The following is a 56,058-nucleotide window of genomic DNA, read 5'->3' on the forward strand; positions in this document are numbered from 1 at the left end:
GCACTGAGCGAGGGCCTTGGCGAAGGGGCGACGCTGGGCGCCGACAAGGGCTACGACGCGGAAGCCTTCGTCGAGGAGTTGAAGGCTCGCAAGATCGTGCCGCATGTGGCGATCAATGGGACGGTGAGCAAGACGGGCAAGGTGCGCAAGACGGCGGTGCCGCCAGAGGTGGCGCAAAGTGCCGGCTATGCGATCAGCCTGCGCTGCCGCAAGCGGATCGAGGAAGTCTTCGGCTGGGTCAAGACGACGGCCGGGCTGGCGCAGCTCAAGCTGCGCGGACTGGACAAGGTGAAGGCCGCCTTCACCTTCGCCCTTGTCGCGTACAACATCATCCGCCTTCCCAAATTGATCGGATCGACGGGCGAAGTGTGTCTTGAGGGAGATCAATAAGCCGATATGGCCAGAAAACCCGCCTCAATCGGCCAAAATCCCACCGCACGACAGCCAGTCTGTAAAAAAATCAGACCCACAGCAAGCAACTGCGCCAACGCAGAGCGAATTTCAGCAGCCTGCTAAAGCGCGACGCATCAAATTTGATTCATGCGACGCGCTTTAGCCCTTTGTTTTATGCATGTCGTTGTCCCGGAACCGCTGCACACTTCCGGGCGACATGCATTAATCTCAGGCGAAGTAGCTCTGCAGCGGCCGCACTTCGAGATTGCCGGCCTTCAGCGCCTTGATCGCCTGGGCGGCGGCCTCAGCACCTGCCATCGTCGTGTAATAAGGCACCTTCTGCATCAGCGTCGCGCGGCGCAGCGACTTGGAGTCGGAGATCGCCTTGTTGCCGTCGGTGGTGTTGATGACGAGCTGGACCTGACGGTTGCGGATAGCGTCCTCGATGTGCGGGCGGCCTTCCAGCACCTTGTTGATCTTGGTGGCGGTGATGCCGTTTTCGCCGAGGAAGCGGGCCGTGCCGCCGGTCGCCAGCACCTTGAAGCCCTGTTCGACGAGGATGCGGATCGCCGGGAGTACGCGCAGCTTGTCCGCGTCGCGCACGGAGACGAAGACCGTCCCGTCACGCGGCAGCTCGACGCTGGCGCCGAGCTGCGACTTGGCAAAGGCGAGAGCGAAATCGGTGTCGAGGCCGATGACTTCGCCGGTCGAGCGCATTTCCGGGCCGAGTAGCGTGTCGACACCGGGGAAACGGGCGAAGGGGAAGACGGCTTCCTTGACGGCGATGTGCTTCAGCTTGCGTGGATCGGGCTTTTCGCCATAGGCGGCAAAGGCTGCATCGAGTTTCTCGCCAGCCATGACGCGGGCGGCGATCTTGGCGATCGGCGCGCCGATGGTCTTGGCGACGAAGGGCACGGTGCGCGAGGCGCGCGGATTGACTTCGAGAACGTAGACGGTGCCGTCCTTGATGGCGAACTGGACGTTCATCAGGCCGCCGACGTTGAGCGCCTTGGCCATCGCCTTCGCCTGGCGTTCCAACTCGTCTAGCATTTCGGGGGAGAGCGTGCGCGGTGGCAGCGAGCAGGCGCTGTCGCCGGAATGAATGCCGGCTTCCTCGATATGCTCCATGATGCCGGCGACATAGACGTCGGTGCCGTCGGACAGGCAGTCGACATCGACTTCGATGGCATGAGAGAGATAGCTGTCGAAGAGCAGCGGGTTCTTGCCGAGCAGGGTGTTGATCTGGCCCGTCTTGTCGTTGGGATAGCGCTGCTTGATGTCCTCCGGCACCAGTTCGGGAACCGTGTCGAGCAGGTAGCTCTGCAGCTGGCCTTCCGAATGCAGGATCTGCATGGCGCGGCCGCCGAGCACGTAGGAGGGGCGCACGACCAGCGGGAAGCCGATTTCGGTAGCGACCATGCGGGCCTGCTCGACCGAATAGGCGATACCGTTGTTCGGCTGGTTGAGATCGAGCTTCATCAGCAGCTTCTGGAAGCGGTCGCGGTCCTCGGCGAGGTCGATCATATCAGGCGCAGTGCCGAGGATCGGGATGCCGTTCTTCTCAAGCGCTTCGGCAAGCTTCAGCGGTGTCTGGCCGCCGAACTGGACGATGACGCCGACGACTTCGCCCTTTTCCTGCTCGGCGCGCAGGATCTCGATCACGTCCTCGGCCGTCAGCGGCTCGAAATAGAGGCGGTCCGAGGTGTCGTAGTCGGTCGAGACGGTTTCAGGGTTGCAGTTGATCATGATCGCTTCATAACCCGCATCCTTCAGCGCGAAGGCGGCATGGCAGCAGCAATAGTCGAACTCGATGCCCTGGCCGATGCGGTTCGGGCCGCCGCCGAGGATGACGACCTTCTTGCGGTCGGACACGTCCGCCTCGGAGCGGGCGGCGCCGACGAAGGGCGTCTCATAGGTCGAATACATGTAGGCAGTCGGCGAGGCGAATTCGGCCGCACAGGTATCGATGCGCTTGAACACAGGGCGGACGTTCAGGCTGTTGCGAAATTCGGCGACCTGCTTGGGGCGCTTGCCGGTCAGCGTCGCCAGACGGGCGTCGGAAAAGCCCATCGCCTTCAGCATGCGGAGGTTATCGGCATCTTCGGGCAGGCCATGCTCGCGGATACGGGCTTCCGTGTCGATGATGTTCTTAAGCTCGGCGATGAACCAGGGATCGATCTTGCAGCCTTCATGCACCTCTTCGATGCTGAGACCCATGCGCAATGCCTGGGCGACCATGCGCAGGCGATCCGGTGTCGGCGTGCCGATGGCGGCGCGGATGGCGTTGTGGCTGGATTCGCCTTCCTCGGAGTCGGGGATCTCGATTTCGTCGAGGCCGGTCAGGCCGGTTTCGAGGCCGCGCAGCGCCTTCTGCAGAGATTCGGCGAAGGTGCGGCCGATCGCCATGACTTCGCCGACCGACTTCATCGCGGTCGTCAGCACCGGCGAGGCGCCGGGGAATTTCTCGAAGGCGAAACGCGGGATCTTGGTGACGACGTAGTCGATCGACGGTTCGAACGAGGCGGGCGTTGCGCCGCCGGTGATGTCGTTGTCCAATTCGTCGAGCGTATAACCGATGGCGAGCTTGGCGGCGATCTTGGCGATCGGGAAGCCGGTGGCCTTGGATGCCAGCGCCGACGAACGCGAGACGCGCGGGTTCATCTCGATGACGACGAGGCGGCCGTCTTTCGGATTGACGGCGAACTGGACGTTCGAGCCGCCGGTCTCAACGCCGATCTCGCGCAGCACCGCGATCGAGGCGTTGCGCATGATCTGGTATTCCTTGTCGGTCAGCGTCAGCGCCGGCGCGACGGTGATCGAATCGCCGGTATGGACGCCCATCGGGTCGATGTTTTCGATGGAGCAGATGATGATGCAGTTGTCCGCCTTGTCGCGGACGACCTCCATTTCATATTCCTTCCATCCGAGCACCGATTCCTCGACCAGCACTTCGGTGGTCGGCGAGGCGTCGAGGCCACCGCCGACGATCTCGAAGAATTCCGACCGGTTATAGGCGATGCCGCCGCCGGTGCCGCCCATGGTGAAGGAGGGGCGGATGATGGCGGGCAGGCCGACATGGTCGATCGCCTGGGCGGCGATCGCCATGGCGTGGCTGATGTATCGCTGCTTACGATCGCTCTCGCCGAGGTTCCACTGGTTTTCCAGCTCGTCCAGTGCCTTGTCGAGGTCGGATCCGGAGAGGCTGTCGCGCAGCTTGTTGCGCTCGGCCTCGTGCGTCTTGCGGTCGAGGTCCTTGATGTCGGTGGCGTTCGCCAGCATCGAGCGCGGCGTTTCCAGCCCGATCCGGGCCATCGCTTCGCGAAACAGCGCGCGGTCCTCGGCCATGTCGATGGCGGCGGGCTTGGCGCCGATCATTTCGACATTGTAACGGTCGAGCACGCCCATGCGCTTTAGTGAAAGCGCGGTGTTCAGCGCCGTCTGGCCGCCCATGGTCGGCAGCAGCGCATCCGGGCGCTCCTTGGCGATAATCTTGGCGACGACCTCTGGGGTGATCGGCTCGACATAGGTGGCGTCGGCAAGGCCCGGATCGGTCATGATCGTCGCCGGGTTGGAATTGACGAGGATGACGCGGTAGCCCTCCTCCTTCAGCGCCTTGCAGGCCTGGGTGCCGGAATAGTCGAACTCGCAAGCCTGGCCAATAACGATCGGTCCCGCGCCGATGATGAGGATCGATTTGATGTCTTGGCGCTTCGGCATGGGCGATATCCATTGTCTGGCTGCGCAAAAAGCCGGCCAGGGTGGGAGATCACCGGGTCGGGTCGCGCATTGAGGGTCTTTTCAGGCTAGAAGCGGCTTATAGGCAAATGTACTTGCAAACGGAACCCCATAAATCGCGGAATCGACAGGAATCCAACGCCGCGCGGCAGGCTGTTTCCCCTCAGGCAGGACGAGCACCCAGATTTCGCCATGACGCGCCGGACGGGCGAGGTCGACCGCGGCTTCGTGAAGCCCGATCCGCTTGGATGCAGCGGCACGACCCTGATCCGGCCAGAAGCAGAGAGATCGGCGCCCGCGTCGTCGCGGCGGCTTGCTTCAGAGCGTTTCGGTTCTCGCCCGCGGCTGGTCACTACCTCGGGTGCAATGCCCTTGGGTGGAAGCGCTGCAGCGGTCCACGATCTTGCCCCAGGCATGGTCTGATTGCCCGATGAAGCCGCTGGAATTCCGGCCGTCGACGGATATATAGATTCCTTAAGGTGCAAGCACGGCATTGCCGGGGAGAACGAAGATGGAATGGAGAGGCCGGCGTCAGTCCGACAATATCGAAGATCGCCGCGGCGACCCGAGCAGCGGCGGTTTTGGCCGCGGCGGTGGCTTCAATTTTCCCTCCGGCGGCGGCGTTCGCCGTGCCGGCGGTGGCCTGAGCATCGGCACGATCATCTTCCTCGTCGTCATTTATTTTATCTTCAAGGCAATGGGCATCGATCTGATGCAGGTGCTTGATAACGGCGGCACGACGAGCGGCCCCGGCTACGAGCAGAGCCAGTCTGGAGGAGCACGCACGCCTGCCAATGATGAGATGACCGCCTTCATGCGTACCGTGCTTGCCGAAACCGAGGATACCTGGACGGGCATCTTCCAGGCGCAAGGCCAGACGTACGAGGAGCCGCGTCTCGTGCTGTTTTCGGGCTCGACGGCATCGGCCTGCGGCTCAGCATCGGCTGCAACCGGGCCGTTCTACTGCCCCGGTGACCATAAGCTCTATCTCGACACGGATTTCTTCCAGGAGCTCTCCGACCGGTTCGGCGCGTCGGGCGATTTCGCCGAGGCCTATGTCGTCGCTCACGAGGTCGGCCATCACGTGCAGAACCTGCTCGGCATCCTGCCGAAGTTCAACCAGGCCCGCCAGCGCATGAGCGAGGAGGAGGCCAACAAGATGTCGGTGCGCGTCGAGCTGCAGGCCGATTGCTTCGCCGGCATCTGGGGCAAATATACCCAGCAGAAAGGCCTGCTGGAGTCAGGCGATCTGGAGGAAGCGCTGAACGCCGCTCAGCAGATCGGCGACGATACCCTGCAGAAACGGTCGCAGGGTTATGTCGTGCCTGAGAGTTTCAACCACGGCACATCACAACAGCGCGTCAGATGGTTCAAGCGCGGCTTCGACAGCGGCCAGCTGTCGGCTTGCGACACGTTCTCAGGGCCGGTTTGAGGGTGAGGGAATAACGCTGTGTTGGAAGAGTGGTGATTGCCCTTCCACCCGCTCACCTCTCACTGTCCATATGCTGCAGCATATGCTCGGGATAGCGCCTACCGGCAGCCGCATCCTTCGGCACGGCGCGTTCGATGGCGACGAAATCTTCTTTCGATAGGTCGACCGCGCGCGAGCCGAGAGCCTCGGTCAGCCGGTCGCGGCGGCGGGCGCCGATGAGCGGGACGATATCCTTGCCCTTGGCGGCGACCCAGGCGATGGCGATCTGGGCGACCGAGACGCTTTTTACCTCTGCAATCTCACGCAGCTTTTCCACCAAAGCGAGGTTCTGCTCGATATTGCCTTCCTGGAAGCGTGGGCTGTAGGCACGGAAATCGCCGGCCGTCGCACCCTGGCCCTTTTGCCAGTGGCCGCTGATCAGGCCGCGCGAGAGTACGCCATAGGCGGTGATCGAGATGCCGAGTTCGCGTGTCGTCGGCAGGATCTTCTCTTCAATGCCGCGCGAGATCAGCGAATATTCGATCTGCAGGTCGACGATCGGGGCAACGGTGGCGGCGCAGCGGATGGTGTCGGCGCCGACTTCCGACAGGCCGATGTGCCTGACATAACCCGCTTTAACCATATCGGCGATGGCGCCGACCGTGTCCTCGATCGGCACGTTCGGATCGAGCCGGGCCGGGCGGTAGATGTCGATATAGTCGACGCCGAGGCGCTGCAGTGTATAAGTGAGGAAGTTCTTTACCGCGACCGGCCGGGCGTCGACGCCGTTCCAGCCGCCTGCAGGATCGCGCAAGGCCCCGAACTTGACACTGATGACGGCATCCTCGCGCCTGCGGCCCTTCAGTGCTTCGCCGATCAGCATCTCGTTATGGCCCATGCCGTAGAAATCGCCGGTGTCGAGCAGGTTGATGCCGGCATCGAGCGCGGCATGGATCGTCGCGATGCTTTCTGCTCTGTCGGAGGGGCCGTACATGCCCGACATGCCCATGCAGCCGAGGCCGATGGCCGAGACTTCGGGTCCGGTCTTTCCCAGACGATAGGTCTGCATTGTCTTCTCCTCATCAGCGCCGAGCAGTGCTGTCGGGTGCTGTTTTACAGCCTTCGCTCCTGCGCGATAATCCGGATGGCGTCGAACGGGCCGTGCGGCGGAATGCACAATGAACGATCTTTTTTAGAATGATCTGGATGCCGTTATCGCGATTGCAAGGGAGGCAATGATCACGTTGCCGCGCTCTGCGGTTGAGGCAAATTACAAATTGCCCGTTCAGCACTATCAAAAACTTTGAAATGTTCACGGATTGTTTCGGTTTATGTTCTGAGCTATGTCACTTTCTCGGCGACGAGATCGTCTTTTCAGGACCAACCGCCGTAGAGATGCCTCATGCTTGATCCTAAATTCGTTCGCCGCGGCCTTTTTCTGGTCTTCATCATCCTTTTCCTCGACATTATCGGCATTGCCATCATCATGCCGGTGCTGCCCGCCTATCTGGAGCAACTGACCGGCGGCGGCGTCAGCGATGCGGCGATCGACGGGGGCTGGCTGATGCTCGTCTATGCCGGCATGCAATTCCTGTTCGCGCCACTGCTCGGAAATCTCTCCGACCGGTTCGGCCGCCGGCCGATCCTGTTGCTTTCGGTGCTGACTTTTGCGATCGACAATTTCATCTGCGGCATCGCCACCAGCTTCTGGATGCTGTTCGTCGGCCGCGTGCTTGCCGGCATCAGCGGCGGCAGTTTTGCCACCTGCTCGGCCTATATCGCCGACATCAGCACGGAGGAGAACCGGGCAAAGAATTTCGGATTGATCGGCATCGCCTTCGGCGTCGGTTTCACGATCGGCCCGGTCATCGGCGGTGTGCTCGGCGAATTCGGCCCGCGTGTGCCGTTCCTCGGCGCGGCTGCGCTGTCTCTCGTCAATTTCATCGCCGCCTGCTTCCTGTTGCCGGAAACCCTGGAGGCGAAAAACCGCCGCCGGTTCGAGTGGAAACGTGCCAATCCGCTCGGCGCGTTGCGACAGATGCGCCACTATCCCGGCATCGGCTGGGTCAGCCTCGTGATGTTCTTGTTCTTCCTGGCGCATGCCGTCTATCCCTCGGTCTGGTCGTTCGTCTCGACCTATCGCTACGGCTGGAGCGAGGGACAGATCGGCCTGTCGCTCGGTATTTACGGCATCGGCGCGGCGCTCATCATGGGGCTGGTTCTGCCGCGTATCGTGCCGGTTCTCGGCGAGTGGAAGACGGCTCTGCTCGGCCTCTGTTTCTCGGCCGTCGGACTCACCGGCTATGCTTTTGCCTGGGAAGGCTGGGTGGTCTATGTCGTCATCGTCGCGACCGTCATGGAGAACGTCGCCGATCCGCCGCTGCGCAGTATCGCCGCCGGCAAGGTGCCGCCCTCGGCGCAGGGGGAACTGCAGGGTGCGCTAACCAGCCTCAGCAGCATCACCACCATCCTCGGGCCGCTGATCTTCACGCAATTGTTCAGCTATTTCACCCGGCCGGAGGCGCCCGTCACCTTTGCCGGCGCACCCTATCTGACCGCCGCCCTGTTCATCCTGCTGGCTTCAGGCGTGTTTCTCGTACGGGTCCGGGTCCGTGAGCCGGACGAGGCGCTGGAAGCGGCGGGTTGATCGATCAGAAATGATGATGCGATGATGAATTTTTCATCATCTGCCTGCTTTGGGGTAGTTCTTTGCGGGACTTTGATCTAAGCCCGAAGGATATTTCGCCGCAAGTTGCGGTGACACATATTTCAATCACAGGACTGGTGTCATGGACACGCCGATCGACGCGCGCAGGCTTGCGCCGGCAACCGATAATCGTTGGGGCGCACATTTCCGTGCAACGCTGGCGCTCGGCATTCCGCTGATCGGCGCGCAGCTTGCCCAACTCGGCATCAACACCACCGACGTGATGATCGTCGGTCGTCTCGGCGCCGAACATCTGGCGGCGATGGTGCTTTCGGCGCAATTCCTGTTCACGATCCTGATCTTCGGCTCGGGCTTTGCCATCGCCGTCATTCCGATGGTGGCGCAGGCCTATGGCCGCGGCGACGTCGTCTCTGTGCGCCGGGCGTTGCGCATGGGTCTGTGGGTAGTGATCGCATACTGGGTCATCATGCAGCCGGCCTTCTTCAATTCGGAGCGGATCCTTCTCTTCGCACAGCAAAAGCCCGAAGTGGCCAAGCTCGCTCATGGCTACATCATGATCGGCCAGTTCGGCCTGCTGCCGGCGCTGCTCTTCAACGTCATGCGCGCGCTGGTCAGCGCCATCGGCAAGGCGGGCATCATCCTCAACGTCACCGTCGTCACGCTGGTGATGAACGCGATCTTCGCCTATGCCCTCGTGCTTGGCCATTTCGGCTTTCCGGCGATGGGGCTCGAGGGAGCGGCGATCGTTTCGGTCGTCGTCCAGACAGCTGGTTTCCTCTTCATCCTGGCTTTTGTGCAGCGGCGGGAAGAGACGCGGCGCTACGAGATCTTCGTGCGGTTCTGGAAGCCCGACTGGCATGCTTTGTTGGAGGTCATCCGGCTTGGTCTGCCGATCAGCGTGACCATCCTTGCCGAGGTCAGCCTGTTCACCGTGGCGTCGCTGTTGATGGGGTATATCGGCACCATCGAGCTCGCCGCCCACGGCATCGCCCTGCAATGGGCCTCGATCGCCTTCATGATCCCGCTCGGCCTCAGCCAAGCGGCGACGGTGCGCGTCGGCGTCGCCCACGGGCAGGGTGATTACCGGGGGGTGGTACGCGCTTCGATCATGGTGCTCATCCTTGCCTGCGCCATTTCAGCGGTGGGCTCGGTGCTGTTTGCCACTATGCCGCAATTCCTCGGCAGCTGGTTCCTCGACGTTCACTCGCCGGAGGCGCCCCAGGTGCTTGCCTATGCCGGACCGTTGATTGTCGTCGCCGGGCTTTTCCAGTTGGTCGATGGCCTGCAGGTGATCGCCAACGGATTGCTGCGCGGCCTCAAGGACGCACGTGTGCCGATGATCATGGCGTTGATTGCCTATTGGCCGATTGGCTTCTTCCTTGCCTGGGCCTTTGCCTTCCCGCTCGGCTTCGGCGGCATCGGTATCTGGTTCGGGTTCCTCGTCGGGCTGGCGGCGGCGGCCGTCATGCTCTGCTGGCGGTTCTACCTTCTCCTTCGCCGGGAGGGAGCGACGGCCGGCGCCTGAGCCGGCCGCGTAGCTCACGCCGCGACAGGCTTGTAGCTGGCGATATCGGCGCGGATGCCGAGGCGCGCGAACAGTTCCTGCGGATCGAAATTCGCCGCCTCGTACGCGGCGGCGACGGCTGCCCGCGCACGCTCGACGACCTCGGCGCTTTCCCATTGGGCGATGGTCACGAAGTTGAACTCGCCGGGACCAGCGACCTGTTCCAGCACTCTGTGGTCGATGAAACCCTCCTGGGCCTCCAGCAGCTTGTGGGTCATCATCACTTTGACGAGAAATTCCTCACGCGCCGCGGCCGGCACGACGAATTTGTCGACACGAAAGTAGGCTCCGCTCATCTATTTTCTCCTGCATTAGATGTCTGCGGGGAGTTTGTAATTCCTCAAGTTAAGTCGAGGTCAACATGCAGGGCAAAGAAAAAGGCTCGCGGTGCGAACCCTTAGACTGCTGACAAGCGCGCCAACACAACTTTCGTCATGCTCGGGCTTGTCCCGAGCATCTGCCTCCAGTCGATATGGCAGCAGATCCTCGGCACAAGGCCGAGGATGACGAAGAGTGAGGTTTGTCAATATGTTAAAGGCTCGCCTATAGGCGAGCCTTCATCTGAAATGGGGGCGGCATTGAAATCAGCGTTCGGCGAGGGCCGGCTCGCCCTTCTTCTCGCGCACCATGTTGATGAAGCGGCGGAAGAGATAGTGGCTGTCCTGGGGCCCGGGAGAGGCTTCCGGATGGTGCTGGACGGAGAAGACCTGTTTGCCGAGGACGCGCAGGCCGCAATTGGTGCCGTCGAAAAGCGAAATATGAGTCTCTTCAACGCCATCGGGCAGTGATTTCGAGTCGACCGCGAAGCCATGGTTCATCGAGACGATCTCGACCTTGCCGGTGGTATGATCCTTGACGGGATGATTGGCGCCGTGATGACCCTGATGCATCTTCTCGGTCTTGGCGCCGAGGGCAAGACCCAGCATCTGATGGCCGAGGCAGATGCCGAAGACCGGGATATCGGTCTTAACTAGCGTCTTGATCACAGGCACGGCATATTCGCCGGTTGCCGCCGGATCGCCCGGGCCGTTCGACAGGAAGATGCCGTCCGGCTGCATGGCGAGCACGTCTTCGGCGCTCGTTGCGGCCGGCACGACGGTCACCTTGCAGTCGAGACCGGCAAACAGGCGCAGGATGTTGCGCTTGACGCCGTAGTCGAGGCAGACAACGTGGTATTTCGCGTCCGTTGCACTGAGCTGGCCGTAACCTTCGTTCCAGACCCACGGCGTTTCCGTCCATTGCGAGGACTGGCCCGACGAGGCGATCTTGGCAAGGTCGAGGCCTTCGAGGCCGCTCCAGGCCTTGGCTTCGGCCTTCAACGCCTCGATGTCGAAGACGCCGTTCGGATCGTGGGCGATCACCGCGTTCGGGGCGCCGTTCTCGCGGATCCAGGCGGTCAGTGCGCGCGTGTCGATGCCGCAGAGGCCGACGACGCCGCGCGCCTTCAGCCATTGGTCGAGATGCTTGGCGGCGCGATAGTTCGAAGGGTCGGTGATGTCGGCCTTGAAGATGACGCCGACGGCGCCGTGGCGGGCGGCAGGCGTCAGGTCCTCGATGTCTTCATCGTTGGTGCCGATATTGCCGATATGCGGAAAGGTGAAGGTGACGATCTGGCCGAGATAGGAGGGGTCGGTCAGGATCTCCTCATAACCGGTCAGCGCCGTATTGAAGACCACTTCGGCCGGCACCTTGCCGGTGGCGCCGATGCCCTTGCCTTCGATGACCGTGCCGTCGGCAAGAACGAGCAGGGCGGTCGGCTTTTCGATTGTCCAGGGTGCTGTCGCGGTCATCTTCATCCCGTTTCCGGCGGCCGGTGCGCGCGTTGCGGCGCTCGTCGCCATTTGATCTCGCAGGCGTGTGGACACGGCTATGCCGCGCGCTTCAGGCCTGATCACGAATTTTGGTGCAGGTGGCGGTAGATAGCCATGCATTCGTCTGCGGTCAATCTTTCTAGCCGAGATTGCCGCCGTTTTCCTGCGGTTTATCGCGTCGACCGCGCAATTTATTTGATCCGCCGCATCAGCGTGGTTTATGAAGCGGCATCAAAACAGGAGTAAAGACCATGCTGCGCGATCAACTCGCCACCCAGCTGAAAGAGGCGATGAAGGCCAAGAATGCGGAGCGGCTTTCCACCGTCCGGCTGATTCAGGCCGCGGTCAAGGACCGCGATATCGCCAATCGCGGCACCGGCAAGGAGCAGGCGAGCGACGACGAGATTCTGCAGATTCTCGCCAAGATGGTAAAGCAGCGCGACGAATCGGCAAAGATCTACGAGGAGAATTCCCGGCCGGAGCTTGCCGCCAAGGAGCGCGCCGAAATCATCGTCATCCAGGATTTCATGCCGAAGCAACTTTCGGACGGTGAGGTGCGCGCCAATGTCTCGGCAATTATCGCCGAGACGGGCGCCGCGGGTGCCAAGGACATGGGCAAGGTGATGGCGGCGCTGAAGGAGCGTTATGCCGGCCAGATGGATTTCGCCAAGGCGTCGGCGACCGTCAAGGAATTGTTGAGCTGATCCGTCTTTGGAGCGGTCCTGCATTCATGGAAGCTGAACCGCTCCAATTTTGTTTTACGCAATTCCCGGCAAAAGCACTTCGCGCTTTGCCTGGGAAAACCGCTTCACACTTTTCCTGGAATTGCTCAGCTGACACGTCTTGCTTGCGGTTCGTCGCGGACCGCAGGCCCGAGCACCGCTTCGGCTGCGGCATCGATGATGGCGAATTTCGCCGCCTGATAGTTCCAATATTCGAGGATGAAGCGGCGCGACAGCCAGAAGTCGCCCTTGCGGGAGGGTGCTGTCCACCCGACACTCTCCATCGCCGCTGCCTGTGTCAGAAGCCGCTTCAGGTGGGTGTTGGAGATCATGAACTGTTCGCGGATTTCCCTGAGAGACAGAGGGCCGAGCACGACACGTTCGGCCGTCCGAGGAAATTCCGGAAGGCGCGAGATCAGGTAGTCCATCACCAGCCCGCCGGTATTTGCCCAGTTGAAGAGGTTGAAGGTGGGGCCTGGATTGCGCACCGCCTCGCTGCCAATGATCGCCCTGGCGATCCGCGGCTGGATCGCTGCCATCAACGCCGAGGGATCGGCGGTGACCTCGCCGGCGCGTTCACCGCCATCGAGGTTGTCGAGGATCATCAGATGGGCAACGAGCCATCGGGTGAAATGCTGCTCAGCGGTTTCCGTGGGCTCCAGATAGCGCGTGCGCTTGTCGGGGCCGGGAACCGGCCGCAGGAAACGATAGGCCAACATTTCCTGCATGAAGGCCGCGGCTGTATTGCGGCTGGCGATGTCGTTCCTGACCGCGAAATCGATGAAGCGGCCGGAATAGAGGCCGCTCTTGCAGTCGTCGGGATAACCGTAATGAAGCGCGAAGCCGGCATGGGCCATCAGCCAGCGCTGCTGCGCGGCGAAAATCGAGGCGATGCGCGGGCTCTCGCGATAGATCGAGAGCATCTGATCGGCGCAATGCAGGATCGCAGCGAGAAAGCGATCGTCGGCTGCGAGGTTTTCCGCGGTAAAAGCCATTTGGAGGGGTCCAGGAGTTCGGCGCATACATCTTTCATGCAAGCGCTGCCTGTCAACGGTTTTGTCAATAAGCGGTTAATTTCAAAGGAGAGTTGTCGCAAAGGGAGCCAAAATTTAAGAAGGCAGGAGCTGGGGGCGCTCCTGCCTTCTTGCTCTTTGCTTCCGCCGGCAAACGCAGGGCCGAGGCCCAAGCCGGAGGGTATTTGCAAAGGCACCCTTGCGAAGCGGCGCCGGGGGTAGGGATGGTGCTTCGCTCGGGGATCGCTTTGTTGAGATCGAACCTATTGCGGTGCGGCGGCTTGTTCAAATTACAAAAAAATAATAATTGCCGAAAACATCGATTTTGGAGGCGCCGCAGCAAAGGCTCGGCAGGCGCCGGCGGAATAGAGTTGCACAATCGATGCGCGAGATAAGTGTCTGTTTTAGAACGTTTTAATTCAATTCTGCTAAGGGTCGACGCTCTAGCCGAGACATTTGCAACGGTGGAATTTCGGTGCTTGAAAGACAATAATGTCGCACCCTGTCGCAGGGGGCGATAACGCGTTGTTGATGGGATAAACAGCGCTGATGGCCATGGGTGCACTTGCCTGTGAATAGCGGGTTTTGATGACAAGTTTCGTGGCATGGAGCGGCAAAGCAGCTTATATGGAGGTTGGCCAAGAGGTATAAATGCGCTTTTCCAACACCTTTCTCGATGATATCCGTGACCGCGTTCCGATTTCGAACGTGATCGCGCGCCGCGTGAGCTGGGACAAGCGCAAGACCAACGTGTCGCGCGGCGATTACTGGGCTTGCTGCCCGTTCCACGGCGAGAAGTCGCCGAGCTTCCACTGCGAGGACCGGAAGGGCCGCTATCACTGCTTCGGCTGCGGCGTCACCGGCGACCATTTTCGCTTCCTTACCGAGCTGGAAGGCCTGAGCTTTCCCGAGGCGGTGCAGCAGATCGCCGATATGGCCGGCGTTCCGATGCCGCTTGCCGATCCTGTGATGGAAAAGCGCGAGAAGGAGCGCGGCTCGCTGATCGACGTCATGGAAATGGCGACACAATTTTTCCAGGATCAATTGCAGACGGCGAATGGGGCGAGAGCGCGCGCCTATCTGCGCGACCGCGGGCTGACCGGGCGCACCATCGAAACCTTCCGGCTCGGCTATGCGCCCGATAGCCGCAATGCGCTGAAGGAATTTCTCGCCGGCAAGGGCGTACTCAAAGAACAGATCGAGGCCTGCGGCCTGGTCGTTCATGAAAACGTGCCGGTGTCCTACGATCGCTTTCGCGACCGCATCATGTTTCCGATCCTCTCGTCGCGGGAAAAGGTGATCGCTTTCGGCGGCCGTGCCATGTCGGCCGATGCGCCGGCGAAATATCTGAACTCCAACGAGACGGAACTCTTCCACAAGGGCAATGTCCTTTACAATTTCGCCCGCGCCCGCCGCGCGATCCAGGGTCCGGGCCGCAGCGATGCTCAGGACGACAATGCGACCGGCACCATCATCGCCGTCGAAGGCTATATGGACGTGATCGCGCTGCATCAGGCCGGCATCGAGAACGCCGTCGCGCCGCTCGGCACGGCGCTCACCGAAAACCAGCTCGAGCTCCTCTGGAAGATGGTGCCGCAGCCGGTGCTCTGCTTTGACGGCGACGGCGCCGGCGTTCGCGCCGCCAATCGCGCCGCCGAACTGGCGCTGCCGCATTTGAAGCCCGGCCGTTCGGTCCGTTTCGCGCTTCTGCCGGATGGCAAGGACCCGGACGATCTCGTGCGCGACGATGGGCGCACACCCTTCGACAAGGTGATGAGCCAGGCGAAGCCGCTTTCGGAGATGCTGTGGAGCCGGGAGATCAACACCGGCAAGTTCGACACGCCCGAGGCGCGCGCCGAACTCGAGGCGCGGCTGAAACAGCTGGTTGCCGTCATCGCCGACGAGAATGTGCGCCGCCATTACCAGCAGGATATCCGCGATCGGCTGAACACCTTCTTCCAGCCGCAGTTCCAGAACCGCAACAATGGCGAACGCCGCGGCTTCAACGGCAACGGCAATTCCCGGACGGGCCGCGATAATGCGGGCAAGGCAGGGCCGAAAAGCCCCAGCGTCATTTCCGACCGGCTCGCCCGCTCGGGGCCGGTGCGTGGCCACCGGGACAATACGGCGTTGCGCGAAAGCGTGCTGGCGCTGACCATCGTCAATCATCCGGCCCTGATGATCGACGATTATGACGAGATCGCCGCGATCGACTACGACAGCCGCGAGCTGCAGCGGCTCTGGTCGGCCATGCTTGGGGCAGCGGCTGCGGTCGCCGGCCCGCATCTGACGCGCGACTATCTGACCGAGCGGCTAGAATTCGAAGGGTTCGGCCCTCTCATCAAGAGCCTCGACCAGCAGGTGCGCAATGCCAGGCTCTGGACGGCGACCGAGGAGGCGGCGATGGAGGATGCGCGTGAGGGTTATCGCCAGGCGCTCGCCTTCCACAAACGGGCAAAAGCGTTGCGCCGGCAGAAGATGGAGCTCGAACGCGAGATTGCGCTGGCGACCGAAGCCGGCGACGGCGAGGCGATCGTTCATCTGATCCGAGCCCAGCAGGAAGTGCATTTCGAAGGGGTGCGCCTTGAGAACCAGGAGGCGATCATCGACGGCTTCGGCGTGCTTTCCGGCCGCGTCAAAGGGGCGGCGAACCACTGATGCCGCTGACCGAACGGAACGAACCGGGCTTTTCCGCCGCCGATGCGCTGTTTTCCGCTGGCCGCGCGCCGCTCGAAATCCTCAAGCAGATCTACGGCTACTCCTCCTTCCGCGGCAAGCAGCAGCAGGTGGTCGAGCATGTGGTTGCCGGCGGCGATGCCGTTGTGCTCTTCCCCACAGGCGCGGGCAAATCGCTGTGCTTCCAGATTCCGGCGCTCTGCCGTGACGGCGTCGGCATCGTCGTTTCGCCGCTGATTGCGCTGATGCGCGATCAGGTGGAGGCGATGAAGCAGCTCGGCATCCGCGCCGCCGCGCTCAACTCGTCGCTGTCGCGCGAGGAGTTTATCGCAGTCCGCCGCGCGCTTTCGGCAGGTCAGCTCAACCTTCTCTACGTCACACCGGAGCGCATCCTCACCGACGGCTTCCGCGAGCTGATCGCCAACGAGAAGATTGCACTGTTCGCGATTGACGAGGCCCATTGCGTCTCGCAATGGGGCCATGATTTCCGGCCGGAATATCGCGCGCTCGGCCGGCTCGGCGAACAATATCCCGGCGTGCCCAGGGTGGCGCTGACGGCGACGGCCGATCCGCATACGCGCGACGACATCATCGAGCGGCTGGGGCTCGACGCTGCCGAGATCTTCACCACCAGCTTCGACCGTCCGAACATCGCCTATGAGATCGTCGAGCGCGACCAGCCGCGGCAACAGCTCTTGCGGTTCCTGTCCGGCCACAAGGGAAACAGCGGCATCGTCTATTGCCTGTCCCGCGCCAAGGTCGAGGATACGGCCGAGTGGCTGAACGGGCAGGGTGTGCGCGCGCTTGCCTACCATGCCGGCATGGACAGGGCGGTTCGCGACGCCAATCAGGATGCCTTCCTGAAAGAAGAAAACCTCTGCCTGGTCGCCACCGTCGCCTTCGGCATGGGTATCGACAAGCCGAATGTGCGTTATGTCGCTCATCTCGACCTGCCGGGCTCGGTGGAAGCCTACTATCAGGAGACCGGGCGTGCGGGCCGTGACGGCCTGCCGTCCGAAGTGTGGATGGCCTATGGCATGGCCGACGTCATCCAGCGCGGCCGGATGATCGACGAGGGCAGTGCTGGCGCGGAGATCAAGCGGGTCGAGCGCGCCAAGCTCAATGCATTGCTGGCGATCTGCGAGACCGCCTCCTGCCGCCGGCAGGCGATCCTTGCGCATTTCGGCGAGGCGCATGCCGGACAATGCGGCAATTGCGACACCTGCCTGAAGCCGGTCGAAACCTGGGAGGGCACGGAAGCGGCGATCAAGGCGCTGGCCGCGATCTACCGCACCGGCGAGCGCTTCGGCGCCGGCCATGTCGTCGACGTGCTCGTCGGCAACGTCAACGAGAAGACCGAGCGCTTCGGCCACTCAGAGATGCCGGTCTTCGGCGCCGGCAAGGATATTCCGGCGCGCGTCTGGCAATCGGTCTTCCGTCAGATGCTCGCCATGGGGCTGGTCCGCGTCGATCACGAGGCTTACGGAGCGCTGAAACTGGAGCCGGAGGCACGCACCGTCTTCAAACATGAGCGGCCCGTGTTCTTCCGCAAGGACCGGCCGGCCTCCGAGCGGCGGACGAAGAAGGCGGAACGTAGTGAACGCAAATCGGGACTGTCGGGTGCCGACGGCACGCTGTTCGAGGCGCTGCGAGCTGAGCGCATGGCGATCGCAAAATCGCTCGGCGTGCCACCCTATGTCGTCTTTCCCGATACGACGCTGATCGCCTTTGCCACCGAGAAGCCGCGGAGCCGCAAGGAACTGCTCGCCATATCCGGCGTCGGGCAGGCGAAGCTCGAGCGTTACGGCGACGCGTTTCTGGTGATCATTCTCTCGCACGACAGTGCTTGAACCAGAGGCTGAGCCGGCGGCCAATTGTTGAGATCGGCACAGGAGGCATGGTAGATGCTGCCTCGCAGGAGGAACGCTGATGACCCGAAATATCTACGATCGAGTGGAATTCTTCGCCGGATACAGCGAACTCAGCCGCTCCGTCCGCGGGCTGGACGGAGCGTCCGAATGGCCGGCGGTTCGAGCACTTCTGCCTGACCTTACCGGCAAACGCGTTATTGACCTCGGTTGCGGCTTCGGCTGGTTTTCGCGATTTGCCGTGGGCCAAGGTGCTGCAAGCGTTCTCGCGCTTGATATTTCGGAAAAGATGATCGCCCGAGCACGGACCGATACATCGGAAGCCGCGATCACCTACGAGATCGCCGATCTCGAGCATCTCCAGCTTGCCGGAGCCTCCTTCGATTTCGCCTATAGCTCGCTGGCGCTGCACTATGTCGATGACTTTGCCGGTGTCGTTGCCACCGTGCATGACGCGCTTTTGCCGGGATCGCGATTCGTCTTCACCATCGAGCATCCGATCTTCATGGCGCCGAGCAACCCGGACTGGTCTACCGATGTCGAAGGTCGGCGTGTCTGGCCGCTCGACCGCTATGCTGTCGAGGGTCCGCGCACGACCGACTGGCTCGCCAAGGATGTCGTCAAACAGCATCGCAAGCTTGGAACGACGCTCAACACCTTGATCGCGGCTGGTTTCGCCATCCGCCATGTCGAGGAGTGGAGCCCGAATGATCTGGAATTGCAGAACAATCCCGATTGGGTCCAGGAATTGGACCGGCCGATGTTCCTGCTGATCTCCGTCCAGCGCTGAAGAAGACAAGCCGGCGGCGATATGCTAACCCGGCTGGCACGGAAATCTCTACGAAGGGCCGCCCATGACCTCGCAATTTCTCTCCCATCTCCAAGCCGAGGTTTCGGCGCTGAAGGATGCCGGCCTCTACAAATCCGAGCGCATCATCAGCTCCAAGCAGGCGGGCGAGATCGTGATTTCGACCGGCGAACGGGTGCTGAATTTCTGCGCCAACAACTATCTCGGCCTTGCCGACAACGAGGAGCTGGCCGAGGCGGGCAAGCAGGCACTCGATCGCTACGGCTACGGCATGGCTTCGGTGCGCTTCATCTGCGGCACGCAGGAGGAGCACAAGCAGCTCGAAGCGCGCATCTCCACCTTCCTGGGCATGGAAGACACGATCCTCTATTCTTCCTGCTTCGACGCCAATGGCGGCCTTTTCGAAACGCTGCTCTCCGAGGAAGACGCGATCATCTCGGACGCACTGAACCATGCCTCGATCATCGACGGCGTCAGGCTTTCGAAGGCCAAGCGCTTCCGCTACGCCAACAACGACATGGCGGCACTCGAAGAGGAATTGAAGAAGGCCGAAGGCAGCCGCTTCAAGCTGATCGCCACCGACGGCGTCTTCTCGATGGACGGCATCATCGCCAATTTGGGTGGCGTCTGCGATCTCGCCGAGAAATACGGCGCGATGGTCATGGTCGATGATAGCCATGCGGTCGGCTTCGTCGGCAAGAACGGCCGTGGCTCCCCAGAACATTGCGGCGTCGAAGGCCGGATCGACATCATCACCGGCACGCTCGGCAAGGCGCTCGGCGGCGCCTCCGGCGGTTATACCTCGGCCAAGGCCGAGGTCGTCGAATGGCTGCGGCAACGTTCGCGGCCCTATCTGTTCTCGAATACGCTGGCGCCGGTCATCGCCGCTGCCTCGCTCAAGGTGTTCGACCTGATCGAAAACGGTGATGCCTTGCGCAAGCGCCTGTCCGACAATGCCGATCTCTTCCGCACCGAAATGACCAAGCTCGGCTTCACGCTCGCCGGCAAAGGCCATCCGATCATCCCGGTCATGCTGGGAGATGCCAAGCTTGCCCAGGACATGGCGAGCCTGATGCTGAAGAGGGGCATCTATGTGATCGGATTCTCCTTCCCCGTCGTGCCGAAGGGCCAGGCACGCATCCGCACGCAGATGTCGGCCGCGCATTCCAGGGCGGATGTGGAGCGGGCGATCGCGGCCTTTGCCGAGGCAGGGCGGGAACTGGGCGTGATTTGAGAATGGGGCTGCCATCTTCCTCTTCTCCCCAGCGGGGAGAAGATGTCCGACAGGACAGATGAGGGGGAGGAGCAAAGCGACGTTTCGAGCGGCAAGCGAGAAACAAAGTAAAGTCATGGCGTGCCGTGTGGCCCCCTCATCCGCCCTACGGGCACCTTCTCCCCGGTGGGAGAAGAGGGAGTCGCAAGGTCCGGAACCAGAACAAGGGCGGGATATTGTCGATGTCGAACATGATGAAGGCGCTGGTCAAGTCGAAGGCCGAAGTCGGGCTCTGGATGGAGAATGTGCCGGTGCCGGAGGTCGGGCCGAACGACGTGCTGATCCGGGTGAAAAAATCGGCGATCTGCGGCACCGACGTGCATATCTGGAACTGGGATCAGTGGGCGCAGAAGACCATTCCGGTGCCGATGGTCGTCGGCCATGAATTCTCAGGCGAGATCGCCGAGATCGGTTCGGCGGTCACCCGCTATCATGTCGGCGAGCGGGTTTCCGGCGAGGGCCATATCGTCTGCGGCAAGTGCCGCAACTGCCGGGCCGGCCGTGGCCATCTCTGCCGCAACACGCTCGGCGTCGGCGTCAACCGGCCGGGTTCGTTCGGCGAGTTCGTCTGCATTCCCGAAAGCAATGTGGTGGCGATCCCGGAGGATATATCCGACGAGATCGCCGCGATCTTCGATCCGTTCGGCAATGCGGTGCACACCGCGCTTTCCTTCGATCTGGTCGGCGAGGACGTGCTTGTCACCGGCGCCGGGCCGATCGGCATCATGGGCGCGCTCGTCGCCAAACGGTCCGGCGCCCGAAAGGTTGTGATCACCGATATCAATCCGCACCGGCTGGCGCTGGCGCGCAAGCTCGGGATCGACCACGTTGTCGACGCATCGAACGAAAATCTCGCCGATGTGATGAAGGCGATCGGCATGACCGAAGGTTTCGACGTCGGGCTTGAAATGTCGGGCGCCGCACCCGCCTTCCGCGACATGATCGACAAGATGAACAATGGCGGCAAAATCGCCATTCTCGGCATTGCGCCGGCGGGCTTCGAGATCGACTGGAACAAAGTGATCTTCAAGATGCTCAATCTCAAGGGCATCTATGGCCGCGAAATGTTCGAGACCTGGTACAAGATGATCGCCTTCGTCCAAGGTGGTCTCGACCTTGCGCCGATCATCACCCACCGTATCAAGATCGGCGAATTTCGCGACGGTTTCGAGGCGATGCGGTCGGGCAACTCCGGCAAAGTCGTTATGGATTGGATGTGAGGAGGACAAAATGCTCTATGAAGGAAGCTGCCATTGCGGCAAGGTCGCTTTCGAGGTCGAAGGTGAATTCACCGAGGCTATCGATTGCAACTGTTCGCTCTGCCGGCGGGGCGGGCTTCTGGCCTTCGTGCCGCGCGACAAGCTGGTGCTGAAGACACCCGAAGCCGATCCTTCGACCTATACATTCAACAGGCATGTCATCCGGCATCACTTCTGCGCCAATTGCGGCATCGCGCCGTTCGGCGAAGGCGTGGCCCCGGACGGTGCGGCGATGGCTTCGATCAATCTGCGCTGTATTCCCGCGGTCGATCTCGGCGCGCTGAAGGTGACGGCCTATGATGGCGAGGCAAAGTAACAAAGATTCGTCCGGACAGAGGCGAATAGATCAACGATAGGACTGCAAAAATAGCGCGAATAACTGGCGCGGCGCGCAAAATCTTTGCTGCCCTTGTCTTTTGTTCGCCGCGTCTTAAATAAGGGGTTCGCAATCGCTGCCGCGGTTCAAAGCCTGTGGATAAGGCTTTTTCCGATTTTTCGTGAGCTTTTTTTGTGGAAAAGCTTGACGAGAGCAAAAAATGTGGGAATCACCGTTCGACTTGTTGAAACGGTGAACTGGGTCAAGGCGGATCGCGCAACCATTGCCGGAAATCCAAAGGCAAGAAAGCTTTGCTGTCCGGTGCCGGCGATCGTGGTTAATCAGGCTTTAAATGTCATCCCGTTAGGTGGGCAATGGTGATTCGAGGGCGGCGCGAGCGACGCGTCCGGCCCTGAGACGGCCCATTACCGCAGCGAGATTGGATAGCGTCAGGAAGGCGACGATATAAATGGCAACCAAGGTCAAAGAGAACGAAGACGCGGAAGTCGAACGCGACAGCGCAACCGACGGCCCTCTTCTCGATCTTTCCGACGACGCGGTCAAGAAGATGATCAAGGCCGCCAAGAAGCGCGGCTATGTGACGATGGACGAGCTCAATGCTGTCCTGCCGTCCGAGGAAGTCACGTCCGAGCAGATCGAAGACACGATGTCGATGCTTTCGGATATGGGCATCAACGTCATCGAGGACGAAGAAGCCGAGGAAGCCGGTGCTTCCAGCGGCGGCGATGATGACGACGCCAGTTCCGACGAGGAGAGCGAAGGCGGCGAACTCGCGCCTTCGAGCGGCACGGCGCTTGCTACCGCCAAGAAGAAAGAACCGACTGACCGTACCGATGATCCGGTGCGCATGTACCTGCGCGAGATGGGCTCGGTGGAGCTTCTTTCCCGCGAGGGCGAAATCGCCATCGCCAAGCGCATCGAGGCCGGCCGCGAAACGATGATCGCAGGCCTCTGCGAAAGCCCGCTGACCTTCCAGGCGATCATCATCTGGCGCGACGAACTCAACGAAGGCACGACGCTGTTGCGCGAGATCATCGATCTCGAAACGACCTATTCCGGTCCTGAAGCCAAGGCTGCGCCGCAGTTCCAGAGCCCCGAGAAGATCGAGGCCGACCGCAAGGCCGCCGAAGAGAAGGAAAAGACCCGCCGCGCCCGCTCCGGCGACGACGACATTACCGATGTCGGCGGCGAGGGCCTGCCCCCCGAGGAGGAGGAAGAGGACGAGGACGAATCCAACCTTTCGCTGGCGGCGATGGAAGCCGAGCTTCGCCCGCAGGTGATGGAGACGCTGGATACGATCGCCGAGACCTACAAGAAGCTGCGCAAGCTGCAGGACCAGCAGGTCGAGCAGCGCCTGTCGGCATCCGGCACGCTGTCGACCGCCCAGGAGCGCCGCTACAAGGAGCTCAAGGACGAGCTGATCAAGGCCGTCAAGTCGCTGTCGTTGAACCAGAACCGCATCGACGCCTTGGTCGAGCAGCTTTACGATATCAACAAGCGCCTTGTTTCCAACGAGGGCCGCCTGCTGCGTCTGGCCGAATCCTACGGCGTCAAGCGCGACTCCTTCCTTGAGCAGTATCAGGGCGCCGAGCTCGATCCGAACTGGATGAAGTCGATCGGCAATCTGGCCGCCCGCGGCTGGAAGGAATTCGCCAGGGGCGAAAACACGACGATCCGCGACATCCGCCAGGAAATCCAAAACTTGGCGACGGAAACCGGTATTTCGATCTCGGAATTCCGCCGCATCGTGCATATGGTGCAGAAGGGCGAGCGCGAAGCGCGCATCGCCAAAAAGGAAATGGTCGAAGCGAACCTTCGCCTCGTCATCTCCATCGCCAAGAAATACACGAACCGCGGCCTGCAGTTCCTCGACCTCATTCAGGAAGGCAATATCGGCCTGATGAAGGCGGTCGACAAGTTCGAATACCGCCGCGGTTACAAGTTCTCGACCTATGCGACATGGTGGATCCGCCAGGCGATCACCCGTTCGATCGCCGACCAGGCCCGCACGATCCGCATTCCGGTGCACATGATCGAGACGATCAACAAGATCGTCCGCACATCGCGCCAGATGCTGCATGAGATCGGCCGCGAGCCGACGCCGGAAGAACTGGCCGAAAAGCTCGCCATGCCGCTCGAAAAGGTCCGTAAGGTCTTGAAGATCGCCAAGGAGCCGATCTCGCTCGAGACCCCGGTGGGCGATGAAGAGGATTCGCATCTCGGCGATTTCATCGAGGACAAGAACGCACTGCTGCCGATCGACGCCGCCATCCAGGCGAACCTGCGCGAGACGACGACCCGTGTCCTCGCCTCGCTGACTCCGCGCGAAGAGCGTGTTCTGCGCATGCGCTTCGGCATCGGCATGAACACCGACCACACGCTCGAAGAGGTCGGCCAGCAATTCTCGGTCACCCGCGAACGTATCCGCCAGATCGAAGCGAAGGCGCTGCGCAAACTCAAGCATCCGAGCCGCTCGAGAAAGCTGCGCTCGTTCCTCGACAGCTAAAGCTTCGACGGCGCCGTTATGATTGGAAAAGCCGGGCTTCATGCCCGGCTTTTGCTTTTGTGATTAACACCAATGATCACGATGGCTTTCTTGTCCCTTAGTGGTGACAAGGCTATAATCCCGACCCACGGGGGAAGGATCGATCGCGACGCGCGAACGAGGTCGACGTAGGCTTGCGTAGGCCAATCCTCCGTTGGGAGGTGCGACGTGACCACTTACATTCTTTTGATCGATTGGACGGATCAGGGCATTCGCAACGTTCGCGACTCGACAAAGCGGCTGGACGCGGCGAAGAAATTGCTCGCCGGCGTCGGCGGCTCCTTCAACCAGTTCTTCCTGACGATGGGCGGGCATGACATGGTTGCCGTCTGCGAGGCGCCCGATGACGCGGTGATGGCGCATTTTACGCTCTCGCTCGCCATGGGCGGCAATGTGCGGACCGAGACGCTGAAGGCATTCCCGGAAGCGGCCTATCGGGATCTTATCGGCTCGCTCGGCTGAATGCAATTAATGATTGTGTATTTTGCCTGTTGCATGGCTTCGGCTGTGCTGACAGTGTCAGGTCGTGCTTCAAATTCCGCGGCAGGGCTACCGGCCCGATTTTTCGGCAAACTTCATGATGAACGCGCTCCTCAGTTTCATGATCGTCATCGATCGTCCGATTGCCGCTAGCTGACCGATGGAACTGGCGGCGGGCAAATGGGATGGCGGGATCCAGCGGGGCGCGGCTGCGTCGTTTGCGTTGCATGCCGCTGCGCTCCTGCTTCTTCTGCTGTTGTTGCCGAAGGCCGAGCCGCCACCATTGCCCGATGACGGTTTCTCGGTGGAGATCGTTCCGCAGCCCGTGGAATCGCTGAAAACGCCCGAGCTCGTCAAGGCGCCTTCGCCGGAACAGGCAAAGCCCCAGGCCGAGCGGGATGCGCCGGTTGCGAATAATCCGGCTGCTGCGGCAATGCCTTCTGTGACACCAATCGCTCCACTGGTGCCAAAGCCGGCTGAATTCGTCGCGGCAAGCCGGCTTTTTTCCGACAAAGTGCTTGCCGATCCGCGCAGCCGGCGCGCCCGCGAGGCGTTGCGTGGCCTTGCTGGCGGCGAGCGCAATCTGCAGCTCTGCGACCTCGAGGCGCTGGAGCAGGTGCGCCGCGCGCGGCCGGATATGCGGCCGGATACGGTCGCCCCCTTTGCGATGGCGCCGGAGAAGGTCAGCAGCAACAGCGTCGAGGTGAGAGGCGGCGCCTTCCGTAGCAAGAGGGCGTGGTACAACATTCAGTTCCAATGCGGGCTCGATGCCGGCTCCGGCAAGGTTATGTCCTTTGCCTTTCTGGTCGGCGATGCCATTCCGCAAGGTGAATGGCAGGCGCATGATCTGGTGGCCGACGACGGGGCTGCCGACCAATGACTTCAATCGCTGCTGCGATCACGCGGTTTTTTTCTTTTGTGGCTTGATGCTGCCCGCTTTAAAGGCCACATCGCTGCTGTGACAGAAGAAGACGTTGTACCGGCGGAAACGCAGCACGAAACGAGAAAGCAGCGGCCCGAAATCCGCTGGGGTGTCGTCGCGTCCGTGCTTCTGCATGTTCCCCTTGTCGCGCTTCTAATCTTTGGGCTGCCGAAGATCGAGCCGAAACCTGCCGAAGACGAAAGCGTGAAGGTCGAGCTCGTTCCGCCGCCGGAGGAGAAGAAGCCGGAGCCCAAGCCCGAGGAAAAACCACCGGCGCCGAAGCCGCCGGAACAGGCGAAGAAGCAACCGCCGCCGCCACCTCCACCTCCACCTCCACCTCCACCTCCACCTCCACCGGAGGCTAAGAAAGCTCCCGAGCAAGCGAAGCCGATGCCGACTCTCCGCCCGGTCATCGAGTTTGGCGACAAGAATAGCGGCCCCGAAAAGTCGTTCACGGGAAATTCTTCTCAGGGTGAAACCAAACCCGCAACGACCCCGCCGCCGCAGGATATCGAACCGGAGCAGGTGCCTGCAAAGGCTGCGGTCGAAAAACCCAAAACGGACGAGCCTCCATCGAAACCCGTGCCAGATGATGTGAAGCTTCCTGAGGTTGCGACGACGGACGTTTCTCCGGAACGCAATGGGCCGCCGGCAGACGTGTCTGGCGAAGCCAATACGACTATCGAGCAGACCAAACCGCCTGAGCAAAAGACTGCTGAGACGTCGAAACCGATTGCTAAAAATAGCGATCTACCCAAAGCGAAAACGCTGTTTTCACAGACGGACGGTGGCAGTTTGATTGCGCAAACTGCCATCGATGGCCTTCCACGTAAAAATCGAGTGGCCACGCTATGCGCCACCGAGCTTCAGGCCCAACTTGTTCACGGTTCGCCGCCTTATTTCCCCTTCTCATTGCCCAGTTTTGGGTTGCGAGCCGGCAGCATTCTCAACGTGGACGATGCGGCCTTTGGCACAACCAAAGGCTGGTACCACGTTCGTTTCCGGTGCGAGTTAGATGAGGGAGCGACGAAAGTCGTGTCGTTTGCCCACGAAGTTGGCGGGTTGATCCCCCGCAGTCAGTATGCGAAGTATGATATTCGTGACTAGTCCTCGCGATGGGATCGCGTCTCATCGGCAATAAGCCACGCGCAAGGAACCGCATCTAGCCTCTCCTCATGGCCGTGATGATACGGTGCAGAAGAGGACAATGATATGTCGAACGAGATCGAGCATTTTCTTGATCGTCAGGATGAAGCCGTGAGCGCACTGTTCCTGGAGAACAAGGGCGACGAGCTGACCGATATTCTGGTGGCGGCTCTGGAAGAGGCGTTCGAAATCCTTCTCGAAGCCGCGCCTGCCGGCACCATTCATTGACATTTTCTGAGAGATTGCCGGCTGGATCGCTTGGCGCACGGCTGTCCGGCTACCGGATGGAGCGGGATGCGCTGGGTCGTTCCGCAGCAAGCGTCTTCCGGCTGGAAGGGGAGGGCTTGCCGGTCCTCTACCTTAAGGTCGAGGCAATGGGGCCATTCGGCGAGCTTGCCGATGAAGCAGCCCGGCTGAGCTGGCTCAAGGGCTGCGGTTTGCCATGCCCTGACGTGATCGCCCGCGAGAGCGACGGCGGGCGCAACCGGCTGCTGATCAGCGCGCTGCCCGGGAATGATCTTGCCAGCGCATCGGCGCTGACGCCGCTAGCACGGGTCGAACTGCTGGCGGCGGCCCTTCTTGACTTGCATCGTCTGCCGATCGCATCCTGCCCCTTCGATCACCGGCTGGAGAGCCGCATAGCGGTGGCGAAAGCGCGGATGCTGGCCGGCATCGTCGTCGAGACCGATTTCGGCGAGACGCGGCTTGGGAAAAGTGCCGAGGCCCTGTTTGCCGAACTCGAAAGCAGAAAGCCGGGCGGCGAGGATCTCGTCGTCACCCATGGCGATGCCTGTCTGCCGAATTTCATCGCTTCGGCAGAGGGTTTTTCCGGCTATATCGACTGCAGCCGGCTTGGTGTCGCCGACGGCTATCAGGATATCGCGCTTGCCTGCCGCAGCATCGCCTCTAATTTCGGCGAGGCGCTGGTGCAGACCTTCCTCGATGGTTACGGCATGCCGGCCACGGATCCGGCCAGGCTGGATTATTATCAGCTGCTCGACGAGTTCTTCTAGGTCGATTGCGTCGATGCTCTGCGGCTGGCAGAGTGGCCGGCGATCGGATCTGCGGGCAGATGATGGCGAAAAACCAGTTCAGGATGTTGCGCTCAGCGCTGACTGGCGTCGAAGCGGTGGAAGCGGAAACGCATCTGAGTTTCGCCCGGCACACACATGAGCAGTTCGGCATCGGGCTGATTTCCGCCGGCGCGCAGTCGTCACTGAGCGGCCGCGGTATGGTGGAGGCTAAGGCCGGCGACATCATCACCGTCAATCCGAACGAGGTGCATGACGGGGCGCCGATCGGTCAGCGGCGGTCGTGGCGCATCCTCTATTTCGATCCCGCCATCGTCACCGATCTCCAGCGAGAGATCAGCGACGGCGGGGTAGGGCGATCGGAAATCCCCTATCCGGTCATGCGTAATGCGGCGATCGCCTCCCGCTTCGAGATGTTGTTTCGCGCGGTGACTGGTGGCGGAGCGGCCGATGGCCTGCTCCGCGAGGAGTTGCTTCTGCAACTCGTCGCCGATGTCATGCGCGAGCGCGGCGACGCCGAAGAACGGCCGCCGGTACCGGCGTCGATCCGCGCGGCCCGCGATCTGATCGATGACGATCCTCTTGCCGCCGTGTCGCTGACCGATCTCTCCCGGGAAAGCGGGCTCAGCCGCTTCCAGGTGCTGCGCGGTTTTGCCAAGGCGACGGGATTGACGCCGCATGCCTATCTCGTCCAGGCCCGCATTCATATCGCACGGCGGCTGATCGCTCAGGGAACGCCGCTTGCGGAAGCGGCCTTTGCCAGCGGCTTTGCCGACCAGAGCCACATGACGCGGGTTTTCGTGCGCAAATACGGCCTGTCACCGCGCCTCTATGCCGGCGGCTTTATGTAAAGACCCCGCGCCTGCAATTTCGTTCAAGACCCAAACACGTCCCTGCTGTTTCCTCGGCGCGTCCAACAGGAGACGTTGAATGTCGAGACAGGCTCACGGGTATTTCTATCTGGCGCTGGCCATGCTGACTGTGGGAAGCACGGTGATTGCCAGCAAGCTGATTGCGTCCGGCTTGCCGCCGTTCAGTGCCACTGCGTTGCGTTTCGCGCTGGCTTTTCCCATCTTGCTGGTGGCGATGCGCGTGACCGGCGTGCGGCTGCCGAAACTCTCCAAGAAAGATTGCCTCATCCTCGTCATTCAGGCCGGCGCCGGCAGCGTCGGTTATACGACGCTGCTGATTTCCGGCCTGAGCCTGACCTCGGCGGCCGATGCCGGCGTGATCATCGGCACCCTGCCGGTGGTGTCGGCGGCGATCTCCATCCTGCTGCTTGGCGAACGGCCGAAGCCCGCCCTGCTTGTTGCAGTGGCGCTGGCGACGGCAGGCGTGTTTTCGATCGCCTTCAGCCCGGATGCTTCAGGCGGATCATTCTCCGGCAATGCGCTGATCTTCTGCGCCGTCGTTTGCGAAGGGCTGTTCATCCTGCTGAACAAGAGGCTGAGGGCGGAGATCCCGCCGCTTGCCCAGTCGACGCTGATGGCCGGCTTCGGCCTCATCGTCGCCATCATCCCGGCGGTGTTCGAAGCGCCTGTCGCGCCGGGGATTTCCGCAAGCGCTGTCGTTGCCGTCGTCTATTATGCGCTGGTGCCGACTGTCGGCGGCTTCCTGCTCTGGTATGCCGGTGCGGCAAGGGTGAGCGGCACGGAAGCCGCGCTCTTCACGGCGCTCGCGCCGGTTTCCGCCGTCATGCTGGCTTTCCTCATCCTCGGCGAGCCGGTCGGGCTCAACCAAATCGCCGGCATCGCCTGCGTGCTGGCGGCCGTGCTCGGGCTTGCCCTTGCCGACAGCCGGGTGGCGCTGAAAATATCCGGAGGGAGATAGGCCATGCAATTCCGTCATTCCGATTCCATCTGGCAGGACTTTCCGGAGCTTCGCGCCGGTGCGCTTCATGTGGAAAGTATCCATGCGGATGCTGATGTCGAGGCGGCGATCGCCAGCTTCGGCGCGATTGCCGAGGCCCGGCTGGCCGCAGCGCCGGAAGGCGAGTTTCCTGAAATTCAGGCGTGGCGGCGCGGTTTTTCCCGAATGGGGCTGAAGCCGACGCAATATCGCTCGGCCTCCGAAGCGCTGCTGCGCCGCTTCCGCCAGGAGCATGGCCTGCCGCGCCTGCATCCGCTGATCGATCTCTGCAATGCGATTTCGCTCGCCTTCGCCATTCCGATTGCCGTCTTCGACACCGAGAAGATCACTGATGATCTCGAGGTCCGGCGAGCCGGGGGCCACGAGACCTATCTTACCTTCGGCGGCGAAATCGAACATCCGGAACCGAACGAAGTGATTTTCGCAGACAGTGCGGAGAGGGCGCATGCTCGGCGCTGGACGAACCGGCAGAGCGGGCTTTCGGCGGTGCGGCAGACGACGCACTCGGTGCTGATCGTTGCCGAGGCCCTGCATGCCTCCGCGGCCGAGGATATCGGCACGCTGATCGAAACGCTCGCGGATGCACTGACACGTCACTGGCCGGCGGCGCCGAAAACGGCGATGCTGAGCCTGAGATCACCGCTTTTCGAATTCTAGATGCCGGCGTTTCAGGCCTTGGACGAACCGCATGCCCACCCTATCTCCACGGCATCGACATTTCCTGGAGGCGAACCCTATGTCAGACAAATCGATCAAGATCCCGGGGCCGGATCATCCGATCACCGTAGAACACAATCCCTCCCGCGTCGTCGTCACGCTTGACGGCAAGGTGATTGCCGATAGCCACGATGCGCTGACGCTTCGCGAAGCCTCCTATCCGCCGGTGCAGTATATTCCGCGCAAGGATGTGGACATGGCGCTGCTGCAGCGCACCGACCATACCAGCCATTGCCCCTATAAGGGCGATGCCGCCTATTACAGTATCATTGCGGGCGGCGATCGGTCGAAGAATGCCGTCTGGACGTACGAGGCGCCGAATGCCGCGGTCAGCAATATCAAGGGCCATCTCGCCTTCTATCCCGACCGGGTCGACGGCATCGAGGAAATGGCTTCACCGGAAGCCGGCACCTTCTGATCACGGCAGTCGGAACATGTTGCCCGCGGGATCGTTAGCTTGTTCTAGCAGGGGATGTGTCGTGCCTAAATTCTACTTTGAGCTCCTCGATCGTGATGGTGTCGGGGCGACTGAGACCGGATATGAATTCGCCTCCATCGAGGCCGCCAAAGCGGAGGCGCGGCGCGTGCTCGCCGAAATGGCCGCCGAAGGCCTGCCGTCGGAACCTCTGAACATGCTGTCGGTGGAACTCTTCGACGAAAGCCGGCGGCCGCTAGCGGAAATCCGGTTGATTCTCGAGGAAATCGCCAAATAGCCGCAGCCGGAATGCTGCTTGCGATGTTGGTCAGAGCAATGGCGCGACTATGTCAAATTTAATTGCCGGCGGTGGAGGCGGGTCTTAATGCATGTCGCCCGGAGGTGTGCAGCAGTTCCGGGAGAACGACAGCATAAAAAAGAGCCTAAGCGTCGCGGCGACCGAGTGGGATTGATGCGGGAGAGACCGGCGGCAACCCTGAAAGGCTGCCGCTATCGCAAGACGTCGAGCCATTCATTGTTGAAGACGAGGCTGGCAACCGTCACCGGGTCGCCGCTTTCATTGCGAACGGTGACGGCGATGATCGCGCGATCACCCGCGGGCAATTCGTCACGGGCCACATCCAGCAGGATGCGGGTCACCTCTTTCGGAATGTCCTCGCGCGATCTGAGCTCGGTGCCGTGCTCGTCGCGTGTGGGACCTTCGCCGTTATGCAGATCGAAAAAGTAGCGAGCCATGTTCTTTCCTGTGCGTCACAGGGGAAATTACAGATGAAGACAATTGTTCCCGAGGCCAGGCATTGATTCCTATAGAAAATACAGGTCGCATCGTTATGATCCCCTCTTTCGAACTCGGCGGACAAGCCCGTGATTGAAGCCCTGCTGCTCAACCTTGGAAGCCGGGATGTGCTGTCGACCGAGGAGGAAAACCGTATCAGGTCGATCCTGGTCAAGGACCGGCACTTTGCTGCCGGAGAGGATATTGTCGCCGAAGGCAGCCGCCCGCCCTACAGCACGCTGCTGCTCGATGGTTTCGCTGCGCGCTACAAGGTGATGGCCGATGGCAGCCGCCAGATCACCGCGCTGCATGTCGCCGGCGATTTCGTCGACCTGCACGCCTTTCCCCTCAAGAAAATGGATCACGGCATCGTTGCGCTCTCGGCCTGTCATGTTGCTTTCGCCGATCATGGCGATCTCCGGGCGATCACCGAGCGCATGCCGCATCTGACCCGGCTGCTCTGGCTCGATACTCTGATCGATGGCGCCATTCACCGGGAATGGATCGTCGCCATGGGCCGGCGCTCGAAACGGGCTCAGATCGCCCACCTCGTCTGCGAGCTTTTCGTGCGCTTGCAGGTCGTCAAGCGGACGCGGGGCGCCAGCTTCCAATTTCCGTTGACGCAGATCGAGATGGCCGACGTGCTCGGCATTTCCGTCGTCCATCTGAACAAGACGCTGCAGGCGCTGCGGCGCGAGGGGGTGTTTACCTGGGAGAACCGGACGATCACCATCGTCGATTGGGAGCGCCTGCAGGAAATCGCCGAATTCGATCCCGCCTATCTCAGCATCCACAGTGAGCCGCGCTAAAGCGCCCGGGATTAAGCTTGCGTCATGCGGCGCCCCGTATGGCGTAACCGGGTCGCGCCAGCGCATTCCGATTGACAAACAGCGTATCGGGGCAGAACACCGTTCCGACCTTCCCAGAACTCCCAAGAAGGCTGGCGCAGCCGCGGCCTGCCGGTGACATCGCAATGGACATATCCCAAGGCCCGCGGAGCGTTCTTCGCCACCCAGGCTATCTGAACTTCGCTGCCTCCCGCGTGTTTTCCTCGCTTGCATTCCAGTCCATCGGCATTGCCATGGGCTGGATGATCTATGACCAGACGCATAGCGCCTTTGCGCTCGGCCTCGTCGGCCTCTGCCAGTTCCTGCCGATGGCGCTGCTGACCTTCGTCGTCGGCCATGTCGCCGACCGGTTCGACCGGCGGCGCATCGGCCTCGTCTGCCAGGTGATCGAGTCGGTGACGGCGCTGGTGCTGGCGGTTGCCACCTGGCAGCAATGGCTGACGCCAGCCGGCATTCTTGTCGCGGTCACGGTGCTCGGCGCCGTCGTCGCCTTCGAGCGGCCGACCATGGCGGCGCTGCTGCCGAATATCGTGCCGGCCTCGATGCTGCAAAAGGCGGTCGCAACCTCCACTTCGCTGATGCAGACGGCGCTGATCATCGGCCCGTCACTCGGCGGCCTGCTTTACGGGCTGAACCCGGTCGCGCCCTTTGCCGTGTCGGCGCTGCTCTTTGCCGTCGCGAGCGTCAACGTCATCTCGATCCGCATGCAATGGGCGCCTGCCAAGCGCGAGCCGGTGACGCTTGCCTCGGTCTTTGCCGGCGTCTCCTTCATCCGCAGCCGGCCGGTGATGCTCGGCACCATCTCGCTCGATCTCTTCGCAGTGCTGCTCGGTGGCGCAACCGCGCTGCTGCCGATGTTTGCCAGCGATATCCTGCATGCCGGCCCCTGGGGACTGGGCTTCTTGCGCGCCGCACCGGCGGTCGGCGCGCTCGCCATGTCGATCGTGCTGGCCCGCCGGCCGCTCGAAAGCAATGTTGGGCGCAAAATGCTTGCCGCCGTTGCGGTATTCGGCGTCGCCACCATCGTCTTTGCACTCTCCACCAATATCGCGCTTTCCGTCGCCGCACTGCTCGTCGTCGGCGCGTCCGATACGGTCAGCGTCGTCGTGCGCAGCTCGCTGGTGCAGCTTCTGACGCCGGACGAGATGCGTGGCCGCGTCAGCGCCGTCAACTCGCTGTTCATCGGCACCTCCAACCAGCTCGGCGAATTCGAATCCGGCATGATGGCGGCAGCCCTCGGTCCCGTCGCCACCGGCATCATCGGCGGGCTCGGCACTGTTATCGTCGTGCTCCTGTGGGTGCGGCTCTTCCCCGACCTGACCAAGGTCAAGACGCTGCAGGGCTGATGCATGGCTGGTGCGTTGAAAGCAGCGGCGGCTGCCGTTAGGTTCGCCCGAAACATTATTCGGCGGGGACCGCGCGTGACGAAAGCTTTTCTATCCTGTGTGCTCGCGACCGTGTTCGCATCGGCACCAGCCGTGGCGCTGGCCGATGGGCAGGCTGTGGAAGAGGTGCGGCCCTATTCGATATCAGGCAAGACGGGCGCGGAACTCTATGAATCGATCGGGGCACGTGGACCTGAGGTCGGCAATGGCCGGGTGATCGCGCATACGACGTTCAAGCTGACCTGGACCCGGAAATACGAACCGCAGGGCAATGCCTGCGTCATCACCACCAACCGGCCGAAGCTCATCATAACCTATACGCTGCCGAAGCCATCGGCAGCACTGCCGCCAGCCGTTAGAAGCAGCTGGGACGCCTTCATCGCCGGCGTGCACGCCCATGAGCGGGTGCATGGCGACACCATCAAGGCAATGGTCAGGGAAATCGAGACGATGAGCATCGGCCTCACCGTTGCCGATGACCGCGACTGCAAGAAGATCCGGATCGAGCTGACCCGGCGTCTCGGCGAGATCTCCCAAAGACAGCGCCAGGGCGGCCGCGACTTCGACAAGATAGAACTCGGCGACGGCGGAAATATCCAGCAGCTCATCCTCAAGCTGGTCAATGGGCCCTGATCGGGCCGAAGCGTGCCAAGGGAAGGCCGCTATGGTGTGTTGAGACTCAGGACGTCCGGATCGTCCCGTCCGGGCTTGCCTGATCGACCGCCGCCGGCAGGTGTTGCGCGAGGATATTCGCCACCTGGTCTGTCGGCACGCCAAGCTTCTGCGCAAGCGAGACGAGATATTCGTTCGAGAGTGCGGAACGGATTTCGTCTGGCGTGATCGGCTGGTTTTCGCCACGCCCGAGCCAGGAATTGACACGCGACCCGAGGCCGGCGTCGTTCAGTTTCGTCACCACGCCGTCCAGGCCGCCGAATTGGGAAAAGGCATCGGACATCAGTCCGCCGAGGCCGCCCGGATGGTTGCTGATCGCCTTGCTCAGCATGCCGCCCAAATTATCAAAGAGACTCATCGCATCCTCCGTGTAGATCGTGATCGGCGCCGCCGCGTGGCGCCGCCTGTGATAGCCGAACGAAAAGACGTCAGGACTTGAGTTTGCTGTTGCAGATGCTGTAATAGCCGCCGCCCTTCTTGATCCAGGTGAGGCCGCCCAGGCTGTCATTGGCCTTGTCGGTTTTGTATTGATCGAGACAGGTATGCATTCTCGCCTTACCCGGGGTCTCGCTTGCGTATTTCGCCGAGACCTTAGTGGGGAAGACCACGCCCTTCGGAGCCTTGGTCGTGGTTGCCGGCGGTTCGGATGCATTGTCCGTATTGGCCATCGTCGGCTCTTCGTTCTTGGCATCGCCCGCAGCAGGTGCTGTGGCCGCAGGTGCTGCCGCGGCATCGGTTCCGCACTGCGCCTTACGGAAATCGTTCCACTTCATTCCATTCAGGCTGTTGGCCGCTTGTGCCGCTTTGTATTTGGCGCTGCATTCGTTCATCGTCAGCGCATTCGCGTGAGACGCGAAGGTGAATGCTCCGATACCAAGGGCGACGGCTGTTCCGATAGAAGCAAGTTTGATCATGAATACATCCTCCAAGAGCTGTATTGATGTCGACGCCTGAACGCGGGCACACGCCGCGTAGGCGGGTGCTGTCAGGTAACACCAGATCGCGGAGCAATACTGTCAAATTTTAGGCGTTCATTATATAAGTGGAGAATAAATCAGTAAATTTCGATACAGCCGTGTTGCCAGCCCGCTTTCGATCGGGTGAACGGTCGGTCGGTCTGGAACTACCCGACTGGTCTCCTATTTCTCCCGTCAGCGTGAGATAGATGGAGGAGGCGTGCAATGTCCTATGTCGATGGTTTCATCGTGGCGGTGTCGAAGGAGAATATCGAAGCCTATAAGGAATTCTCGGCCTTCGCCGGGTCGATCTGGAAGGAATATGGCGCGCTCGAATATGTCGAATGCATCGGCGACGACGTGCCCTATGGCACGCTGACCTCCTTTCCTCGCGCCGTGCAAGCCAAAGAGGACGAGGTGGTGGTGTTTTCCTGGATCGTCTATCGGTCGCGGCAGGAGCGCGACGATATCAATGCCAAGGTGATGGCCGATCCCAGGCTCAAAGGCGACCAATGGCAGATGCCGTTCGATGGCAAGCGGATGATCTATGGCGGCTTCGAGACGCTGCTCAGGCTCTGATGCCGGCGCTCCCGCTTTTCGAGGCATTGACTTGGCCGCCATGACGCGCCAACTCGCGGGGATATCACTCCGAGACGGGAGAGCGCCTTGCCGCAGACGGTCCTTACACTAGCCACACGCGGGCAGGGACTTTACGAATTCACCGACCAGGCGGAGGCTTTCGTCAGAGCGGCCGGGCAGGAGGAGGGGCTTCTCACCGTCTTCGTGCGGCACACTTCCTGTTCGCTGCTGATCCAGGAAAATGCCGATCCCGACGTACAAACCGATCTTCTCGCCTTCTTCCGCCGCCTCGTGCCGTCGGCCTCCGATCCCGCGATGGGCTGGGTCGTTCATAGGGCCGAGGGGCCGGACGACATGCCGGCGCATATCAAGGCGGCGCTCACTCAGGTTTCGATCGGCATCCCCGTCGCGAGGGCGCGGCTGATGCTCGGCACCTGGCAGGGCCTTTATCTGTTCGAACATCGCGACCGGCCGCACCGGCGCGAAATCGTCCTGCATCTCAGTGCCTGAAAGGATTAATCCTTCTGAATGAGAACTGAATGCGCGGTTCGAATGCCATTCAGTTTGCAGCGTCTACTGTCGAAACAATCCCTGAAGGGAGAGTTCGAGCATGTCGCGCGATAACGACATGCGTAAAGACAAAGAACAAATCGACGGAGACACCCCATGACGCATTTGCTCGCCAAAGCCTCGCTTGCCGCATTGCTCGCCCTCTGCTCCATTCCGGTCACGGCTTCCACCGCGGCAGCCGCAGGGCCGCAGACGAACCTCGTCGCCGAAGCGCAATACCATCGTCCGATCCGCGGTTGCTCGCCGATGCATGCGGTGCGCAAGGCGCGCGACTTCGGCCTGCGCGATGCCCGCATCACCCGCATGTCGCCGCGCGTCGTCGTCGTTGCGGGGCGTGAGCGTCGCGGCTGGGACAGGATCACCTTCGCGAATGTCCGCGGCTGCCCGCTGATCCGGCGTTAAGCACCCTGCGGCAAGCGTCCAAGCGGCGCTTGCCGGCCGCTTTTGCCTTGACGGCGACACTTTCGCTTGTCTCTTCTCTAGCCCGTATGGGTGATTCCCAAATGACGCTTCGGCGGAATGCGGAGTAATAGGCGGGCGGCTCGGCCGCACCGACTTTCAAACGAAAGGTTTTTAGATGATGCAGTTTTTGGCAAAGGCGGGTCTTGCCGCCATGCTGACAGCCGGCACCCTTGCCGGCACGGTGGCGCCTGCCGCCGCGCAGTTGAATATCATTATCGGCGATCAGGATCGTGATCAGCCGCGGGATTACCGCCGTCCGCCGCCCGGCTACGACCGTCCGCCTCTGGGCTACGATCGCCGGCCGCGCGGTTGCGATCCGCGTCTCGCTGAAGATATGGCCCGCGATTTCGGCTTCCGCCGCGCCCGCGTCGTCGACGTCACGCCGCGCCGCGTCATCGTCCAGGGCTGGACACGTCGCGGCCCCGACCAGATAAGCTTCGGCAACGTCCGCGGCTGCCCCGCTCTGCGTCGCTGATATCAACTAGAATACCGACCGCCTTTGCCAGTCTCCCGGATCGGCAAGGGCGGTTTTCTTTTTGTGTAATTCTTTGACAGCGCCGCGCGTCTGAAGGACGCGCGGCGCTGTCATGCTTACTGATCGATGGCGAAGGTCACGGTGACGCTGACATTGTAACTGTTCTCGCCGCCCTGGACGGGAACGGCAGCGTCGGAAGCTTCCTTCATCATCGTGGCGCGATAGGCGGGCTGCGGCATCGGGCGAGGGACGTTCTCGTTGATCTCGATGATCCGGCCGAGCTTGACGCCAGCGGCTTCGCTCAACGTCTTCGCCTTCTTGACGGCCTCGGCGACGGCATTCTTGCGCGCCTGTTCGAGGGCTGCTTCCGGCTTGTCGTTGGTGAACTGGATGTCGCCGCCCTGGTTGATACCGAGGGTGACGGACTGGTCGATCACCTGGCCGAGTTTGGCGAGATCGCGCAGCCTGACGGTGACCGAATTGATGGTCTGGTAGCCGATCAGCTGCGGCTGCTGTTGCTGGCCATCGACCGGCTGCGGATAGTTGTATTGCGGCTGGATGGAAAAGCCTGAGGTTTGCAGATCGCGCTCGGCGATGCCGCCGTCCTTCAGCGCCTTAAGCACCTCGTTCATCGCCTTGTTGTTCTCGTCGAGCGCTTCGCGGGCGGTTTTCGCCTGCTTGACGACAGCGAGATTGACGACGGCCATATCGGGAGCGATGGCCGATTCGCCATCACCGGTCACCGAAATCACCGCCTCGCGCGGCTTTGCTTCCTGCGCCAATGCGGGCGCTGCGCTGCCAAGCGGCAGAGCCAGAAGGGCAGTCATCAGAATAGTTTTGGAGAGAATCGGCGCCATGTTTCATTCCCTAGTTGTCGTTTCCCGGAACCACTTTCTGTCGGTTGATTGTGAAGCTATTGCGGCGGAAAGGAAGGGCGGAGGCGCATCGGGAGAAAAATGTGCGGGATGCGTGGGTGGAACTCAAAACCCGTTCAGCGGTCGGCTGCAACATTCGGCTCAACAGGGAGTGAAAGAGAACGCGTCCTGCGCTGGCGAGTAACGGAGAGTGTGCCGTGTCAGCCCCTCTGCCCTGTCGGGCCCGGGGTCGAGCCGCGGGTTTCGACCCGTCCTTCGGACCCCCACGGGTGGGAAGATCGCCTAGACGCACTGGTTTCCCCAGACAATTGGCGTCGCAGAACGACGCAACGGAAGAGAGGTAGGAAGGCCTAGCCACTTGCCGATCTCCCCACCTGTGGGGGAGATGCCCGGCAGGGCAGAGGGGGGCGACCACGGCATACCCTCTCCATCCTGGGCACGGTTTTCACCGGCTTGGTCTGCAGTTCCACGGTTTCGCAGGCGCCGAAGGCCGGCCTGTCGACTGATCCTAGTTCCGGAAGGATTTGCCTATTTCTTGATCAGAAGCCGCAGACGGCTTCGCGGCGCGCTTTATGCGCCGAAATCATCCATAAACGACGGATGGATCGCAGGCTTGCGCTCTTCGCGCGCGTCGCGAAAACGCTGGGGAACCGCACCGAGACCGGCCACGAAACGGGTCAGGAGATTGCGGTTGAAAAGTTTATGCAGGGCACTCATGGCAGTTCACTCATTCTTTTTTTTGTTAGCCGGCAGCATATATTTTGCCCAAGCTGCCATCGCAATGGGCAATTTTACATGACAGTTATGCGACAGTGCATGGCTCGGAGGCAGGTGAAAGGCGATCACATTGGCGTTAGGCGGGGCGCCGAGGCGGCCAACCGCTCTAAATCCTCACAAACACCCGTCATCGCGTGGTAGATTGCCCTCTTGGGCTGAAACCATGCCCCTTCGAAGGAGACGCTCAGATGAACCGATTTTTCGCCTTTATCGCGACCGGAACGCTGATCAGCCTTGCCACGATCACTTCGGCCTGCACGTCGTCCGGAAGCCTCGACCAGACTTCGTCGATCGGCGACGGTTACTATCATGAGAGTCGCCCGCTTAACCCAGCCTGCGGGGGTGGGTTCAGACCTAGCGACGGGCGTTCTTGCAGTTATTAGAAAAGAGTCCTTGGCACTATGTCGTAGGACGAAGTCAGTCTGATGCTGTCATGGCGGTAGCCAATGTTTCGCCCCACATCTCCCCTATGGCCCAATCCACGAGCAAGCGGAGATTGTTGGGCAATTACAGCCAACTGCCTGTAGCCGGCGGCTCCACTTTTCCGTCTGACAAGCGTGCCGTGCCGAAAGATGCGGCACCGACCAATGGAGCTATCACGGCGCTGGCGTCCGCATTTCCAGCGCTAATAGCTGCACGGACGATCGTTGCCGAATCCATTGCGGCAGGCGGGCCGGAGAGCAAAGTCAGCGCTGTGAGAGGTATACCCGACCGAGCCCGTTTGCACCGAGTCATGTGAGCTCGTGGTGCAGGACGATGCCGACATGGAGATGACGAAGACGGTTGTCATGGCTGCCAATAGTTTGCGAGTTTGTAGCATGTGACCATCCAGCATTGCCCACAGAGTGTCCTTGTATTCCTGACAACTAGGGTCGATGTGGCATTCCGATAACTGTGCTTGTCGATCAAGATTTCGTTATTTGTTGACAAACCTTCGCCAGCTTCACCCGAGGGCTAAGCCTAACCCGGAAAACCTGTTGGGGAGGCCATTGGCTCTCCAAATAGCCACTCTAGGAAACGCCGCCGCCGAGATAGTCGGTTTTCCGGCTTGGGCCGTGCCGCAATGAACATCACCGCCTTGGACGCCTGCTTGGCGTCCAAAATTATCACTCAGTGAAGCCCTTGCAGTCTGTTCCGCCGCTCTGCCAGCAGTTCATTTTGAACCAGATTCCTGGCATTGTCCGAAAGACCATTCGGCCCGAACAGACCAAGTTCGGTAAACCGCGCTTCGATTTCCTTCGGAATGCTATCCGCTTCGTGTTGGCAGAGGCGCACAAGCCACTTCCATTCGTCGCTAGTCATATCCCTGTGCACGACCATGAATTGCTACCCCTCCCGAGAACAACGACATCCATTAATAAGTACCACAACTTCTATCGAAAGGCAGGTGGCTCGGCGATCAGGCTGATCATGCGCGTATCAATCCGCAAAGCGCTGCCGAACGCGAGGTTTCCGATCATTCTCGGTAAGTCTCCACCAGCCGATAGTTGGCAAACCGTAAGTGATAGGCGGTCTAGACGCTGCCTCCGACGAGACAAATCTCTCGCCAAGTAATCGGCTACGGAGGACAGTAACTATGCCCGAGACGGCGGTCCGGCCATTTAAGCTTCTTGACCAATATGTTCGCGAAGTGCGCTCTCCAAGTCCACCGGGAGCGACATTGGAAGGGTGCCGCGGGTTGCTTCCCCTATCACCTCGAAATCGTATTCATCCGGGATCCGATCGAACACCGAAGACCTATTGCCAGTATAGTGCGTTAAAACCTCCAATACCTGATCTACCCCGCACCAGGAGGTTTCACCCAGTGAAGGCAACTGATCGTCAAATGGCCGAGGCGCGGCAAACATTTTGTGTGATCCGGGAAACCAGCGACCAACGACCAGCGTATCGTCGATGTGGCTCATGTAGTAGGCAGCGTCAATTTTGCTGAAAGTGTTGCCGACACGCGAAACATTGTCCACATCCTTACGAACGTCATTTTGCTCGCCGACATCCCAATAGTCGCGAAATACGATTAGCACACGATCCAAATTGACGAATGAATGATTCGCACTTCCTATGAATTCAAATGCGCCTCCAAACGCATGGTCGAGATGGCGGCCTTGGCGTTGTTGTCCAAGGAGCAAACGCGCTTGAGTGGCTAATGTGCGTTTAAAGACGGTTAGACCGTCCGTCTCGGCGGCGCTGTCCAAATCCAGGATCTCTCGGAATGTCTGCGCCCCGGAACCCGCAACCGAAATTACGCCGTCCTTCTCCTGGGCGATTTTCTGCATGTTGTGGCTGAATCCTGCCAAACCTCCATCACATATAAATGCGTTGACGAACCAGGCTGATGCTCGATCAGTCGGAAGTCCCGCTTTATTCAAGATAGTTTTTAGATCCTCCAGCGATAAAGGTTTATCGAGCGGCGCCGCGTAAAGATATCGAAGAGCTTTCTCAAAATTTGCCATCGGCCCGCTCCACCCGAAGACGATATGAGGGCCGATCGTGAAAACCTTCCTTGCTAGGCCAGCAACCCAGTGACCACTTCCATCCAGCTACTCGGTTTCATTGGGGAGGTCTCGTGTGGGTATGGGCGTGTCTTCGTATGTTTTCTTCGGGGTGGTGACCAACGTGTCTCCAAACGCAAAGTAGGTCTGCCTCCACTTGAAGCTCGCGATCAACGTCATCGTTCATACACCCCCAGTGATATTGCGGATTGCCTCTCTGGCCATTCCGTTTCGAGTGGCGATCTATATTGGAAATTGCTGTCTGTGACGATCACTACATGGTCAAACGACCATCGCAATTTTTCGGGGCGGAATGACATTGAGGATGGTTTGAGGCAGCTTCAAACGAGCTTTAAGAGGGCTTCAACAGATGTCCAAAAATTCCGGAACCTCGTGTCAAAATTCCGGAATTTCGCGTCCGGCTACACCTAAAATTTATGAAAATTCAAAACCTTAGGATGGTGGTGGGCCCGGAGGGACTCGAACCCCCAACCAAGCGGTTATGAGGCCTATGGCCGAGAACCGTCAGGGGCGGTCACAAACGTTCAGGAGCTGTCGAACCATTCCAAGTCATTGATTTATCAGGAAATCAGTGTCCTCCTTTAGTTCGTCGCCGAAGTCCCTCGGCCGTCATTTGCTGCCCAATCCGTTGCCCGGAAAGGAGCGCCGCCATGAGATCGAACCACGGACTGACCTACGAGATAATCGAGGCGTTGCCTCCACCGGAAAAGGGGGCGGAGCGGTACGACGAGCCCGACCCCGTCACCCCCAACCTCTACGTCCGCGTCGGGCGGCGCAAGAAGAACTTCGTCCTGGCGGCTCGGTTCGGCGGAGCGAAGCATTCCAGGCGCGAGATTCTCGGAGAGTTCCCGGCGATGGACATCGAAACGGCCCGTGCGAAGGCGGAAGACTGGAACCGCAAGCTCAGGCACGGGATCGACCCCCTGGAGGAGGAAATCCGGGTCGCGCGGGAAGAAGACCTGCGAAGGCGGCGGACGTTCCTGTCGGTGATGGAGGACTTCCTCGACGACCTTCCGAACCGGGATCGGAACAGGCACGTCGACAGCGACATCAAGCTGATCAGACACAACCTCCTCGATCCGGCGACCAACCGCTTCCTCGGTCGGCCGATCTCGGAGGTCACGGACGTGGATCTCAGCGACGTCCTCGAAGCGATTCGCGACCGGCCGGCTCCGACCCAGGCCGTCAAGGCGTTTTCGCTCGTCAGGACCTTCTGGGAGTGGGCACTGACCCCGCGACGCCGGCAGGCATACGGGCTGCAGGGCAATCCGTTCGCAAACGTCACCCTCAAACAGCTCAAGCTGAAAAGGCGCATACGCAAACGCACGCTGGACGGCGACGAGCTGCGCGCCTACTGGCGGGCCACCCTCGCCATGCCCTATCCCATGGGCCCCTATTTTCGGTTCGTGCTGATGACCGGCGGTCGCCGCAAGTCCGAGGCGGCCGGGGCCCGCTGGCGCGACATGGATGTCGAAACGCGCATCTGGACGATTGTCGACTCCAAGACCGGGATGGCGATCATCGTTCCCCTCGCGAAGGAGGTCATCGTCCTGCTGGAGGAAATCCGCTCCAACCAGCCGCCGAACCACGGCGAATTCATATTCAGCAACACAAACGGCCAGAAACCGATCAACGGCTTCGGCAGGGCGATGAACGCGCTACGGACGTTGTTCGCCGCGGAGCTGCGCGAAATCGATCCCCAGGCGGCGGTCACGGGGTTCATTCTCCATGACACCCGTCGGGTGGTCCGCACGGCGCTGGCCGCCCTCGGCGTCCCCGGGGAGGTCGCCGAGCGGGTGATCGGCCATGGGCCGGAGGGCATAGAGGCAGTGTACAATCAATGGGAATATATCCCCCAGACGATGAGCGCGCTCGCGCTGTTCAACCGGCGGCTTCTCGACGTGGTCGAGAACCGGGCCGCCGGTTTCGTCGCCGGCAGATTCGGGGACGACGAATGACATCCCCGGACGATGCTACAGGATTGGTCGTCACCCGAGAGGAACTCTACCGGATGCTGTGGGCGGAACCGGCGACGAAGTTGGCCGCGCGTCTCGGCGTCTCGGACCGCTACCTGAACCAGAAGGTGTGTCCGAGGCTCGGTGTTCCCGTTCCGCCGCCCGGTTACTGGGCGAAGCGCGCCGTGGGGCGCGCTCCGCCCGCGCCGCCGCTTCCGGAGCGGATGCCCGGGAGCGAACAGCTCTGGCGGAAGGGCGATCGGCCGAGGCAACCGCTGCGTCCGCGAACGAAGCCGGTGCAACAGCCCCGCCGCGGAAAACCACGCCCCGGACTACACCCGCTGGTGTGCGAGGCCGCGGTTCATTTCGTCATGATCGGGACGGGGAAACACGGCGAGTATCTCAAACCGCGGCGCAAGCGCCTGGCGGACCTGTCCGTCACCTGTGAAACCCTGTTCAGGTCGCTGAACTTCGCCAACGCGCTGTATCAGAGCTTCGAGGGAAACGGCTGCAGGGTCATGCTGGCCCTTGACACCGAAGAGCTACTACGGATTGGGATCGGGAGCGGGGGGGACGACAGGGGGAAGCGCGATCTCTTGCGCTGGGCACCCGTCCGGCCGACGGTCGCTTACGTGTACGGCGTGCCCATCGGGCTCGCCGTGGTCGAGGCAAGCGAGCCCGTTGAAATGCGGTATGTGGGGGGCGGGCGGTACATCCGCGAGAACGAATTCAAGGCCGCGGAGCATTTCGGACCGACACGGGAAACGGAGCTCGAGAAATCTTCGGGCCGCCTGACGCTGACCGCCTACAGCCCATTCCATCCGTTTCCATGGTCGCGTCGGTGGATCCAAACGGGAGGAAAGCCGCTCGCAGCTCAGTTGCCGGCGATTCTCGCCGCGGTCGAGATCGCGGCCCTCGACCTGTTGCCGAAACTGGAGGCGGCGGGATGGTATTTCGAGCGCGAGAGCTGACCGCCTACTTGCTGTCTCTTAAATCGGGTGGCAAGTAACCTTCAGGGTCGGCGAGATAGCGGAGCACCTCTGCTTCGGCCATTGCGATTCGGTGTGGTGGAAGCTTTAGCTTGGGTGGAAATCTGTTCGCTTCCCAACGCCGCCGGATACTGGATTCCGACAACCCGGTCAGCTTCATGACCTGCTTCAGAGTCAACAAGGCTTTCGGTCCGCGCATTTCACTTGCCTTTCCATGCCTCGGCCGAACCGACGATAATTTGGCCAAGGGTCGATCTCTTCAGGGTATGAACCCTGAAGGTCGGTGGTTCCGGGAGAAGGAAAGCACGGCTAGAAAATGGGATCAAATTCGGTGGTTGCGGGGGCGGAAACGACCCGCCAACTGCACAATTCGCCGATCACCCAGCACGGGGTTTCACCCAAAGTCGAGACGGCAAAGGCGCTCGCTTGGAAGCTATTCGAACTCCTGCGGCTAGATAGTTGCGTGCGTCTGTCATCGTAGCGCACAAAAACTCCATGTGCTTTTCATCCTCGAAATATTCCCGGAGCTGCTTATAGCCCTTCGCCGTGAAGCGCCGTCCGTTCTCGAGGTTTTCTATCTGCCTCTCCGCCAACTTCGATTCGCGGGCCACCTGCTCCTCTGAGAGTCCCAAGAGCGCCCTAGCTGCAAAAAAGTTCGCGTCATCTACAGGCAGCGGCCGGAGAGCGGCCCTGCCCAGCAGTGTCCTTGGTTTCCAACAGACACCCGAGCCGTAAAACTCTCTGGTGGTCAGATCGTACACTCCGAGAAATTCTATTCCAGCCTTGTCGTAGAAGTTCCGCAACGCGGCGATGGACGTGAGCGTCGCATCCGATCCATTTTCGCAACCCGCGAGCGACTTCCGTGACATTTGTATATATTCAGCCACTTCGTCCATGGTGAGGCCCAAGAGTGCTCGCGCCGCTCGCAGGGTATCCGGCGGTGCATAGGTAAAAGGTCGCTCGTCCGAGTTGACGTGCTCAGATCGGGCCTCCTCTTCGCGCGGGCTCCTCGGGCGAGCAATCATCGCCCACCGGAATCCGAGGTTGGATTTTGGCACGGGAAGTTTGGAAGCCAGCGAACGCCTATTCCGAAATATCTGTTTGCGACAGGATCGCCCCAACCGACGAACTCGACACCGACGCTTTCGTAGAACGCCAGAAGCGTGCGGTGCGACTCCTCCCAAGCCTTTCCAAGTTCCAGACTCTTGACGGTGGCGCGGCTCAACCCGGTCAATGCGGCGACCTCTTCCTGTCCTCTGTTCAGCAGCGCACGCGCGGCCCGGAAGGACACCCGCGTGTCCTCGGCATGAAACTTCGCCTTCTCCGCCTTGCCGACATCTTGCGAACTCGGGCCCGACCACCGTGCCCCGGCGCGGGCGATCTCTTTTCCGATGGTCGCCTCGCCGAGAATCTCGATGCCCGCGGACGAATAGAAATCGACCAAATCCAGGTTAGTGCCTATCCGCCCGTCCGAGGTTTCGACGATGGTGAGGTACCGGTGTGGCACGCCGGCGGCCTCTGCAGCGGCGCGCTGCGAGAGGTTCATAAGCGCGCGAGCGACCCGGAGGGCGTCGGGTGGGGCAGGTATCCTCATTCACTCGAGAAGCCGGCCCCTCAAAAAAAAGTCAATTAATACCTCATGGGGTCTTTTATTGTGACATATGGAGTCTACAAGACTCCTTACGCCCCATAAAGCGGAGGCAACGATTCGAGGGTTCATGATGCGACACGATGATTCGGCTCAGTGCGAGTGGTTTGGAACGTCACGAGCAACGCTCGTTGAGAAGGTACGGCGTCTTGCCGATGACCTCGAAAACATTGATCGGCAGCCCGACCGGGTAGTTCCGAAAGTCGCCATGAATAGTTGGACGTTGGGGAAACGGATGGTGCCCTGCCTGATCGGTAGTCCGATCGGGCACCCGAGCATAGCCGATGGCAAACCAGCGTACTCGAGTGAACTCTTTTACCTGAACAAGGAACGGGGCATCGCGCGCACGATGTCCCGTTGGTACCAGCTGGGGACTCGCGTCGCCCCAGCTTACTGGGATGAGAGGTTGCTGAAGAAACGCGGGCCGTCGGGGGATTCGCATTGATGGATATCGTGGAATTTCTCGAGGTCGTAAACGAGGCCCCGCTGCGGTCCGCCGCAAAGCCGCGAGTCCCGTGGAAGCCGTGTCAACCGGACGACGATCCATTCATCACTCTTCCAGTCTTCGTCGCCTATTGCGCCATCGCAGCGGCACTCCGGCCGTGGAACCGAAGGAACGCCAGGTTCAAGGTTATCCTCTGCCTTCAGGTGGAAGCCTGCCTCCCGGTTTACACAGCGGCCGCAAGAGTCTTCCTAAATGGGGTCGCAGATTACAAATTGGGTCGCACCCGGCCGTTCGTCAGTGATTGGGGCGGTCGTTATTCCAACAGGGATCAATTTGAGGTCCAGAGAATGGACCGGGCAATCTTCCTCAAAGAGCCCAAGAAGGACTTGGATGACGAAGCAATACTCTTTGCGGACGCGGTTGTGGATATCCCGGCGCGGACCAGGAGCCACGTCGAGGCCGCCATGAAACGTTTCGAGTTGCCAATCGTCGACAGGGACGTCGAATTACTGCTCTCGGAACCGTGGTCTCGCTTGGACAAGGCCTTCCCGGAAGGTCGGCCGCCTACGCTCGCATTGCAGAGGTTGAGGCAATATCCCCGGCTCGCCACGCCTACCGTTGCGCCCGTAAAAGTGACCGATCCAACCCTCGCGGACATGCACGGATACGGAAAGGTGGTGGACTGGGGGCATGAGCTCGCCCGCGACATCGATAATTACAAATCGGGCCGCATCCCGTGGGAGGACGTGGACGATGGGGTCTTGCTTTCTGGTCCGACGGGAACGGGAAAGACCACGTTTATCCGTGCCCTGGCCAACAGCTGTGGCGTATCTGTCATCGCCGGTTCTTTTTCGATTTGGCAAAGCGCGGGTTCGCTGGACGACTTTTTAAAAGCCATGCGGAAGACCTTCGAGGAAGCCAAAGCGAAAGCGCCGTCCATCCTGTTTGTGGACGAGGTGGACGCGTTTGGCAGCCGGAACATCCGTGATGACAACAGGTCTTACTGGACGGCCGCGATCGCCGGTTTTCTCGAGCTCCTCGACGGTTTCCACGGTCGCGAGGGCGTGGTGGTCGTCGCGGCGTGTAACCATCCGGACAGCCTCGACACGGCGATAAGGCGTGCGGGACGGCTGGGCAGCCACTACCAAATCACACTTCCCGACGCGCAATCCCGATTATCGATCTTGAAATTTCACAGCGGTATCGAACTTGATAACTCCCAAGCCGCGATGTTCGGCATGGCAACCGAGGGTTTCTCGGGTGCCGATATCGAGCAACTCGCTCGTGATGCTAGACGGGCCGCGCGACGTCGTCTGGAGGACCTCTCGGCAACCCACATCATTGACCAACTGATAACGTTGACAGAGCTTTCAGGTGATTTCGTTCGCGCTCTCGCTGTCCATGAAGCTGGTCATGCCCTGGTATCTATTGAAATCGGTCACGGAGAGGTTAGGGAGGTCAAGATTTCCCAATACCGGATCGAAGGCAAATCCAGCCAATTGGGCTACGTACGGTACGGCCAAATGGGTGCTCGACCAAAGACGCGAACCGATTATTTGAACGCAATCGCGGTTTGCCTCGCTGGGATCGCCGCTGAAATGGAAGTCTTCGGTTGGTTTGCCGACGGCGCTTCGGGCTCTGAAACCGCAGACCTCAACAGGGCGACGGAGCTTGCCACCATGCTTGAGGGCGCTCTTGGGATGGGCCACACGCTCATTGTTGAAGGCCCCATCGACCAGCTCGAGCGGTTGCGAGCCTATAACCCGGAGTTCCGGAGGCGTGTTCACGACATCTTGGAGAACGAGTTCGGCCGTGTGAAGTCCATCATTCAAACCCGTCGAACGGCTCTCGATGCCATCATCGAACGTCTAGTGCAAACGAAAGAGATGCCGGGCGAGGAAGTCGCCGAGATCGTACGACGGCACCGGACGCCGACGGTCAGTTTGGCGAAGCTGCCACGTCGAAGTGCGGGGGCGTAGATGGTGAAAAAGCGTCGAGGCGGTCGGTCCTATCGTCGCGACATGACGGTACCGGACCAAGAAAAGTCTTTCGGGTCAGGTCTGGACGAAGTCGGCTTCGATCCGCTTGGACGCCGCATTGTGGTTGAGAGCGGTCGCAATGCACAATGGCCATTGCAGCACGCAACTCCGAGCGGTGCCTATTACGACAGCTTGTCAGGCCATATTGTCGTCGAGTTCGACAACGGCTCGACCTTTACGGTACCAGTCCGGTCTCTTGAGACACTGGCTGACGCATCCGAGAGTGACATTGCCGAAGTCAAAATAGTTGGCGGGGCAGGCCTTCATTGGGAGCGTCTCGATCTCGTTCATGAGATTGGCCCCCTAATGCGCGGAATTTTTGGAACGCGGAGTTGGCGAATTCCATGAGAAAGGCCGTGATGTCTTGGCTCTAACCAAGTCTGCCGCTGCTGACTCTTTGATGAGGCGCGGGAACCGGCGACCTTTTTTTGCCCTGCCGCAGTAGGACAGCAGTCATGAAACTTTGGATTATCTCCGACATTCACCTCGAGTTCGGACAACCCTTTTTGCAGACCCCGCCTATTGACGCTGATGTCCTGATTTGCGCGGGCGATCTCGGCACCAAAGGCGTTGTCCCGAGCCTTCAATGGCTCGCCGACACCTATGCCAATACCCTCCCGGTCATCTTTGTGCCTGGCAATCACGAGTTCTATTTTGCGGCCATTGAGGAGAGCATTCGCGATGCCCGTGAATTCGCCGCTGGCTTTTCGAATATCCACTTTCTCGAAAACGACGCGGTCGAGATCGGCGGGGTCAAGTTTATCGGCGGAACCCTGTGGACCGATTTCCGCCTGTTCGGTCGAAAACCTGAAGTCAGCATGTCCTATGCCCAAAGTGGAATGAACGACTTCAAGAAGATCAATTTCTCAAAGGCACCGTTCCGCAAGTTCAAGCCGATTGATGCCTACCGGAAGCATGTCGAAAGTCGGGATTTCATTGCGGCAGAACTATGCAAACGTACACCAATGCCGACGGTCGTCATCACGCATCACGCCCCGTCTCCACGTTCGATCGACCCCGGTTTCAGGCACGATCCACTTTCCGCTTGTTATGCTTCCGACCTGGAAGACTTGATGTGGGAGGCCGGACCAGACTTGTGGGTACACGGTCACGTCCATCATCGAAACGACTACAAGGTCGGCGACACCCGGGTTGTCTCCAATCCTCGTGGATATCCGTCCGAGAGGACCGGCTTCGATCCGGCCTTCATCGTTGAGATCAGTCCCCTTTCCGGATCGAACAGTGACTTGGCCAAGTCGGCGTTGGCCATACTCGACCGCGCACCCAACGCCGAACCCGAAACAGGCGACGAACTTCCGGATCAACTTGGCTCCAGAAAACCATGACGTGGCGATGGGCGGGCTGAGGATACAATACAGCAACAAGAGGGCCATGTTCCGAGCCGAGTCGCACCGATCTTGGAACCTAGTCCCCTTGGACGTCAGAAGTCCCGTTTAAATCGATCGAAAGAATTGTGATCCGCCCAAAAACCGCCTCCGGCGTAGGAGTTCCAATGTCCCATCAAATACCGAGCAATGCCCGCTACGACAGACGCAACGGCATGGTCGTTGTCGAATTCAGCAACGGCTCCGTGTTCATGGTGCCTGCGCGCTCGCTTCTCGGACTAGCCGGCGCTTCCGAAAACGAGATTGCCGAGGTCGAACTGATGGGCGAGGCGGGTCTGCGTTGGAAACGTCTGGACGTCGATCACCAGATCGGCCTCCTGATGGGAGGGGAATTAGGTACAAGAGTTCTCACGCCGGAGTTTGCGCAATGCCCAGGCGAGCGGTTAGGGGAGATGGAGGAGCCGCCGTCCGCTCTATGGCTCGGGCCGGTAATCGAGTTCCTGTCAGACAATCTCCCCGGCAGCCGCAAATCTGGTTGGGATCATGCTTTCATAACCGCCTATCAAATCGGTTGCGAGGCGCTCGTCGCTTTGGGCCAAGCAGACGAGACCGCCCACGGACCTGTCCCGCGCGAAAATCCGGCGCTACCCGCGATTCTTCCCCGATGGGATGACCTGGCGACCGCGGTGATCCTTCTCGCGGCACAGAACGGATTGATCACCTTTCTTTCGGACGGTGCCGACCGCCCATTGGAAGAGCTTGGGGCAGGAAACGAAAGCCTGCATCACTCCAATCGCGGAATGTGGGCCGCGCGCTCCACTCCGGAGTGTACGTCGGTTCTCCGTTCGCTGGGTTTGCTCGACGGGAGGAACAAGTGGACCGCGGCGTCCGAAACCATCCTATGGCGAGACAGCCCAGTGGAATGGCGCATCGATTTCAGGAATGATCCCCGTTTCATTCGGGCGTTGGAGGACGCGTGCAAGCACATGCCCAGCAGTATCCGGGCCGAAATAGAGCGCATTGCCCAAATTACCGATGAAGCCATTGCAGCGCACAGCGCGGGAAGTCTTGACCAAGATGAGGACGGGTCCAAACCCTTGATGAGAATGTCGCCGAAAACACCGGAACAGGTGAAAGATACTATCCGTTGGATGAGAAGGCATGATTTCGACGAGCTGTTCTACAAGTTCTGGCGGATTGGCGATGGCTGGCTGTCCCCCGACGAAGCACATCGGGCTCTGGAGATTTTCAATGACCCCCTTGCCATTGCGGTGAGGAAGGCTGTTGCCGCTCGACTCTATCCACATTGGCCGCATTTGGCTGAGTGAGAAGGTCCGGCCCGCGAGCGCAGGACCGCAGGTATGTCATCGCCGGGCTCGTTAATGGCATTAGCCAGTCCGCGTAGGTAACTCGTTTAGATGGAGACCAAGCCGATGAGTGTCAGATTGTGGACCTCGCTAACCGTAACCGGTGTCCCGCTCCCACATTGTCCCGGCCGTCATAATCTGTGATCGGATTCCGTGGATGAGCAACGGGAGTTTCTCCATGGAGACTACATTGGAGGTTCTCACGACCAGGAAGTCTGGACGTGAGGTTCACCGGCACTGGCCGGACGAGTTCAAGGCGCAGATCGTTTCGGAGAGCCTGCGGCCGGGCGCGATGGTGAATGAGGTCGCCGAGCGGTATGGGGTGAAGCCCAACCACCTCTCCACCTGGCGGACTATGGCGCGGCAGGGCAAGCTGGTTCTGCCTGCGCCTGAGGATGCGCTGGAATTCGCAGCGGTGATCGTTGATCCGCCCGTTTCGGAGCCGCCAATCAAGAAAGCCAGTCGCCCCGAGATCATGGTCGGTGCTGTCACGATCCGTCTGGAAGAAGGCGCATCTGCCGCCCGGATCGCCGCTGTCGCGCGTGCCTGTGCGGTTCCGGCATGATCTTTCCGTCGAACCGCGTCCGGATCATGGTGGCGACCAAACCAGTCGACTTCCGCAAAGGCCATGATGGATTGGCGGCGCTGGTCAAGAACGAGCTGCACAAGGACCCGTTCACGGGGACGGTCTTCGTATTCAGGTCACGCAAAGCCGACCGGTTAAAGCTGATCTACTGGGATGGGAGCGGTCTGGTGATGGCCTACATGCGGTTGGAGGAGCACACGTTCACCTGGCCCGGCGTCAGGGACGGTTTGATGGCCTTGGGCCATGCTCAGTTCGAGGCGCTGTTTGCAGGGCTCGACTGGCGTAAGGTTCGCGCTGTTGAAGCAAGAGCGCCAACTGCAATCGAATAGGTGCGACACGATGACTCGGTTCGCAAATTCCGGCGGTGGGACGACACGCAATTTGATAGACTCCGACCATGTTGGACGCGGGCGATCTGCCGGACGATATCACTGCCCTGAAGGCGATGTTGATCGCGGCGCAAGCGCGTGAAGTCCGCAAGGATGAGCGGATCGAGCGGCTGGAGAAGCTTGTTGCCGCTTTCAAGCAAGCCGCCTTCGGCCGCAAATCCGAGAAGGCTGATCCCGAGCAGTTCGATCTCGCACTGGAGGACCTTGAGACAGCCATCGCTGCCGTCCATGCCGAAGACGAGGCGGATGGCCCCTCGGGTAAGCAGCAGGCCAAACCACGCGCCGCCAATCGCGGCTCTCTTCCCGCCCATCTTCCTCGTATCGAAGAGATCATCGAGCCGGAAAGCCTGATCTGCGCATGCGGTGGAGGTCTGCATTGCATCGGCGAAGATGTGTCCGAGCGGCTGGATGTCGTCCCGGCACAGTTCCGTGTCATTGTCACCCGGCGTCCCAAATATGCCTGCCGTGCTTGCACCGACGGCGTCGCTCAGGCTCCAGCACCCTCTCGACTGATCCACGCCGGATTGCCCACCGAGGCAACCATCGCGCATGTGCTGGTGTCCAAATACGCCGATCATCTGCCGCTTTACCGGCAGGCCCAGATCATGAGCCGACAGGGTATCGATATTGACCGCTCCACACTTGCTGACTGGGTCGGTCGGGCAGCTTTCGAACTGCGTCCGGTGTTCAAAGCCTTGATTGCCGATCTGAAGCGCTCGACCAAGCTGTTCATGGACGAGACCCGTGCGCCGGTACTCGATCCCGGCTCCCGCAAAACCAAAACCGGATACTTCTGGGCGCTGGCCCGCGATGACCGACCATGGGGCGGAGGTGCCCCACCCGGTGTCGTTTTTACCTATGCTCCTGGCCGTGGCGGGCACCATGCCGAGCGGATATTACAAGGGTTTACGGGCATCCTTCAGGTGGACGGCTATGCCGGATATAATCGACTGATCGCAGCGGATCGTGTCGGTCCCGACATCCGGCTAGCCTATTGTTGGGCGCATGCGCGGCGCAAGCTGGTCGAGATCACTCGTATCGGCATAGCGCCGATTGCAGAGGAAGGCGTGAAGCAGATCGGCGAACTCTATCGCATCGAGGCTGAGCTACGTGGTCTTTCCGCTGAAACTCGCTTCGCCGGGCGGCAGGAACGATCAGCTCCGTTGATTGCGGACATGCGAACCTGGCTCACTCAGCATCGTGCCCGCGTCGCTGGCAAATCGCCGCTTGGCGAGGCTCTCGCCTATATCGCCAAATATTGGGAAGGCCTCTGCATCTTCCTGACCGATGGTCGCATCGAGATCGACAACAACAGCGTCGAGAGAACAATTCGGCCGATTGCCCTTAACCGCAAGAACGCGCTTTTTGCCGGGCATGATGCCGGAGCGGAGAACTGGGCAACCATCGCCTCGCTCATCGAGACGTGCAAGCTCAACGCCGTCGATCCGTTTGCATATTTGACCACCACGCTCACCGCCATTGTCAACGGCCATAAGCAGAGCCAGATCGAGGGTATCCTACCGTGGAATCACCCGGCTGGGTAATATGTGCCAAGGCTTCCGTCGGCCCTTTGCGGACTTATCGGGACCCGCTAAACGTGCCGCTGGAACAGCGAGGGCGCGATGGTCAGAGGCAGAAAGCAGAAACGAGGCGATATCGTTAGGATCGACATTGGAAACGGAAAGCAATTTCACGCCGTCGCCCTAACACATCCGCTGTTCGCTTTTCTCGACGGTGTTTTCGAACGTGAAGAACCGGTTCAAGACGTGCGAGATCGAGCGGTTCTCTTCAAGCTATGGGTGATGGACAGCGCCGCGAAGTCCGGGCGATGGCCCATCGTTGGAAAGGTTGATCCACCCACGGTGTCCGCGTTGGACGGCGCGGTGTTTTTCAAGCAAGACCGGATTTCAGGCAAAATATCAGCGTATGATGCCATCGCGAATGCCGAGTCTCCGCTTAGCTTTGAAGAAACAGACCGCCTAGAATGCGCTGCTGTTTGGAGTCCCGAGCATGTCGAAGACAGGCTTCGTGATCATCTGAACGGCATCTCGAACAAGTGGTGGGCATCAATGCGGCCCCGAAAATAGCGATGATCTACTTGTCGGAACGCCCGGTGTTGGCGCGAAGCGCCGACCGCCTCATGGCGGCAGTCTTCGAAACGGCAAAACATCGTGGTCAAGGTGTGAGCGAGATAGCGCTTACTCCTTTGCCAACTTAGAGAAATCATCTAAGTGGTACGACCCCTCAATGATCCTCATGGAAGTTGCCACCTCGTATGCCTCGCAGCCCCTATTACTCCGTCAAACGCTTACTCGCTTGCGCTTTGGCGGCCATGAGCGTCGGGCAGATGGTCCTTGATGGTTTCGTCCCTACCGAAGTCCTTGCGTCGGGAACTCCGAAAAAAGTCGATGTTATGATCGTGAGGAAAGGCTACGCGCTGTTATCGCAATCTCAAAATTGCCAGGCTGGCCAACCCTGCAAGTTCGAGTTCGGTAACATATCTGCCAATATTCTCTTAGGACAAAACTTCTATGTTTCCGTGCAGGTCTCCGGAAAACAGGAGTTTTGCTGTTTATTTTCAAACAGAAAAATGACTTTGGAGAAACTGCCAACTACCGAACCTTTTCGGGCCGATCTCTTCCGATTCGCCCCGTCATCCAAAGAGGTCAAGTTCGACAGGTACTTCGGACAAGTCTTTGTTAAGGTTGAATAGGAGCCCACCATTTGATTTGGGGCGGCCGGAAATCACGTCACATCAAGTCGTTGATGTTGTGGAATAATGAATAGCCAATTCCCGCTGGACTCACACGAGGCGCTAAATTAGGTGATTGCTGGCCAAATCCATGACCACTTTGAAGTCGTGATCAATGCCACCGACAAAAAGCGAGACGTTGTCGTCGCGGCCTTTTCCAGTGGTCCATCGCGGGCCTGGCAATCTCGTCGACAAAATCAGATGCAATTCAATGTTCTGCGAGCAAACGAGGTACAAAGACACCGGTGCCTTTCCTTGAGCCTGTCGCGCTATTTCTAAGCCATTTCGCACAATGAAGGGCATAGCCTTGACATGTTGCCAAGGCGGCTCGATTGCATAAGCTTGCCCGTTGGAAAGCAGGACCCAGAGGGTTCCAATATAAACCCTGAAGATTGATCAATCCATCCACAACGCACCCACTCGTGCTGGCCATCAAGCTACTACTTTACGCTGTACTGCCAGTGGCCGCAATTGGAGATCACTCCTGCCATCCCGTAGGGCGGCATTCCTCAAAAAGATGGACAGCATAAGGTCAAGGTGCGAGCGTAACAGCGCTTACCGCTAACCGAGGAGCAGGACGCGTTTACCCGCTCACTTGTGAGGACCAGCAGACGATCTTCATTGCCGGTCAGCTTCGATCGGAGCCGTGGGGCGAAGAATGTTCCGCTCATCCTTGGATTAAGCGTAACCTGTGTTCTGGCCCCACGTTGTCCGCTGTCGCCTGATCTGTGATCCAGTTTTCATGGATGAGCAAAGAGGATATTCCCCATGGAGACTACGTTGGAGGTTCACCACGCGGCGGGGCCGACGTGAGGGTATCGCCAATGGCCTGATGAGGTGAAGGCACGGATTGTTTCCCGATGCGTGGTCGGTGCACGTCCTTTGGCGCTCGGCTCAATTCGTGGGGGGCGTCTTGATGATGGAATTCATGCCTGGCAATTGATCTGCCTGCGCCAAAAAATCCCCGCCGACTT

The 56,058-nt window shown here is 60.4% G+C and carries 59 protein-coding genes (1 of these 59 only partly in view); 42 read left to right on the top strand and 17 right to left on the bottom strand.

Features of this window, described 5'->3' with window-relative positions; translation table 11 throughout:
• On the top strand, positions 1-390 hold a 390-nt coding region (locus tag HJB89_RS10430), incomplete at its 5' end, for a transposase (protein WP_221149703.1).
• 231 nt (positions 391-621) lie between these two features.
• Here HJB89_RS10430 and carB read toward each other — a convergent pair.
• The gene (carB, locus tag HJB89_RS10435; RefSeq protein WP_207581237.1) at positions 622-4,110 is read right to left on the bottom strand and encodes a carbamoyl-phosphate synthase large subunit; all 3,489 of its coding nucleotides are present in this window, start codon (positions 4,108-4,110) and stop codon (positions 622-624) included.
• Positions 4,111-4,639: 529 nt separating this feature from the next.
• On the opposite strand from carB, the gene HJB89_RS10440 reads away from it, so the two are divergent.
• On the top strand, positions 4,640-5,560 hold the full coding sequence (locus tag HJB89_RS10440; RefSeq protein WP_207581236.1) for a neutral zinc metallopeptidase: 921 nt from the start codon (positions 4,640-4,642) through the stop codon (positions 5,558-5,560).
• A 52-nt stretch (positions 5,561-5,612) separates the two neighbouring features.
• On the opposite strand, the gene HJB89_RS10445 is transcribed toward HJB89_RS10440, so the two are convergent.
• Positions 5,613-6,608, bottom strand: a complete 996-nt coding sequence (locus HJB89_RS10445) for an aldo/keto reductase (RefSeq protein WP_207581235.1) — start codon at positions 6,606-6,608, stop codon at positions 5,613-5,615.
• 333 nt (positions 6,609-6,941) lie between these two features.
• Between HJB89_RS10445 and HJB89_RS10450 the strand changes: the two genes are divergently transcribed.
• Positions 6,942-8,186, top strand: a complete 1,245-nt coding sequence (locus tag HJB89_RS10450; RefSeq protein WP_207581234.1) for a TCR/Tet family MFS transporter — start codon at positions 6,942-6,944, stop codon at positions 8,184-8,186.
• Between the two features lie 142 nt (positions 8,187-8,328).
• Positions 8,329-9,732, top strand: a complete 1,404-nt coding sequence (locus HJB89_RS10455; RefSeq protein WP_221115839.1) for an MATE family efflux transporter — start codon at positions 8,329-8,331, stop codon at positions 9,730-9,732.
• Between the two features lie 14 nt (positions 9,733-9,746).
• Here the strand turns inward: HJB89_RS10455 and HJB89_RS10460 are convergent, their stop codons facing one another.
• Both HJB89_RS10460 and carA read right to left on the bottom strand, forming a co-directional pair.
• Positions 9,747-10,067 (bottom strand): antibiotic biosynthesis monooxygenase, encoded by a 321-nt coding sequence (locus HJB89_RS10460; RefSeq protein WP_207581232.1) that lies wholly within the window; start codon positions 10,065-10,067, stop codon positions 9,747-9,749.
• 288 nt (positions 10,068-10,355) lie between these two features.
• The gene (gene carA, locus HJB89_RS10465; protein ID WP_207584346.1) at positions 10,356-11,561 is read right to left on the bottom strand and encodes a glutamine-hydrolyzing carbamoyl-phosphate synthase small subunit; all 1,206 of its coding nucleotides are present in this window, start codon (positions 11,559-11,561) and stop codon (positions 10,356-10,358) included.
• Positions 11,562-11,833: 272 nt separating this feature from the next.
• On the opposite strand from carA, the gene HJB89_RS10470 reads away from it, so the two are divergent.
• Positions 11,834-12,286 carry a GatB/YqeY domain-containing protein gene (locus HJB89_RS10470; RefSeq protein WP_207581231.1) on the top strand — a complete coding sequence of 151 codons (453 nt, stop codon included), beginning with the start codon at positions 11,834-11,836 and terminating at the stop codon, positions 12,284-12,286.
• A gap of 125 nt (positions 12,287-12,411) precedes the next feature.
• Here the strand turns inward: HJB89_RS10470 and HJB89_RS10475 are convergent, their stop codons facing one another.
• Complete coding sequence (locus HJB89_RS10475) at positions 12,412-13,299, bottom strand: hypothetical protein (protein ID WP_221149705.1); 888 nt, start codon at positions 13,297-13,299, stop codon at positions 12,412-12,414.
• A gap of 669 nt (positions 13,300-13,968) precedes the next feature.
• Between HJB89_RS10475 and dnaG the strand changes: the two genes are divergently transcribed.
• The 18 genes from dnaG to HJB89_RS10565 all read left to right on the top strand — a co-directional run bounded on the left by dnaG (position 13,969) and on the right by HJB89_RS10565 (position 30,961).
• Positions 13,969-15,975 (top strand): DNA primase, encoded by a 2,007-nt coding sequence (gene dnaG / locus HJB89_RS10480; RefSeq protein ID WP_221149706.1) that lies wholly within the window; start codon positions 13,969-13,971, stop codon positions 15,973-15,975.
• A complete protein-coding gene (gene recQ, locus HJB89_RS10485) occupies positions 15,975-17,843 on the top strand; it encodes a DNA helicase RecQ (protein WP_221149708.1) in 1,869 nt (622 codons plus the stop codon). The genes dnaG and recQ overlap by 1 nt, the downstream gene beginning before the upstream one ends.
• Positions 17,844-17,922: 79 nt before the next feature.
• On the top strand, positions 17,923-18,651 hold the full coding sequence (locus HJB89_RS10490; RefSeq protein ID WP_221149709.1) for a bifunctional 2-polyprenyl-6-hydroxyphenol methylase/3-demethylubiquinol 3-O-methyltransferase UbiG: 729 nt from the start codon (positions 17,923-17,925) through the stop codon (positions 18,649-18,651).
• Positions 18,652-18,715: 64 nt separating this feature from the next.
• A complete protein-coding gene (locus tag HJB89_RS10495) occupies positions 18,716-19,903 on the top strand; it encodes a glycine C-acetyltransferase (protein ID WP_221149710.1) in 1,188 nt (395 codons plus the stop codon).
• 221 nt (positions 19,904-20,124) lie between these two features.
• Positions 20,125-21,162, top strand: a complete 1,038-nt coding sequence (tdh, locus tag HJB89_RS10500; protein WP_207581225.1) for an L-threonine 3-dehydrogenase — start codon at positions 20,125-20,127, stop codon at positions 21,160-21,162.
• A 10-nt stretch (positions 21,163-21,172) separates the two neighbouring features.
• Positions 21,173-21,517: a GFA family protein gene (locus tag HJB89_RS10505; RefSeq protein WP_221149711.1), complete on the top strand. Its 345-nt coding sequence runs from the start codon at positions 21,173-21,175 to the stop codon at positions 21,515-21,517.
• Positions 21,518-21,601: 84 nt separating this feature from the next.
• On the top strand, positions 21,602-21,898 hold the full coding sequence (locus HJB89_RS10510) for a hypothetical protein (RefSeq protein WP_221115837.1): 297 nt from the start codon (positions 21,602-21,604) through the stop codon (positions 21,896-21,898).
• Between the two features lie 88 nt (positions 21,899-21,986).
• Positions 21,987-24,044: an RNA polymerase sigma factor RpoD gene (gene rpoD, locus HJB89_RS10515; protein WP_207581222.1), complete on the top strand. Its 2,058-nt coding sequence runs from the start codon at positions 21,987-21,989 to the stop codon at positions 24,042-24,044.
• Between the two features lie 207 nt (positions 24,045-24,251).
• Complete coding sequence (locus tag HJB89_RS10520) at positions 24,252-24,545, top strand: GYD domain-containing protein (RefSeq protein ID WP_064839863.1); 294 nt, start codon at positions 24,252-24,254, stop codon at positions 24,543-24,545.
• A gap of 178 nt (positions 24,546-24,723) precedes the next feature.
• On the top strand, positions 24,724-25,443 hold the full coding sequence (locus HJB89_RS10525) for a DUF930 domain-containing protein (RefSeq protein WP_221139695.1): 720 nt from the start codon (positions 24,724-24,726) through the stop codon (positions 25,441-25,443).
• A 36-nt stretch (positions 25,444-25,479) separates the two neighbouring features.
• Positions 25,480-26,592: a DUF930 domain-containing protein gene (locus HJB89_RS10530; RefSeq protein WP_221149712.1), complete on the top strand. Its 1,113-nt coding sequence runs from the start codon at positions 25,480-25,482 to the stop codon at positions 26,590-26,592.
• Between the two features lie 105 nt (positions 26,593-26,697).
• Entirely contained in the window at positions 26,698-26,859 is a 162-nt protein-coding gene (locus tag HJB89_RS10535) for a hypothetical protein (RefSeq protein WP_221149713.1), read from the top strand.
• A complete protein-coding gene (locus HJB89_RS10540; protein ID WP_221149715.1) occupies positions 26,856-27,644 on the top strand; it encodes an APH(3') family aminoglycoside O-phosphotransferase in 789 nt (262 codons plus the stop codon). The genes HJB89_RS10535 and HJB89_RS10540 overlap by 4 nt, the downstream gene beginning before the upstream one ends.
• A gap of 62 nt (positions 27,645-27,706) precedes the next feature.
• On the top strand, positions 27,707-28,513 hold the full coding sequence (locus HJB89_RS10545) for an AraC family transcriptional regulator (RefSeq protein WP_221150001.1): 807 nt from the start codon (positions 27,707-27,709) through the stop codon (positions 28,511-28,513).
• Between the two features lie 79 nt (positions 28,514-28,592).
• On the top strand, positions 28,593-29,492 hold the full coding sequence (locus HJB89_RS10550; protein WP_221149717.1) for a DMT family transporter: 900 nt from the start codon (positions 28,593-28,595) through the stop codon (positions 29,490-29,492).
• A 3-nt stretch (positions 29,493-29,495) separates the two neighbouring features.
• Entirely contained in the window at positions 29,496-30,188 is a 693-nt protein-coding gene (locus tag HJB89_RS10555) for a B3/4 domain-containing protein (protein WP_207581215.1), read from the top strand.
• 79 nt (positions 30,189-30,267) lie between these two features.
• On the top strand, positions 30,268-30,666 hold the full coding sequence (locus HJB89_RS10560; RefSeq protein WP_221115832.1) for a DUF427 domain-containing protein: 399 nt from the start codon (positions 30,268-30,270) through the stop codon (positions 30,664-30,666).
• A gap of 61 nt (positions 30,667-30,727) precedes the next feature.
• Positions 30,728-30,961, top strand: a complete 234-nt coding sequence (locus HJB89_RS10565) for a DUF6894 family protein (protein WP_221115831.1) — start codon at positions 30,728-30,730, stop codon at positions 30,959-30,961.
• 212 nt (positions 30,962-31,173) lie between these two features.
• Here HJB89_RS10565 and HJB89_RS10570 read toward each other — a convergent pair whose 3' ends face one another.
• The gene (locus HJB89_RS10570; protein WP_007629945.1) at positions 31,174-31,419 is read right to left on the bottom strand and encodes a DUF6894 family protein; all 246 of its coding nucleotides are present in this window, start codon (positions 31,417-31,419) and stop codon (positions 31,174-31,176) included.
• A gap of 129 nt (positions 31,420-31,548) precedes the next feature.
• Between HJB89_RS10570 and HJB89_RS10575 the strand changes: the two genes are divergently transcribed.
• The 3 genes from HJB89_RS10575 to HJB89_RS10585 all read left to right on the top strand — a co-directional run bounded on the left by HJB89_RS10575 (position 31,549) and on the right by HJB89_RS10585 (position 34,325).
• Positions 31,549-32,268: a Crp/Fnr family transcriptional regulator gene (locus tag HJB89_RS10575; protein WP_221132118.1), complete on the top strand. Its 720-nt coding sequence runs from the start codon at positions 31,549-31,551 to the stop codon at positions 32,266-32,268.
• Between the two features lie 164 nt (positions 32,269-32,432).
• A complete protein-coding gene (locus HJB89_RS10580) occupies positions 32,433-33,653 on the top strand; it encodes an MFS transporter (RefSeq protein WP_221149719.1) in 1,221 nt (406 codons plus the stop codon).
• A gap of 75 nt (positions 33,654-33,728) precedes the next feature.
• On the top strand, positions 33,729-34,325 hold the full coding sequence (locus tag HJB89_RS10585; protein WP_311044369.1) for a DUF922 domain-containing protein: 597 nt from the start codon (positions 33,729-33,731) through the stop codon (positions 34,323-34,325).
• Between the two features lie 46 nt (positions 34,326-34,371).
• Here HJB89_RS10585 and HJB89_RS10590 read toward each other — a convergent pair whose 3' ends face one another.
• Positions 34,372-34,722, bottom strand: a complete 351-nt coding sequence (locus tag HJB89_RS10590; RefSeq protein WP_209883224.1) for a YidB family protein — start codon at positions 34,720-34,722, stop codon at positions 34,372-34,374.
• 70 nt (positions 34,723-34,792) lie between these two features.
• A complete protein-coding gene (locus HJB89_RS10595; protein ID WP_207581207.1) occupies positions 34,793-35,278 on the bottom strand; it encodes a hypothetical protein in 486 nt (161 codons plus the stop codon).
• 267 nt (positions 35,279-35,545) lie between these two features.
• Between HJB89_RS10595 and HJB89_RS10600 the strand changes: the two genes are divergently transcribed.
• From HJB89_RS10600 to HJB89_RS10615, 4 genes are all read left to right on the top strand, one after another.
• Positions 35,546-35,899, top strand: coding sequence for a DUF1428 domain-containing protein (locus HJB89_RS10600; RefSeq protein ID WP_221149722.1), 354 nt, complete (start codon positions 35,546-35,548; stop codon positions 35,897-35,899).
• A gap of 87 nt (positions 35,900-35,986) precedes the next feature.
• The gene (locus HJB89_RS10605; protein ID WP_207581205.1) at positions 35,987-36,409 is read left to right on the top strand and encodes a secondary thiamine-phosphate synthase enzyme YjbQ; all 423 of its coding nucleotides are present in this window, start codon (positions 35,987-35,989) and stop codon (positions 36,407-36,409) included.
• A gap of 156 nt (positions 36,410-36,565) precedes the next feature.
• Positions 36,566-36,871 carry a hypothetical protein gene (locus tag HJB89_RS10610; RefSeq protein ID WP_207581204.1) on the top strand — a complete coding sequence of 102 codons (306 nt, stop codon included), beginning with the start codon at positions 36,566-36,568 and terminating at the stop codon, positions 36,869-36,871.
• Positions 36,872-37,046: 175 nt separating this feature from the next.
• The gene (locus HJB89_RS10615; RefSeq protein ID WP_207581203.1) at positions 37,047-37,406 is read left to right on the top strand and encodes a hypothetical protein; all 360 of its coding nucleotides are present in this window, start codon (positions 37,047-37,049) and stop codon (positions 37,404-37,406) included.
• Between the two features lie 116 nt (positions 37,407-37,522).
• On the opposite strand, the gene HJB89_RS10620 is transcribed toward HJB89_RS10615, so the two are convergent.
• Both HJB89_RS10620 and HJB89_RS10625 read right to left on the bottom strand, forming a co-directional pair.
• Positions 37,523-38,263, bottom strand: a complete 741-nt coding sequence (locus tag HJB89_RS10620; RefSeq protein ID WP_221115826.1) for an SIMPL domain-containing protein — start codon at positions 38,261-38,263, stop codon at positions 37,523-37,525.
• A 588-nt stretch (positions 38,264-38,851) separates the two neighbouring features.
• Entirely contained in the window at positions 38,852-38,998 is a 147-nt protein-coding gene (locus HJB89_RS10625) for a hypothetical protein (protein ID WP_221132116.1), read from the bottom strand.
• A gap of 248 nt (positions 38,999-39,246) precedes the next feature.
• On the opposite strand from HJB89_RS10625, the gene HJB89_RS10630 reads away from it, so the two are divergent.
• Entirely contained in the window at positions 39,247-39,441 is a 195-nt protein-coding gene (locus HJB89_RS10630) for a hypothetical protein (protein ID WP_207581201.1), read from the top strand.
• A gap of 242 nt (positions 39,442-39,683) precedes the next feature.
• On the opposite strand, the gene HJB89_RS33185 is transcribed toward HJB89_RS10630, so the two are convergent.
• From HJB89_RS33185 to HJB89_RS10640, 3 genes are all read right to left on the bottom strand, one after another.
• Positions 39,684-39,878 carry a hypothetical protein gene (locus tag HJB89_RS33185; RefSeq protein WP_259671359.1) on the bottom strand — a complete coding sequence of 65 codons (195 nt, stop codon included), beginning with the start codon at positions 39,876-39,878 and terminating at the stop codon, positions 39,684-39,686.
• A 290-nt stretch (positions 39,879-40,168) separates the two neighbouring features.
• Positions 40,169-40,378, bottom strand: coding sequence for a hypothetical protein (locus HJB89_RS10635; RefSeq protein WP_207581200.1), 210 nt, complete (start codon positions 40,376-40,378; stop codon positions 40,169-40,171).
• Between the two features lie 281 nt (positions 40,379-40,659).
• Positions 40,660-41,508, bottom strand: coding sequence for a hypothetical protein (locus HJB89_RS10640; RefSeq protein ID WP_221149724.1), 849 nt, complete (start codon positions 41,506-41,508; stop codon positions 40,660-40,662).
• A gap of 710 nt (positions 41,509-42,218) precedes the next feature.
• Between HJB89_RS10640 and HJB89_RS10645 the strand changes: the two genes are divergently transcribed.
• Positions 42,219-43,526 carry an integrase family protein gene (locus HJB89_RS10645; RefSeq protein WP_221149726.1) on the top strand — a complete coding sequence of 436 codons (1,308 nt, stop codon included), beginning with the start codon at positions 42,219-42,221 and terminating at the stop codon, positions 43,524-43,526.
• A complete protein-coding gene (locus HJB89_RS10650; RefSeq protein ID WP_221149727.1) occupies positions 43,523-44,494 on the top strand; it encodes a hypothetical protein in 972 nt (323 codons plus the stop codon). The genes HJB89_RS10645 and HJB89_RS10650 overlap by 4 nt, the downstream gene beginning before the upstream one ends.
• 4 nt (positions 44,495-44,498) lie before the next feature.
• Here the strand turns inward: HJB89_RS10650 and HJB89_RS33720 are convergent, their stop codons facing one another.
• From HJB89_RS33720 to HJB89_RS10665, 3 genes are all read right to left on the bottom strand, one after another.
• On the bottom strand, positions 44,499-44,711 hold the full coding sequence (locus HJB89_RS33720; RefSeq protein WP_221149728.1) for an AlpA family phage regulatory protein: 213 nt from the start codon (positions 44,709-44,711) through the stop codon (positions 44,499-44,501).
• Positions 44,712-44,889: 178 nt separating this feature from the next.
• Complete coding sequence (locus HJB89_RS10660) at positions 44,890-45,537, bottom strand: helix-turn-helix domain-containing protein (protein WP_259672017.1); 648 nt, start codon at positions 45,535-45,537, stop codon at positions 44,890-44,892.
• Complete coding sequence (locus HJB89_RS10665) at positions 45,534-46,058, bottom strand: helix-turn-helix transcriptional regulator (protein ID WP_259672018.1); 525 nt, start codon at positions 46,056-46,058, stop codon at positions 45,534-45,536. Before HJB89_RS10665 ends, HJB89_RS10660 begins: the two co-directional genes overlap by 4 nt.
• Before the next feature lie 546 nt (positions 46,059-46,604).
• Between HJB89_RS10665 and HJB89_RS10670 the strand changes: the two genes are divergently transcribed.
• From HJB89_RS10670 to HJB89_RS10710, 9 genes are all read left to right on the top strand, one after another.
• Complete coding sequence (locus tag HJB89_RS10670) at positions 46,605-48,584, top strand: AAA family ATPase (RefSeq protein ID WP_221149731.1); 1,980 nt, start codon at positions 46,605-46,607, stop codon at positions 48,582-48,584.
• The gene (locus HJB89_RS10675) at positions 48,585-48,992 is read left to right on the top strand and encodes a DUF2442 domain-containing protein (protein ID WP_221149732.1); all 408 of its coding nucleotides are present in this window, start codon (positions 48,585-48,587) and stop codon (positions 48,990-48,992) included.
• 107 nt (positions 48,993-49,099) lie between these two features.
• A complete protein-coding gene (locus HJB89_RS10680; protein ID WP_221149733.1) occupies positions 49,100-49,990 on the top strand; it encodes a metallophosphoesterase in 891 nt (296 codons plus the stop codon).
• A gap of 167 nt (positions 49,991-50,157) precedes the next feature.
• Entirely contained in the window at positions 50,158-51,318 is a 1,161-nt protein-coding gene (locus tag HJB89_RS10685; protein ID WP_221149734.1) for a DUF2442 domain-containing protein, read from the top strand.
• A gap of 217 nt (positions 51,319-51,535) precedes the next feature.
• On the top strand, positions 51,536-51,922 hold the full coding sequence (gene tnpA, locus HJB89_RS10690) for an IS66-like element accessory protein TnpA (protein WP_259672019.1): 387 nt from the start codon (positions 51,536-51,538) through the stop codon (positions 51,920-51,922).
• A complete protein-coding gene (tnpB, locus tag HJB89_RS10695) occupies positions 51,919-52,272 on the top strand; it encodes an IS66 family insertion sequence element accessory protein TnpB (RefSeq protein ID WP_221149738.1) in 354 nt (117 codons plus the stop codon). The genes tnpA and tnpB overlap by 4 nt, the downstream gene beginning before the upstream one ends.
• Before the next feature lie 68 nt (positions 52,273-52,340).
• Positions 52,341-53,876, top strand: a complete 1,536-nt coding sequence (gene tnpC, locus HJB89_RS10700; protein WP_221149740.1) for an IS66 family transposase — start codon at positions 52,341-52,343, stop codon at positions 53,874-53,876.
• 78 nt (positions 53,877-53,954) lie between these two features.
• Positions 53,955-54,419 (top strand): Imm26 family immunity protein, encoded by a 465-nt coding sequence (locus HJB89_RS10705; protein WP_221149742.1) that lies wholly within the window; start codon positions 53,955-53,957, stop codon positions 54,417-54,419.
• 188 nt (positions 54,420-54,607) lie between these two features.
• Positions 54,608-55,045, top strand: coding sequence for a hypothetical protein (locus tag HJB89_RS10710; protein ID WP_221149744.1), 438 nt, complete (start codon positions 54,608-54,610; stop codon positions 55,043-55,045).
• A 933-nt stretch (positions 55,046-55,978) separates the two neighbouring features.
• Here the strand turns inward: HJB89_RS10710 and HJB89_RS10715 are convergent.
• Positions 55,979-56,058, bottom strand: partial view of a hypothetical protein gene (locus HJB89_RS10715; protein WP_221149745.1) — the final stretch only. The gene runs 550 nt beyond the window's last position; only the last 80 of its 630 coding nucleotides appear in the window; its start codon lies off the right edge, out of view; its stop codon occupies positions 55,979-55,981.

It is taken from the genome of Rhizobium sp. NZLR8 (assembly GCF_019685025.1).
Classification (GTDB): Bacteria; Pseudomonadota; Alphaproteobacteria; order Rhizobiales; family Rhizobiaceae; genus Rhizobium.

Bases quoted from the DNA above. Each gene is read 5' to 3' on its own strand.
- carB (WP_207581237.1), bottom strand. From the start codon at position 4,110: ATGCCGAAGCGCCAAGACATCAAATCGATCCTCATCATCGGCGCGGGA.
- HJB89_RS10440 (WP_207581236.1), top strand. From the start codon at position 4,640: ATGGAATGGAGAGGCCGGCGTCAGTCCGACAATATCGAAGATCGCCGC.
- HJB89_RS10445 (WP_207581235.1), bottom strand. From the start codon at position 6,608: ATGCAGACCTATCGTCTGGGAAAGACCGGACCCGAAGTCTCGGCCATC.
- HJB89_RS10450 (WP_207581234.1), top strand. From the start codon at position 6,942: ATGCTTGATCCTAAATTCGTTCGCCGCGGCCTTTTTCTGGTCTTCATC.
- HJB89_RS10455 (WP_221115839.1), top strand. From the start codon at position 8,329: ATGGACACGCCGATCGACGCGCGCAGGCTTGCGCCGGCAACCGATAAT.
- HJB89_RS10460 (WP_207581232.1), bottom strand. From the start codon at position 10,067: ATGAGCGGAGCCTACTTTCGTGTCGACAAATTCGTCGTGCCGGCCGCG.
- carA (WP_207584346.1), bottom strand. From the start codon at position 11,561: ATGACCGCGACAGCACCCTGGACAATCGAAAAGCCGACCGCCCTGCTC.
- HJB89_RS10470 (WP_207581231.1), top strand. From the start codon at position 11,834: ATGCTGCGCGATCAACTCGCCACCCAGCTGAAAGAGGCGATGAAGGCC.
- HJB89_RS10475 (WP_221149705.1), bottom strand. From the start codon at position 13,299: ATGGCTTTTACCGCGGAAAACCTCGCAGCCGACGATCGCTTTCTCGCT.
- dnaG (WP_221149706.1), top strand. From the start codon at position 13,969: ATGCGCTTTTCCAACACCTTTCTCGATGATATCCGTGACCGCGTTCCG.
- recQ (WP_221149708.1), top strand. From the start codon at position 15,975: ATGCCGCTGACCGAACGGAACGAACCGGGCTTTTCCGCCGCCGATGCG.
- HJB89_RS10490 (WP_221149709.1), top strand. From the start codon at position 17,923: ATGACCCGAAATATCTACGATCGAGTGGAATTCTTCGCCGGATACAGC.
- HJB89_RS10495 (WP_221149710.1), top strand. From the start codon at position 18,716: ATGACCTCGCAATTTCTCTCCCATCTCCAAGCCGAGGTTTCGGCGCTG.
- tdh (WP_207581225.1), top strand. From the start codon at position 20,125: ATGTCGAACATGATGAAGGCGCTGGTCAAGTCGAAGGCCGAAGTCGGG.
- HJB89_RS10505 (WP_221149711.1), top strand. From the start codon at position 21,173: ATGCTCTATGAAGGAAGCTGCCATTGCGGCAAGGTCGCTTTCGAGGTC.
- rpoD (WP_207581222.1), top strand. From the start codon at position 21,987: ATGGCAACCAAGGTCAAAGAGAACGAAGACGCGGAAGTCGAACGCGAC.
- HJB89_RS10525 (WP_221139695.1), top strand. From the start codon at position 24,724: ATGGAACTGGCGGCGGGCAAATGGGATGGCGGGATCCAGCGGGGCGCG.
- HJB89_RS10535 (WP_221149713.1), top strand. From the start codon at position 26,698: ATGTCGAACGAGATCGAGCATTTTCTTGATCGTCAGGATGAAGCCGTG.
- HJB89_RS10545 (WP_221150001.1), top strand. From the start codon at position 27,707: ATGGCGAAAAACCAGTTCAGGATGTTGCGCTCAGCGCTGACTGGCGTC.
- HJB89_RS10550 (WP_221149717.1), top strand. From the start codon at position 28,593: ATGTCGAGACAGGCTCACGGGTATTTCTATCTGGCGCTGGCCATGCTG.
- HJB89_RS10555 (WP_207581215.1), top strand. From the start codon at position 29,496: ATGCAATTCCGTCATTCCGATTCCATCTGGCAGGACTTTCCGGAGCTT.
- HJB89_RS10560 (WP_221115832.1), top strand. From the start codon at position 30,268: ATGTCAGACAAATCGATCAAGATCCCGGGGCCGGATCATCCGATCACC.
- HJB89_RS10570 (WP_007629945.1), bottom strand. From the start codon at position 31,419: ATGGCTCGCTACTTTTTCGATCTGCATAACGGCGAAGGTCCCACACGC.
- HJB89_RS10580 (WP_221149719.1), top strand. From the start codon at position 32,433: ATGGACATATCCCAAGGCCCGCGGAGCGTTCTTCGCCACCCAGGCTAT.
- HJB89_RS10590 (WP_209883224.1), bottom strand. From the start codon at position 34,722: ATGAGTCTCTTTGATAATTTGGGCGGCATGCTGAGCAAGGCGATCAGC.
- HJB89_RS10595 (WP_207581207.1), bottom strand. From the start codon at position 35,278: ATGATCAAACTTGCTTCTATCGGAACAGCCGTCGCCCTTGGTATCGGA.
- HJB89_RS10600 (WP_221149722.1), top strand. From the start codon at position 35,546: ATGTCCTATGTCGATGGTTTCATCGTGGCGGTGTCGAAGGAGAATATC.
- HJB89_RS10610 (WP_207581204.1), top strand. From the start codon at position 36,566: ATGACGCATTTGCTCGCCAAAGCCTCGCTTGCCGCATTGCTCGCCCTC.
- HJB89_RS10615 (WP_207581203.1), top strand. From the start codon at position 37,047: ATGATGCAGTTTTTGGCAAAGGCGGGTCTTGCCGCCATGCTGACAGCC.
- HJB89_RS10620 (WP_221115826.1), bottom strand. From the start codon at position 38,263: ATGGCGCCGATTCTCTCCAAAACTATTCTGATGACTGCCCTTCTGGCT.
- HJB89_RS10625 (WP_221132116.1), bottom strand. From the start codon at position 38,998: ATGAGTGCCCTGCATAAACTTTTCAACCGCAATCTCCTGACCCGTTTC.
- HJB89_RS10630 (WP_207581201.1), top strand. From the start codon at position 39,247: ATGAACCGATTTTTCGCCTTTATCGCGACCGGAACGCTGATCAGCCTT.
- HJB89_RS33185 (WP_259671359.1), bottom strand. From the start codon at position 39,878: ATGCTACAAACTCGCAAACTATTGGCAGCCATGACAACCGTCTTCGTC.
- HJB89_RS10635 (WP_207581200.1), bottom strand. From the start codon at position 40,378: ATGGTCGTGCACAGGGATATGACTAGCGACGAATGGAAGTGGCTTGTG.
- HJB89_RS10640 (WP_221149724.1), bottom strand. From the start codon at position 41,508: ATGGCAAATTTTGAGAAAGCTCTTCGATATCTTTACGCGGCGCCGCTC.
- HJB89_RS10645 (WP_221149726.1), top strand. From the start codon at position 42,219: ATGAGATCGAACCACGGACTGACCTACGAGATAATCGAGGCGTTGCCT.
- HJB89_RS10650 (WP_221149727.1), top strand. From the start codon at position 43,523: ATGACATCCCCGGACGATGCTACAGGATTGGTCGTCACCCGAGAGGAA.
- HJB89_RS33720 (WP_221149728.1), bottom strand. From the start codon at position 44,711: ATGCGCGGACCGAAAGCCTTGTTGACTCTGAAGCAGGTCATGAAGCTG.
- HJB89_RS10660 (WP_259672017.1), bottom strand. From the start codon at position 45,537: ATGATTGCTCGCCCGAGGAGCCCGCGCGAAGAGGAGGCCCGATCTGAG.
- HJB89_RS10665 (WP_259672018.1), bottom strand. From the start codon at position 46,058: ATGAACCTCTCGCAGCGCGCCGCTGCAGAGGCCGCCGGCGTGCCACAC.
- HJB89_RS10670 (WP_221149731.1), top strand. From the start codon at position 46,605: ATGGATATCGTGGAATTTCTCGAGGTCGTAAACGAGGCCCCGCTGCGG.
- HJB89_RS10675 (WP_221149732.1), top strand. From the start codon at position 48,585: ATGGTGAAAAAGCGTCGAGGCGGTCGGTCCTATCGTCGCGACATGACG.
- HJB89_RS10680 (WP_221149733.1), top strand. From the start codon at position 49,100: ATGAAACTTTGGATTATCTCCGACATTCACCTCGAGTTCGGACAACCC.
- HJB89_RS10685 (WP_221149734.1), top strand. From the start codon at position 50,158: ATGTCCCATCAAATACCGAGCAATGCCCGCTACGACAGACGCAACGGC.
- tnpA (WP_259672019.1), top strand. From the start codon at position 51,536: ATGGAGACTACATTGGAGGTTCTCACGACCAGGAAGTCTGGACGTGAG.
- tnpB (WP_221149738.1), top strand. From the start codon at position 51,919: ATGATCTTTCCGTCGAACCGCGTCCGGATCATGGTGGCGACCAAACCA.
- tnpC (WP_221149740.1), top strand. From the start codon at position 52,341: ATGTTGGACGCGGGCGATCTGCCGGACGATATCACTGCCCTGAAGGCG.
- HJB89_RS10705 (WP_221149742.1), top strand. From the start codon at position 53,955: ATGGTCAGAGGCAGAAAGCAGAAACGAGGCGATATCGTTAGGATCGAC.
- HJB89_RS10710 (WP_221149744.1), top strand. From the start codon at position 54,608: ATGCCTCGCAGCCCCTATTACTCCGTCAAACGCTTACTCGCTTGCGCT.